Origin of the sequence: Pusillimonas minor, from assembly GCF_014237865.1 — a bacterium.
GTDB classification, from domain to species: domain Bacteria; phylum Pseudomonadota; class Gammaproteobacteria; order Burkholderiales; family Burkholderiaceae_B; genus Neopusillimonas; species Neopusillimonas minor.
In genome coordinates this window covers 1-56,997 of record NZ_JACJUU010000012.1, presented here as the reverse complement: position 1 = coordinate 56,997, position 56,997 = coordinate 1, and the positions used below count along the sequence as shown (strand labels likewise).

Sequence of the window (56,997 nt, the reverse complement as noted above, 5' to 3'; positions counted from 1 at the left end):
GTACCAGTCACGCTTGACTTCATGCGGCTTGGCCACAAAGGTCTTCATGATGGTTCCTAATAAATTAAAGCGCAAAAGCCGGCGCCAAAAAAACCGCGCGGGCCCGCACATATTAAACATGTGGTTTCTTTTACCAAAAGCGCCAAAGCGTTGTTATAAGGCCCGTTTAAGTAACCCGGCGCCGGCAAGCCATGCTTGCAAACACCCAGCCCCGTTGCCCCACGGTTCGCCCGTGCACTTCCAGAAAAGCCCACTATAGTAGCATAAATTATTGTTTTTGTTGAATCTTATTTCTTGGCACGCGCCAACGCGACATTCAGGTAGTTATCGTAACTGCCCTCGGCCAGACGGAACCAGGGCGAAACCTCGTCGCGGAAGGCCATGTAGTTATCAAACACTTTTTTGAATTGCGGATACTTGTCGCAAAACTCTTTGTAAACGATATTCGCAGCGTCAAAAGAAGCGTTCATGACATCAAGCGGAAACGCCCGGAGCACAGCGCCGCTGGCAACCAGACGTCGTAAGGCCGAGGCATTATGCGCGTCGTAATCGGTAAGTAATTGCTGACCGGCGTAACGGGTGGCCATAGCAATAATGGCCTGATACTGCTTGGGCAACTGGTTGTAAGCGCCATCGTTAACGTACAACGACAACTGGGCAGAACCTTCCCACCAACCCGGGTAGTAATAATATTTGGCTACCTTTTGCAAACCCAGTTTTTCGTCATCAACGGGCCCCACGAACTCGACCGCGTCAAGCGTACCCTTTTCAAGCGAAGGGTAAATGTCGCCCGGCGGGATTTGCTGGGGCACCACGCCCAGGCGCGAAAGCACTTCGCCGGCAAAACCGGCCGTGCGCATTTTCAGACCCTTGAGGTCTTCGGGTGTTTTGATTTCTTTGCGATACCAGCCGCCCATTTGCGTGCCGGTATTGCCCATGGGGAAATTGACGATGTTGCGGGTAGCAAACAGCTCGCGCATCAGTTTGAGGCCGTCGCCCTGATCCATCCAGGCATTCATTTGACGGGCATTCAAGCCGAACGGCACGGCAGTGTCAAAACAGAAGGTTGGGTCTTTTCCGTAAAAATAGTAAGACGCCGTTTGCCCACACTCGACAGTGTTGTTGCTGACGGCATCCATGACACCGAACCCAGGCACGATCTCGCCGCCGGGGTACAAACGAATACTGAAGTTGCCGCCCGAAGCCTCTTCGACCATTTTGCAGAACGTTTGCGCCGAACTATACAGAGGCGGCAACGAAGGCGTGTAGGTCGAGGTCATTTTCCAGCTGACCTTAGGGTTGGCTTGTGCCATAACGGGTGCGCCCAACGCGGCCGTGCCAGCCACAGCACCCATACCAGCCTTTTTCAGAAATGAACGACGTTGCATGCAGTACTCCTACTGGCCGGCAATGGCCATTTGCTCGATAAGAATAGAACCGGTTGACTTGGACCCACGCACGATGGTGTCGGCGCCAACGGCCACAATTTGCCGGAACATATCTGCCAGATTCCCGGCAATGGTGACCTCTTGAACAGCATGGACGATTTCACCATTTTTTACCCAGTACCCAAACGCGCCGCGCGAATAATCACCCGTCACGTAATTGACGCCCTGCCCGATAAGCTCGGTGACCAAAAACCCCGTGCCCATTTTTTTAAGCATGGCGCGAAAATCGTCGTTTGGGTTGGTGAGCCGCGAAGTCAGGCTTAAATTGTGCGAACCGCCGGCATTACCGGTGGTTTGCATCCCCAGCTTGCGTGCAGTGTAGGTAGACAAAAAATAGCCTTGCAATACGCCGTTGACCACCACGTCGCGGGCCTGCGTACGCACGCCCTCGTCGTCGAACGGCGTGCTGCCCATGCCGCCTACTACCAGCGGGTCTTCTTGCACATTAAGGTGGTCTGCCATGACGGGCTTACCCAATGCATCGAGCAGGAAACTGGCCTTGCGGTAAAGCGCGCCCCCACTGGTTGCCTGAACCAGCGAACCCAGCAGACCCACCGCCAGGGGCGCCTCGAAGAGCACCGGAAAACGACCCGTTTTGATCCGCTTGGCCGACAAACGCGACAACGTCCGTTCGGCCGCATAGCGACCGATTGCGGCGGGTTTAGCCAACAGCTTGGGGTCGCGCACCGAGCTGTACCAGTAGTCGCGCTGCATGTGGTTTCCCTTGCCGGCAATAGGTGCCACCGACAGGCTGTGGCGTGAGTACGGATACCCCCCCAAAAAACCACGGCTGTTGCCCAGCACAAAATGACCTTCGAAAGTTGCGACAGACGCGCCTTCGGTGTTGGTAATTTGCGGGCTGACATCGCGCGCCGCTTTTTCGGCTTTGAGCGCCAGCTCGGCGGCTTCGTCGGAAGACACCCCCCAGGCATGATGCAGCTTCAGATCGGGGTAGTCGTGCGCCAAAAATTCGGCGTCGGGCAAGCCCGCAGCCGGGTCGGCGGCCGTATAGCGTGCAATATGCCACGCGGCATCGACGGTTTCGCGCAACGCCTTTTTAGAAAAGTCGGACGTCGACGCCGAACCGCGCTGCTGACCTGCAAATACGGTGATGTCGAGCGACCGGTCGCGCGTTTGCTCGACGGTTTCGATGCCCAAATTACGAACAGACACCGATAAGCCGGCACTTTCGGAGACTTCGGCGGCGGCGTCGGAAGCCCCCAACGATTTTGCGTACTTAAGGGCGTCTTGCACAAGCTCGCGAAAACGCGCCTGGTTTTCAGAAATGGGAAGAAGTGACTTGGATTTTTTGCTCATCGCAGCTCTTATCAGGTTAGGCAGTTATCATATCGCCAATTACGCTTTGATTTCATCGGCCAACATGCATAACCATCCTGAACACGAACTCGACGACGACTTCGACGATCGTCCGCCCAGCAAATCACAAGTCAAGCGCGACATGCTGGCCCTGCAAGACCTGGGCAAGCAATTGGTCGACCTGTCGCCCGAAAAAATCAAACAACTGCCGCTTGAAGAAAAGCTGTTCGAAGCCATCCGATTGGCGCAGCGCACTACGGCGCGCGAGGGCAGACGCCGCCAGATTCATTACGTGGGCAAACTGATGCGCGACGCCGATGCCGATGCTATCCGGCGCCAGCTTGATATCTGGGAAAATGGATCACGCGAACAAACTGCGGCCATGCACCGTCTTGAGACACTGCGCGACCTGTTGTTGCAAGACGATAACGCCCTGACCAAGCTGCTTAACGAGTACCCCGGCGCAGATGTTCAGCATTTGCGCGCCCTGATTCGGGCCGGGCGAAAAGAAGCGGAAAACAACCAGACCTTACAACCGGGCCAAACGCCGCAGCGCAAGCACTATCGCGCGCTCTTCCAGGCCCTTAAAGCACTCGACGACGCCGCCTGAACATGACGACACTAGAAACACTGGAAATCGAAACTGCCCCCAACCCAACGCATGCCGTCATCTGGATGCACGGCTTGGGCGCCGACGGCAACGACTTTGCACCCATCGTTCCCGAACTGGGCCTAGGCTCATCGCCAGCCATTCGCTTCATTTTCCCCCATGCGCCAGTTCAGCCCGTGACCATCAATAACGGTATGCACATGCGGGCGTGGTACGACATTTTGTCTATGGATATTGGCGGGCGTCGCGAAGACGAAACAGGCCTGCGCGCGTCGCAAGCGGCCATCGAAGCGCTGATTGCCCGCGAAAACAGCCGGGGCATCCCCACGCAAAACATTGTGTTGGCCGGGTTTTCTCAGGGTTGTGCCATGGCGCTGCAAACCGGGCTGCGACACGCCGAACCCCTGGCTGGTCTGGTGTGTTTATCGGGCTACTTGCCCTTGGCTGACACACTAGCGAACGAACGTCACACCGCCAACGCGAACATACCTGTTTTTATGGCGCATGGCACCCAAGACCCGGTCGTCGCCATCGAACGCGCCCAAGCTTCGCACGACACCCTGACCGCACTAGGCTACGGCATTACCTGGAAAACCTATCCCATGCCGCACTCGGTATGCCTGGAAGAAATCCGCGACATCTCGGCGTTTCTCAAGCACGTTCTACGCTAAATCGGGCATTAGTTTAAAGCGTTAACTTTCTGACAACCCCTCGTCTAAGGCAAGCCAAACGCGACGCACAGACGGATCTTCAACATCGGGGTCGTTCTGGAACCCAAGGCGCGTCATCAAGCCCAGCATTGCCCGGTTGTTGGCCAGAACAAAACCCTCGATGTAGCCCAGCCGCTGGGCTTTAGCCGCCTCGATGAGACCTTGCAACAACTTCTTGCCCAGGCCATGTCGTTGCCATTTATCGGAAATGACCAGGGCATATTCGGCGCCCAGACCATCGGCATTACGCAGGTAATGGGCAAACCCCACAATTTGTTCTTGCGGATGCCCCCGGTGCGCCGGATTAGGCACCTGCACGGTGGCCACAAGCGCCAGTTCGCGGTCGTAATCGATACGGGTATAACGCGCCAGCATGCTGGGGGTCAGTTCACGCAACATCGACACAAACCGCATATAGCGCGACTCGTCGGACAAGTCGCGCACAAACAGTTGCAAGGGCTCGGCATCTTCGGGGCGGATAGGCCGCATCATCCAGGGTTCGCCGTCGGCAAATTCGTGCGACTTGACCAGTTGCCTTGGATACGGGTGGATGGCCATATGGCCGTAACCGGAGTTTTCGGGCAGAGCGGCCAGTTCCGAGGGTTTGATCTCGACCTGAACGCCTTGTGCAAACAGCTGCATGTTGCCGGCCCAGATCGGGTCGATTAAAACATTGGCCAGCTCTGGCAGTTCGCACACCATGTCTGACAAGCGCTCGAGCACCTCTTGCAGGCACTCGTATGCCGCCGGACTCATTTGATGCTTGAGCACGCGCCGCCATATTGCGCTGCGCTCGACCAACTGACGCGCCAGAAAACCGTTGAGCGGCGGCAATTCGATGGCGCGATCGCGCGCTGAAATTGCTGAGCGCCCACCGGAGCCAAAATTGATGAACGGCCCGTAAAGCGCGTCGACGCCCACCCGAATCGCCATGGGCACATCGTCGACATGCTGCAACCCGGGGTATTCGGCATCGGGCGTCAGCAGCTCGAGGGGAATATCGAAATACGAGAACAGGCTTGCACACTCGGATAACGTCAGGTGTTGTCGCCCTTCGGCCAACACCTGGGCCACCAACTTGCGTGCCTCGCCAACCTGCGGCAGACGAACCAGCGGTTCGGGCGGCAAGGTTTGCAACGACAGCGTCTGGTTATAGTGATAGGCGGCCAGAACGCCAAACGCGTTGGTGGCCGCTTCGGGCGTACGGAACGACGGTATGCCCACTTCGTCGAGCATGTGCCGCAACGGCCGCATGCTGGCCTCGCCCATCAGGCACGCCATAATTGGCTTGGGGGCCTTGGGCGCCATGGTGGTCACCTGCCGCACCACCTCGGCCATGTCGGCGCGCGAATCGGGTGCCAACAGCATCAGCAAGCCATCGACATTGGGGTCGTCCATTAGCGCGGCGAGCATCAGGCGCATTGTTTCGGGGACAAGCGCGGCCCGCGTCACGACCGGATTCTTGACCTGCGCCCGGGGCTCGAGGCTTTCGGACAAGGCATTTATGGTGGACAAAGAAAATTCGGCCGGCACAACCGCAGCCGCTTCACCCATGATGTCGAGCGCCAGCTGAGGCGGGCCGCTGCCATTGGAAAACAACGCAATGCGCCGGCCCTTGGGGCGAACCGGGCTGCGCAATACTTTGATCGCCGAGAATAACTGTACAAAGTAAGGGACACGCACCGCACCTGCACGCCGCAGCAGTGCATTAAAGACCGCATCGCTAAGCGAATTGGGGTTACGCGCCCCCTGGCCCGCGCGCAACACCACCACCGGCTTGACCGACGCGGCCGCACGCAACGCACTGGTCAGCGCCCGCGAAGACACGACATTGTCGAGATACACCGCAATGCTGTCGGTACGCGAATCGGTGGCCAGGTAATCGAGCACTTGCGCAATACCGACGCTGGACTCGTCGCCCATGGAAACCACCGTTGAAAACCCCAGGTTGGCATCGCGGGCCCAGTCGAGGACGGCACTGAAAATGGCCTCGGATTGCGATACCAGCGCAACTTTACCGGGCAACGCCAGGTGCGACGACAGGCTAAGGTTAAGCCCCGTATGGGTGCGCTGCAGCCCCAAAGACCGGGGCCCTAAAACCATGCAGTCGTGTTCGCGGGCAAACAAGCGGCATAGCTGCGTATCGTGCGCGGGGTCGATAGACGGGTGGTCGGGCGACAGCACAATAAGGGCACGCGGGCGATGCGCTTGCAAAGACCACAACGCCTGGTTAAGCATGCGCCCGGTAAGAGACACAACCGCCAGATCGAGTCGCCCACCCTTGGGGACCCCGGCCAGGGTGGCAGGCAGCTTGACCGACTGGCCCGGTTGAGCCACAACCACGGTTGCCTGCGCGCGCAAACGGGGCGGCAGGCTTTGTGCTGCCGCAAGGCCCTTGGGGCCCACAACAAGCACCGAAAGCGGGTCGAAAAGTGCAGCGAGACGATGACGAAGCATGGTGTTGAATCTGTACCTTAAAATACCGGGATTGCACTTGATGTCGTGACGCACCTTCGCGTCTACGCAACCCCAACATTATTATCTATCTATGACCTCGTCTACCCCACCGGTTATCCGCACGCGATTTGCGCCCTCACCTACTGGCTACCTGCACCTTGGCGGCGCGCGCACTGCCCTTTTTTCGTGGGCTTTTGCCCGCCATCATAAAGGGGTTTTTGTATTGCGTATCGAAGACACCGACCTTGAACGCTCAACGCCTGAAGCCGTCCAAGCCATTTTAGACGGCATGCACTGGCTGGGCATGCAGCCCGACGAAGGTCCGTTCTACCAGATGCAGCGCATGGAGCGCTACCGCGAAATCATTGCAAAAATGCTGGCCGAAGGCTCGGCGTATTACTGCTACAGCAGCCCCGAAGAAGTTGAGGCCATGCGCGAAAAAGCCCGTGCGGCCGGCAAAAAGCCCCGCTACGACGGCACATGGCGCCCCGAACTCGGCAAAACCCTGCCCGCAGTACCCGAAGGCCGTAAACCGGTTATCCGTTTCAAAAACCCGCAAGACGGCGTGACCGCCTGGAACGACCTGATCAAAGGGCCCATCAGCTTTGACAACACCGAGCTGGACGACCTGATCATTGCCCGCCCCGACGGCACACCCACCTACAACTTTTGTGTGGTGGTCGACGACTGGGACATGCAAATCACGCACGTACTGCGCGGCGACGACCACATCAACAATACGCCACGCCAAATCAATATTTTGCGTGCGTTGGGCGCCGAACTGCCGCAGTACGGTCACTTGCCCATGATTCTCGGTCCCGACGGCGAAAAGCTTTCCAAGCGCCATGGCGCCGTCAGCGTCATGCAATACCACGAAGAAGGCTACTTGCCCGAGGCCATGATCAACTATCTGGCCCGCCTGGGCTGGAGCCATGGCAACGACGAGATTTTCTCGCGCGAACAATTGGTCGAATGGTTCGACACCCGCAATTTAAGCAAGTCGGCCGCACAGTGGGACCCCAAAAAACTGAACTGGGTCAATGCGCATTACATCCGCGAAACAGAAAACAGCCAGCTGGCCACTCTGGTTGCGCCGCGTATTGCCGGCCTGGGCGGCAACCCCGAAGCCGTCGACCTGGACGCCGTTATGGGTCTGCTGAAAGACCGCGCCGAAACCCTGAACCAACTGGCCGAAGGGGCCATGCTGTTCTGCCGCGCGTTTGCCGGTGTCGACCCGACCCTTAAAGCCGAGCACCTGACACCCGAAGCGGTAACAGTGCTGCAAGACTTTGCCGACCAGGCCGCCAACCTGCCCGACTGGACAACCGAAGCCCTGGCCGACCTGATCAAGGCAACCCTTGAAAAGCACAACATTAAAATGCCCAAGCTGGGCGTACCCTTGCGCGTTGCCGTTACCGGCCAGAAGCAAACCCCGGCCATCGATGCCGTACTGACCATTCTGGGCCGGGAAACCGTACTGAGTCGCCTGGAGGCCCTGGCCAACTAACCGGGGCTTAAAAAGGCAAACGGTAGTCGTTGGGCATGCGGCCCAGGGTAATGTCGCCGTCGGGCGCCCGCAAACGCAACTGACGCCCCGACTGCGCACCTACGGTGTAATTGTTAGTGTAAATGGGGTCGTCGGTTTCGACCTCGGCACCATTCGAGCGCAAGGTTTGCAACACCAGCGTTTGGCCTTCAAGACGCCAGCAGCCTTCTTCGCTTAACGACTGCGGCGGTTTGCCACGGCGCTGTAATTGCTCGCCGTACGCCATTTTCCCGTCGGGCCCTAGTTGTATCCAGACCTTAAGCTCGCCGGCAATGCCCGGCGACTTGCGGGTACCCAGCCAGTTTCCGACCATCGCTTGCCCGGCCGCTGCGGCCTGACATTGCGGCAGGGGGGCCGGAGCCTGCGACCTTTGCTGCCCGATAGGGGCGCACGCCGCCAACAAAACGGCCAACCCCACGACGGCACTACCGCCCGCAACCCTGTTTATGTGTAACCGACGCATAACACCTGCTGAAAAAATTAAACGATTTGGCAAGATACCAAGGGCAGACGCCCCTTGCCAATGGGGTGCAACATTTGCTCACCAAGACAGGCTTCCAGCCCGCCGGCAGCGGCCCGAAAATAATCGAATAAAGAGGTTTCCAAGCACTATCAATGACTTGGCCGGATTTGCCCGATTTTTTTCCCGGATAAACAAAAAATTCATGTAAAACCGGCTTGATTCGCCCGAGACCAGACACTACAATTAGTGCTCAAAATTACTTAAACCACTATATATAGTGGTTACAACAAAAAAGAAGCACAGCAGTAAAAACCGCAGTTTTGCAGTCTGTTCTCTCTTCCACCATTCATAAAAACACGCTTCGGCGCTTAAAAAGCACGCCGTTTCCAGGAGCCCTCATGCAGACTTCTCAAACCGAATCCACGACCGCCCAGCAGCCGTCGCCCGCCGCAAAATCGGGCAGCACCGGCAAGGCCAACAACCCCTGGCAAAATTTCAGCACCATTCGTCGTAATGGCGCCGTCGTCGCCTTCGAGCCCAACAAAATTGCCATCGCCATGACCAAAGCCTTTCTGGCCGTCAATGGCGGTCAGGGTGCGGCATCTGCCCGCGTTCGCGAACTGGTCGAGCAACTCACCTCCCAGGTCGTCAACGCGCTGGTTCGCAACCGCCCAGGCGGTGGCACGTTCCACATCGAAGACATTCAAGACCAGGTCGAACTGTCACTCATGCGTTCGGGCGAACACGACGTTGCCCGTGCCTACGTGCTGTACCGCGAAAAACGCGCCCAAGAACGCGCACGCGCCGAATCGGCCAACCCCACACCCACGCAAGCGGTCGTACTGCATGTCACCGACAACGGTGTGCGCCGCCCGCTCGACCTCGATCAGCTCAAAGCCACCATCGACGCCGCCGGTGTTGATCTGCCCGTACAAATCGACACCGACGCCATTCTTAAAGAAACCATCAAGAATCTGTACGACGGCATCCCCGCCGACGAAGTCTACAAGTCGGCTATTTTGTCGGCACGCGCCATGGTCGAAAACGACCCGGCCTACAGCCAGGTCACCGCACGCCTGTTACTGCACACAATCCGTGCCGAAGTACTCGGCGAAGAAGTCTCGCAAGCCGAGATGAACACCCGCTACGCCGAATACCTGCCCCGCTTCATCAAAACCGGTATTGAAAACGGCCTGCTCGACGACAAGCTGGGCCAGTTCGACCTGCCCAAGCTGGCCGCTGCCCTGAAAGCCGAGCGCGACAACCAGTTTTCGTATTTGGGCCTGCAAACCCTGTACGACCGCTACTTCCTGCACGTTCGTGGCCGCCGCATCGAACTGCCGCAAATTTTCTTCATGCGTGTCGCCATGGGCCTGGCCCTGAACGAAATCGACCGCGAAACCCGCGCCATCGAGTTCTACGACATTCTGTCGTCGTTCGACTTCATGAGCTCAACGCCCACGCTGTTCAACTCCGGCACGCTGCACTCGCAATTGTCGTCCTGCTACCTCACCACCGTGTCCGACGACCTGGTCGGCATCTACGACGCCATCAAAGAAAACGCTTTGCTGGCCAAATACGCCGGCGGCCTGGGCAACGACTGGACACCGGTACGTGCGCTGCGCAGCCATATCAAAGGCACCAACGGCGAAAGCCAGGGCGTGGTCCCCTTCCTTAAGGTTGTCAACGATACGGCGGTTGCCGTTAACCAGGGCGGCAAGCGCAAAGGTGCTGTTTGCGCCTACCTCGAAACCTGGCACCTCGACATCGAAGAGTTCCTCGAACTGCGCAAGAACACCGGCGACGAACGCCGCCGCACGCACGACATGAACACGGCCAACTGGATCCCCGACCTGTTCATGAAGCGCGTCATGGAAAACGGCGACTGGACTTTGTTCTCGCCATCCGACGTACCCGACCTGCACGACAAATACGGCAAGGCCTTCGAAGAAGCCTACACCGGTTACGAAGCCAAAGCTGCGCGCGGCGACCTGCCCCTGCACAAGACCATCCCGGCCGCAACGCTGTGGCGCAAGATGCTTTCCATGCTCTTCGAAACCGGTCACCCCTGGCTGACTTTCAAAGACCCATGCAATATTCGTTCGCCGCAACAGCACGTTGGTGTGGTTCACAGCTCTAATCTGTGCACCGAAATCACCCTGAACACCAACGAGTCTGAAATTGCGGTCTGCAACCTGGGCTCGGTCAACCTGGCTGCGCACATCAAGCAAAACGCCGACGGCACCTACACGCTCGACCACGACAAGCTGCAGCGCACCATCAGCGTGGCCATGCGCATGCTCGATAACGTCATCGACATCAACTATTACGCCGTACCCAAGGCCCGCAACTCGAACGTGCGTCATCGCCCGGTCGGCATGGGTATCATGGGCTTCCAAGACGCCCTGCATATCTTGCGCGTTCCGTTTGCCTCGCAAGCCGCTGTCGAATTCTCCGACCGCTCGATGGAAGCCGTTTGCTACTACGCCTACCTGGCCTCCAGCAAACTGGCCGCCGAGCGCGGGCCTTACGCCAGCTTCCGTGGCTCGCTCTGGGATCGCGGCATTCTGCCGCAAGACACCCTGAGAATGCTGCGCGAAGAACGCGGCGGCTACGTCGAAGTCGACGACAGCAGCAGCATGGACTGGGACGCCCTGCGTGCGCACATCAAGCAATACGGCATGCGCAACTCCAACTGCGTAGCCGTAGCGCCTACCGCCACCATTTCCAACATCATTGGTGTGTCGCCCTGCATCGAACCTACCTATCGCAACCTGTACGTCAAATCAAACCTGTCGGGCGAGTTCACTGTCGTCAACGACTACCTGGTGCGCGACCTGAAAGCCCACGGCCTCTGGGACGAAGTCATGGTCGCCGACCTGAAGTACTTCGATGGCAGCCTGGCACGCATCGACCGCATCCCCGAAGACCTGCGCGAACTTTACGCTACCGCCTTCGAGGTTGATCCAAGCTGGGTCGTCGAATGTGCGGCGCGTCGCCAAAAATGGATCGATCAGGCCCAGTCACTGAACATCTTCATGGCCGGCGTGTCGGGTAAAAAACTCGACGCCACCTACAAGCTGGCCTGGGTTCGCGGCCTGAAGACCACGTACTACCTGCGTTCAAGCGGTGCAACCAACGCCGAAAAATCTACCGGCCGCGGCGGCGAACTGAATGCTGTTGCCCAAAGCGGCATGAGCGGCGGTATGGCTGCAGCCCCTGCGCCCGTTGCAACGGCACCCGACCTGCCCGAAGCCGAAGTCATGGGCACCGTATGCACTTTGCGCCCTGGCGACGACGGCTTCGAAGAGTGCGAAGCTTGCCAGTAACGCCTGCCAATACATTTAAAAGGTTTAATCATCATGCTTAACTGGGACGACGATACCCCCCTCGGCACCCCTACCCCCGCAGCAGCGCCGCGCCCGGCGGCGCCTGCGGCACACACCCAGCCCGACGTCGCTATGGCCAACCCTGTTGCAGCGACGGCTTCGGCTGCTGCAACGCCAGCCTCGGCGGGCCGCGTCAGCGCGGCCGACAAGCGCATCATCAATGGCCAAACCGACGTCAACCAACTTGTGCCATTCAAATACAAGTGGGCCTGGGAAAAGTACCTCGCCACCTGCGCCAACCACTGGATGCCGCAAGAGGTCAATATGTCGCGCGACATCGCGCTCTGGAAAAACCCCACGGGTTTAACCGAAGACGAGCGCCGCATTGTTAAACGCAACCTGGGCTTCTTTGTCACGGCCGACTCGCTGGCCGCCAACAATATTGTGCTGGGTACATACCGCCACATCACTGCCCCCGAATGCCGGCAGTTCTTGTTGCGCCAGGCCTTTGAAGAAGCCATCCATACGCACGCCTATCAGTACATCGTCGAAAGCCTCGACCTCGACGAATCTGAAATTTTCAATGCGTACCACGAAGTCCCGTCGATCCGCGCCAAAGACGAATTCCTCATTCCGTTCATCGACGCCATCGCCGACCCCAACTTCAATACCGGCACGCCCGAAGCCGACCAGACACTGCTCAAGTCGCTTATCGTATTTGCTTGCCTGATGGAAGGCCTGTTCTTTTATGTGGGCTTCACCCAAATTCTTGCATTGGGCCGCCAGAACAAAATGACAGGCGCCGCCGAACAGTACATGTACATCTTGCGCGACGAGTCCATGCACTGCAATTTCGGCATCGACCTGATCAACACCATCAAACTCGAGAACCCGCACCTCTGGACACCAGAGTTCCGCGAAGAAATTCGCGAGCTCTTCCGCAAGGCCGTCGATCTTGAATACGCATATGCCGAAGACACCATGCCACGCGGTGTATTGGGCCTGAACGCATCCATGTTCAAGTCGTATCTGCGCTTCATTGCCAACCGCCGTTGCCAGCAAATCGGTATCGAGCCGCTCTTCCCGCAAGAAGAAAACCCCTTCCCCTGGATGGCCGAAATGATCGACCTCAAGAAAGAACGCAACTTTTTTGAGACACGTGTTATCGAATATCAAACAGGTGGGGCCCTAAGCTGGGAATAATGCTTGGATAGTGTTACTGCTTACGTTAGACTCATAGCGTGCCGGGTGCTGTGCACTTTGCACGCTTGTGCCATTTGAAATGGGTCGCACCATAATGTGGGGGCCATATCAAATGGGTGGACGTTCTGTACGATTCATTCTCAAGGAGCATCACTATGGCTACAGCCAAGAAGGCAGCAACCCCCAAGAAGGCGGCTGCAAAAAAAGCAGCACCAGCAAAAAAAGTAGCAGCAACCAAAGCAGCGCCCGCTAAAAAAGCAGTAACGGCCACCAAGGCCGCACCCGCCAAAAAAGCGGTGGCTAAAAAAGCGGCACCTGCCAAAAAAACAGTAGCCAAAAAAGCCGCGCCAGCCAAAAAGGCGGTTGCCAAAAAAGCAGCACCCGCTAAAAAAGCCGTAGCCAAAAAGGCCGCACCTGCTAAAAAAACGGTTGCTAAAAAAGCAGCGCCAGCCAAAAAAGCGGTTGCCAAAAAGGCCGCACCCGCTAAAAAGGCCGTAGCCAAAAAAGCAGTGCCAGCAAAAAAAGCAGCCACTAAAGCCGCCGCAGCACCCGCAAAAAAAGCGGTAGCTAAAAAAGCAGCGCCTGCCAAGTCGGCAACGCCCAAAGCCGACGCGCCCAAGGCCAAAAAAGAAGAAAAGAAAACCGAAAAAAAAGCCAAGAAAGAAAAAAAGGCTAAAGCCACCAAAGCTGAAGCCAAGGCCAGCAAAGGCGCCCAAGCCACCGAAGCCAAGAAAACAGTAAACCCTGTGGCATCGTGGCCCTTTCCTACCGGCGACCGGCCCTAAGCCTTAAAAATACCGGCTTTACCTCCTTCAAACTGCCTGGCCTTGCCAGGCAGTTTTTATGGGTGCTACCCCACACACTGCCCGGTCTGTCATCAGCCGCACCTTACCGGCCGACTGGCGAGCAACGTTTCTGCATGCGCAAGCCCTGCGCTCGTGCGACAATGCACTGTTGTTAATTTTCAGGCTGGCGACTACTCATGTTTGGCAATATTCTGCACTTCATTATCAACATCGTCTTTTCGCTGTTTGGCATTGCGCTTATCATCCGCGCCTGGATGTACGCCATCCGCCTGCACCCGTTCAACCCCTACGCACAGGCGGTTTTACGCATTACCGACTGGCTGGTACAGCCCATTAAAAAAGTCGTCCCTGCCGGCAAGTTCCTCGACTGGCCCAGCCTGCTGGGCGCCTACTTAACCGCGCTGGTCTTTTTACTCCTGACCTTCTTCGTGTTAACCGGCCACTTGCCTGTCGTCAACGGGTTGCTGGGCGCTCTGGTTGCCAGCTTGCTTACCGTACTTAAATGGGCGTTCAACCTGGTGTTGTGGCTCACGCTCATCCAGGTTGTGCTGTCTTGGGTTAACCCCATGGCGCCGTTAATGCCCGTACTGCAAACACTTACCGCGCCACTGCTCGACCCCATCCGCCGTATTCTTCCCAGCCCCGGGGGTATCGACTTCTCCCCCCTGGTACTGCTTATCGTGGCCCAAATCGTCATGATGGTGCTCGAAGGCTTTGCCTACAGGCTCTTCGGGGTTTAAGCCGGCGGGGTCTGTCGACCCATAAAAAAATAAACCCCGCTGCAAAAAACAGCGGGGTTTATCATGCGTCTGGAACGCTGCCTTTATGGCGGCGTTTTTTATGTGCAACCGTTTAAACGCAATTACATAGGCACGACACGCGTTGGGCCCTGGCCGCTAATGACACGCACGCGCTGGCCTGCAGAAATAGCCACGTCGGCGGCCTGCGCAATAACACGGGTTTCGCCGTTATCGAGCTGTACAGTGATTTCGAGGCCCTGGGTTTTACCGACCTGGTTTTCGATGGTGTTACCCAGCAAACCACCCAAAATAGCACCGCCTACTGTTGCAATGGCACGGCCCGAACCGCCACCTACGGCATTACCCGCAACGCCGCCCAAGGCACCACCGGCAATCATGCCGGCACCCGACGATTTGTCGTTTTGAATGGTGACAGGACGTACTGACACCACCGTACCTATACGCACGATTTGCTCTTGTTGCGCCTGCCCGTAGGTATATACAGAACTGGACGCCGAGGGATTGGCACACCCTGCAATAACCGCCAGACTACCTACGGCAACCGCCAACGCAGCCCAGCGACCGCCACGCGATGGAACAGGTGTTGTAACTGTCGAACCCATTTCGATGCTCCTTTAGGCCTTGGACGCAAGACCCGATAATTAAACTGCTGCCGGCAATGCCAGCCCATAATGTTGCTGAAGCATGGCCGCAATGTCGTCGCGCCCAGGCTGATGGTTTTGCGGGCCGCGTGAGCCAATTTTAATCGCGCCCATGACATTCGCCAAACAACAGGCGTCGTGCAGGGCCCAGCCCTCGGACAACCCATACAGCAGACCCGCACGGTGGGCATCGCCACACCCTGTTGGATCAACCACATCGTTAACTTTGACCGGATCAATATGCGTCGAGTTCCCGTCCTGGAACACGGTGGCGCCCTCGGCACCGCGTGTTACCACAACGGCCTTCAGGCGCTCGGACAACGCCTCCATGGACACACCGGTACGCTGGGCAATCACACTGGCCTCGTAATCGTTGGCGGTCAGCAGTGTGGCCATATCGATCATTTCGTGAAGGTCGTCGCCTGAAAAGAGCGGCATGGCCTGCCCCAGGTCGAACACAAACGGAATACCGGCGTCTTTCATGCGCCGCGCGTGAGCAAACATGCCTTCTTTGGAATCGGGCGACACAATGCCCCACACCGCTCCGTTGCTGTCAAAATCGTTTTCGGCCGAACGCACCATGGCACCCGGGTGAAACGAGGCAATCTGGTTATTGTCGAGGTCGGTCGTGATGAAGCACTGGGGCGTGAACATGTCGGAAATTACACGGACCTGGCTGACGTCGATACCTAAACTGCCCATGTACTCGAGATAGTCGGACGCATCGACCCCCACTGTGCCGACGGGCACAGGATGCCCGCCCAGCAAACGCAGGTTGTAGGCAATATTACCCGCGCAACCTCCGTACTCTTTACGCATTGACGGCACAAAGAAAGACACGCTAAGCGACTGGATGCTGTCGGGCAAAATATGATCTTTGAAATGCCCCTCGAAAACCGTAATGGTGTCGAATGCAACCGAACCGCAAACTACTATTTTCTTTGCCATCTTAATCCTTTGAAGGAAAATACTTGCCTAATTGGTAACCATTGATCCGCAAGCCGTTAACCGGCACCGACACACGCAAACGAACCTCTTGCTGCGCACCGAATGGGCCGCTGACCTGTTGATCGTCGAGATAGTCGGCCGGCTGCAAAATACGCCGCGACACAATCGCGCCCGAAAAGTCGACCAGATCGAGCGTGAGTGCCGGCCACTGCTGCGGCTTGTCGTAAGTGTTGCGCATGACAACGGTCAACACCATTTCGGTCACTTCAGCGCCGCCCGGCTGCGGCGTCGTCTGCCCGGCCTCGGCACCAGCCGCACGCAACGAAGAGTCCATAATCGAAATGCGGTCGATACGCTGCGGATAATCGACGGTGCAATCGAGATGCAGACATGCACGTTCAAGCCAGGGTCGCGTCCAGGGCACCTCTGCCGCAAGTTGCATGCGGAAGGCATAAGCCAGTAAAAGGGCTGCAAACCCCAACACCAGCAATACCAACACCCAACGCAGTCCGCCCGAGTGGCCACCCGACGCACGTCGACGATCGGTGAGAAATACGTTGTCGTTAACCTTACGATAATTTTTGGGCTCGACAAAAATACGTGGGGTGTCGGCCGCTGATGTCTCGTCTTCGGTGTCGGACTCGAACACCCCGGAGCCGCGATCGTCGACGATATGTGGCAAGCGAGGCCCGGCGCCGGTCGCCGCAAGCGTAGGCTCGGGCCGCGCGGGCACTGCAGGCGCGCGCCCGCGCACAGGAATCGTCACGACAGGTTCATTAGTGGCCGCAGGCCCACCCGATGCGCTGCCAATAAAGGGCTCGGCACTGGCCGGCGCTTTCAGCCGGGCAGCTGCACCCAACACGGGCGGCAACGCAGCGTCTTGCGCTTGAGTCTCGCTTTCAGACGCATTGTCTTCGGCCGACTTTTCATCGACGACAGCTTCGTAGCCGTCGAAAATGCCGGCACAATTAATGCACCGGATATACCCCTTGCGCAGCTTCAGTTGCTCGAGGCTGGCCCCGAAGACAGTGCCGCAATCGGGGCAACGGGTGTTCAGCTTCATACCGCTACACCACCAGAAGAAACATTACCGGCCACGTTGGCCGTGCAAGCACACCCAGCCGTCACGTGCCTTCCAGACAGACATGGCTATCCAGGGGGCATACGCCTGCGCGACCTCTTCTGCCTGGCGCTCGAGCACCCCGGACAACACCAGGTGACCGCCTGGCGACACCCGGTGACACAGCATAGGTGCGAGGATCTTGAGTGGATTGGACAGAATATTAGCCATAACCACGCCAAAATCACCCTCGGGCAAGGCATCGGGCAAACCGGCCTGCAGTTGAACCTGGTTGACTGACGCATTGTATTGCGTCGATGTGACCGCTTGCGGGTCGATGTCGACAGCCCAGGCCGGGCCGCAACCCAGCTTGCGCGCTGCAATGGCCAAAATGCCAGAACCGCAACCATAATCGAGCAGCGTGGGCGACCCCGTCATGGCTTCGGACAACCATTCGAGGCACAAATGCGTTGTGGGGTGGCTGCCTGTACCAAAGGCCAGACCCGGATCAAGCTCAAGCGTGACCACGTCGTCTGATGCAGGCACGATCTGATCATCGCGATGCCAACTCGGGATAATCCAGACTTTCTCACCAACCTGAATCGGGCCGAACTGCGATTGGGTGACCCGAACCCAATCGGCATCGGGCACCTCGCGGGTTTCCCAGTGCGACAAGTCGAGGCCCAGATCGGCATTGACGCGCACAGCCTCGAGGATGTGCTCGGGGTCGACGCCATCGGGGAGCAAGGCCACAACACGGTTATGTTGCCAGGCTTGCACTTCGGGTTCGGTACCCGGTTCGCCAAACAAAGGCTGTTCGGCTTCGGTATCGCGATCGGCATCTTCGACAGATACCGACAACACACCTGCCTCGAGCAGGGCATCGGACAAAGCCTCTGCCGCCGCTTCGGGACAATTCAACACCAATTCACGCATGAGAGCTTCCGGATCGTTGACGAGCGGCCCAGTTAGGGACGCTGCGACAACTTGTGTTCGAGGTAGTGAATACTGGTGCCGCCCTCGACAAAGCGGGCGTCTTGCATCAGCTCGCGGTGCAGCGGGATGTTGGTTTGAATGCCTTCAACCACCATTTCGGACAAGGCAATTTGCATACGTGCAATGGCTTGCTCGCGGGTGTCGCCGTACGTAATAAGCTTGCCGATCATGGAGTCGTAGTTGGGCGGAATGCTGTAACCGCTGAATACGTGTGAGTCGAGACGAACCCCCATGCCCCCCGGCGCATGCCAGGCGGTGATTTTGCCCGGACTGGGCGTAAATTTGAAGGGGTCTTCGGCGTTGATACGGCACTCGATGGCGTGGCCACGGAACTGGACATCGCGCTGACGCAACGTGAACTTCTCGCCGGCGGCAATACGAATTTGCTGAGCCACCAGATCGACACCCGTGATCATCTCGGTAACGGTATGTTCGACCTGAATACGGGTGTTCATCTCGATGAAGAAAAACTCGCCGTTTTCGTACAAGAACTCAAACGTACCGGCGCCCCGGTAACCCATTTTGCGGCAGGCCTCGGCACAGCGTTCGCCTATGCGTTCGATAAGCTTGCGCTGGATATGCGGTGCGGGCGCTTCTTCGATGACCTTTTGGTGACGACGCTGCATCGAGCAGTCGCGTTCGCCCAGCCAGACGGCATTTCGACCACCATCGGCCAGCACCTGGATTTCGACGTGACGCGGATTCTCGAGGAATTTTTCGAGGTAGACCTCGGGGTTATTGAACGCAGCACCAGCTTCGGTGCGCGTCATGCCCACTGCATTAAGCAGCGCGGCCTCGGTGTATACCACGCGCATGCCTCGACCACCGCCGCCACCGGCAGCCTTGATAATGACCGGGTAACCCACGTTGCGTGCAATGCGCAAAATTTCTTGTGGGTCTTCGGGCAGTGCACCGTCGGAGCCCGGCACAACCGGCACTCCGGCTTCGATCATGGCGTGCTTGGCACTGACCTTGTCGCCCATCAGGCGAATGGTTTCGGGACGCGGGCCGATAAAGACAAAACCGCTTTTCTCGACACGCTCGGCGAAGTCGGCGTTTTCGGACAAAAACCCGTACCCCGGGTGAATGGCTTCGGCGTCGGTGACTTCGGCGGCCGAGATAAGCGCCGGCATACTCAGGTAGCTGTCTTTGGCGGACGCCGGGCCGATACAGACGGCTTCGTCGGCCAGACGTACATACTTGGCTGTACGGTCGGCCTCGGAGTACACAACAACGGTTTTAATGCCCAGTTCACGGCAGGCCCGCTGAATGCGCAGGGCGATTTCACCGCGATTGGCAATCAGGATTTTTTCAAACATGGATCAGCCAATTACAAATAGGGGTTGGCCATACTCGACAGGTTCGCCATTTTCGACCAGGATTTCTTTGATCACGCCAGACTTGTCGGCCTCGATTTCGTTAAGTAGCTTCATGGCCTCGATGATGCACACCGGGTCGCCCTCTTTGACCGACTGGCCAACCTCGACGAAAGGCGATGCACCCGGGTTGGGCGCACGGTAGAACGTACCCACCATAGGCGCTTTGACGATATGGCCTTGCGGCGCCTTGGGCGCGGCTTCGGCCGGCGCAGCGGGCGCTGCCGCAGCGGCGGCCTGCACAGGCGCGGCCTCGGGCACATAGGCCACCGGTTGAACCGACTGGGAGAATTTGACGATGCGTACCTTACCCTCGCCTTCGGTGATTTCGAGTTCGGCAATACCGGACTCGGCAACGAGATCGATCAAGGTTTTTAGTTTTCTGAGGTCCATACAAACTTCCCGTAACGCGGCATCAGGCCAATTCAGCGCGATGCTCGAGTAATGATTGTTAAAAAATTAATTGGTGAAACGCAGCACCTAATGAGCCAGGGCATAACGAAGCGCTGCCTCGTACCCATAGGCACCTAAACCTGCAATAACGCCCTGCGCCTGATCCGACAAATACGAGTGATGGCGGAAAGGTTCACGTTTGTAGACGTTGGACAAATGTACTTCGATGAACGGCAAACCCACTGCGGCCAGCGCATCGCGAATAGCCACGCTGGTATGCGTGTAAGCGCCTGCATTAATGATAATGAATTCTGTTTCGTCGTGCCGCGTGGCCTGGATGCGATCCACCAGCTCGCCTTCGTGGTTGCTTTGGAAAACAGCACAGCCCGCATCGGCTTCGGCGCAGACTTCGGCCAGGCGCGCGTTGATATCGGCCAGCGTTTGCCGCCCGTAAATGCCGGGTTCGCGGGTACCCAGCATGTTCAGGTTGGGGCCATGCAAAACCAGAATGTGTTGTGCCATTTATGTTTTTCTACGACAGACAGACCGTCTTTTTACGCTAAAGAGCGTTATTTGTCTATTAAATACCTAAAAAACCAAGAACGTATTGAATTGCAGCAACACGTACTCAAGGCATTGAAACACGCTGCAAGATCGCGTCGAGATGATCGGGCTTGACCTGACCCATAATGCGTTCGAGGACGTTGCCAGACGCATCGTATACCAGGGTATACGGCAAACCACCCGTTGAGTTGCCCAAGGTTTTCATGAGGTCAATACCGCCATACCCCGTAACCAGCAAAGGATACGTCACATTGACTTTAGGAATGAACTTTTTAATGTTGGCGGCCGTATCGACCCCCAGACCCAGAAACTGCACCCCGGGATACTTTTGCTTAAGCGCTTCGAGGTCGGGCATTTCTTTGACGCACGGCGGACACCAAGTCGCCCAGAAATTAACCACCACCGGACCGCCCCGCCACTGGTCAAGCGAGACCGGAGTGCCGTCTGGGTCGGGAAACTGAAGACCAAACAGCCCGGCCGACGATGCCACGGCATGAGGTACGCCCCCAACGGCCAAAAGCCCCGTGGCAAACATGCCCAGGCAACCCTGCAAAAATTTACGACGCATCATCATAAAATGGATTTTAACATCGCCGATATTCGGGCGCGGCACGGCCGGCTGACTACAATAGGCGGCCAGGAGAGAATGAATGCACATACATATTTTGGGGATCTGCGGAACCTTCATGGGTGGTTTGGCCCTGATCGCCCGCGCAGCAGGCCACACCGTTACCGGCTGCGACGCCGGTGTCTACCCTCCCATGAGCACCCAGCTTGAAGAACAGGGCATTTCCCTGACCGAAGGTTTCGGGGCCGACCAGGTCAACCTGAAACCTGACCTGTTCATCGTAGGTAATGTCGTGACACGCGGCAACCCGCTGATGGAAGCGATTCTTGACCTGGGCTTGCCTTATACGTCGGGTCCGCAGTGGCTGGGCGAAAACATTCTGCAAGGACAACATGTTCTGGCCGTTGCCGGCACTCACGGGAAAACCACCACCAGCTCGATGCTGGCCTGGATACTCGAGCAGTCCGGTCTGGCCCCCAACTTCCTGATCGGGGGCATCGCCCCCGGCCTGAAAGTGTCAGCCCGGTTCAACCCGGCGCAAAAACTGTTCGTCATCGAGGCCGATGAATACGACACGGCCTTTTTCGACAAGCGATCAAAGTTTGTGCACTACCGGCCGCGCACGGCCATACTGAACAACCTTGAATACGACCACGCTGATATCTTCCCCACACTGGAAGCGATCGAAATCCAGTTTCATCATTTACTGCGCACCGTACCCGCGGGCGGGCAAATCATTCGCCCCGTCAATGCACCCGCCCTCGATCGCGTCATTGCACGCGGTTGCTGGACACCCGTCGTCAGTTTCGGCGACACCGGCCACTGGCAGTATCGCGACCACGGCCATGCCACCCACTTCACCGTTGTTCAAGACGGCACACCCGTTGGCGATGTCACCTGGAACCTGACCGGCGAACACAACAAGCTGAACGCGCTGGCAGCCCTGGCAGCCGCACACCATGTTGGGGTCGACACTGCAAAAGCCGTGCAGGCGCTGTCAAGCTTTGGCGGGGTAAAGCGGCGCATGGAGGTGCGCGGCGCCGTCGATAACATTACGGTGTACGACGACTTCGCCCACCACCCCACAGCCATTGCCACCACGCTGGCAGGCCTGCGCCGGCAAGTCGGTCAGGCGCGCATTCTGGCCGTCATCGAGCCTCGCTCGAACACAATGAAGCTGGGCACCATGGCCGCACAACTGCCCGACGCCCTGCAAGATGCCGACCTGATTTTTTGCTTTGGCGAGACGCAGGGCAAGCACGCCCTGGGTTGGGACCCGGCCCAGGTACTGGCGCCACTCGGTGCAAAAGCCCAGGCGCACCACGACCTGAACGCGCTAGTGCAAGCCATCGTTACCGCCGCCGCTACCGGCGACCACATCCTGATCATGAGCAACGGCAGTTTTGGCGGCATTCACCAAAAAGTCCTTGCTGCGCTTGGCCACACACACGCATGATTCTCTACCTGCACGGTTTTCGCTCTTCGCCGCAATCTGCCAAGGCCCAGTGGCTGGCCCAGGCCGTTGCCAACCTGCGCCTGGCCGATCACTGGCATTGCCCGCAACTGCCAGCAAGCCCGCAGGGCGCTATCAATTTATGCAACAATCTTATTGACTTGCATGCAGGCGACCCGGCCGACATCACCCTTATTGGCTCATCGCTTGGGGGCTACTACGCCGGCCATCTGGCACACGCACGTGGCTGTCGTGCCGTTTTGCTCAACCCGGTCATTTACGGCGCACGCGACCTGGCCACCCAAGTCGGCACACATCAGCAGTATCACAGCACAGAACCTTTCGTTTTTTTGCCCAGGCACGTCGACGAACTCGCTGCGCTTGCATTCCCAACGCCCCAGGCGCACAACCGCTATTTTTTAATGGCGTGCACGGGCGACGAAGTGCTTGACTGGAAAGAAATGGCAGCCTGGTACGCAGGGTGCCAAAGTCGTATCGTCAACGGCAGCGACCACGGTATTTCCGACTTCCCGCGCTGGTTGCCCGAAGTCATGCAGTTCATTCAGGGCAAACCCCAAACGCAACGATAAAAACACAACTATATATGTACGTTCTCTACGAAGACAGTGGCGCATTCAAGGCTGAAAAAATCTTTTCGCAAAGCGACTCAACCCTGCAGGTCGAATCGGAAAGCGGAAAACGCAGCAAAATAAAGACAGCCCACGTACTGTTCCAGTTTGACCAGCCCGCGCCTCAAGCCCTGCTAACGCAAGCGCATGCGCTGGCCGACACGCTTGAAATTGATTTTTTGTGGGAGTGTGCGCCACAAGATGAGTTCGAGGCCATTGCCTTCGCACAAGAGTATTTTGGCCACCCGCCTTCGGCGGTTGAAAAGGCGGCGCTTATCTTTGCACTGAACAGTGCACCGGCCTATTTTCATCGGCGGGGCAAAGGTCGCTATCGCCCAGCGCCGCCCGACATCCTGAAAGCCGCGCTGGCCGCTATCGAAAAAAAGCAAAAGCAGGCCGAGCAGCAGCAAGCCTGGACAGACGAGCTGGTCGCAGGGCATCTGCCTGAAGACCTGGCCGCCGTGGCACAGAGCTTTCTGGTCAAGCCCGATAAAAACTCGTTGCAATGGAAGGCTTTTGACGCGGCGGTTACCCAGCTGGGCACGACGCCCGAAAAACTGCTGCTTCAGGTGGGCGCATGGCCCAATCCGCTCAAGCTTCATCGCGACCGCTTTTTCGCCACCCATTTCCCGAAGGGGCACGAACTCAAGGCACTCGATATGCCGCCGCTTGAGGACGACCTGCCTTTTGCCGATGTCGAAGCCTATTCCATCGACGACATCACCACAACCGAAGTCGATGACGCCTTGTCGGTCACGCCGGTGTCAGCCACCGAGGTACGCATAGGCATCCATATTGCGGCCCCCGGCCTGCTGATCAAGCGCGGCAACGAATTCGACGACATGGCACGCAACCGCATGTCTACGGTCTACATGCCGGGCCAGAAGGTGTCGATGCTGCCCGAATCACTGATCCAGGCGTTTTCACTAGACGCAGGGCAGGTCAAACCCGCCCTGTCGCTATACGTGACCGCCAACCTCGAAACCGGCGAGGTCAGTGCAACCGAGACCCGCCTGGAACGCATCAGCGTCAAAGAAAACCTGCGGCACAACTGGCTGGATGCCGACGTTACCGAAGAAGCGCTGGACAACCCCGACGCACCGCTGCCTTATGGACATTGGTTGCGCCCCTTGTGGCAGTTTTCGCGTCACCTGAACCGCGAGCGCGAGACGGTGCGCGGCAAACCCGAAAACAACACCCGAACCGAGTATTCGTTTTACCTCGAAGGCCCTCCCGACGACCCCGAAAGTATCGTCAAGCTGGTGCCGCGCCAACGCAATGCGCCGCTCGATCGCCTCGTGGCCGAATACATGATTTTGACCAACAAACTGTGGGGCGCTTTTATGGCCCAGCATGGGGTGCCCGGTATTTACCGGTCACAGCAGGCCGGACGTGTTCGCATGTCGACGCAAGCACTGCCGCACGAAGCCATCGGCGTACCACAGTATGCGTGGTGCACCTCGCCCCTGCGACGCTATGTCGACCTGATCAATCAAGGGCAAATTATCGCAGCCGCGCAACATGGCGTATCGGCACGACTGGTTGCACCCTTCAAGCCCAAAGAAGCCGACCTGTTCGCCATTATTGGCGCCTTTGATGCCCAATACGCCGCATGGGGTGAATTCCAGTCCACCATGGAACGCTATTGGTGCCTGCGCTGGCTTCAACAGCAGGGTATTACCGAAGTCACAGCCAGCGTACTGCGCGAAGACCTGGTCAGGTTCGATTGCGCACCTTTAGTAACCCGGGTGGGCGGTTTACCCGAACTCGAACGCGGTGCGCAGGTCAAACTGGCAATAACCGGCTACGACGAGCTGTCGCTCGACATCCACTGCCGGCTTATCGAGACCCTTTCACCGGAGCCATGAATCGCGTGTGGGCCATAGAGCGCAAAACCTATCTTTATATTGGTATCGCGGCGTCCCTGATTTTGCACGCTGCGGCGCTGGCCCTGCGCTTCACCCACCCGCAACCACCAACCCGCCCCCCGGCGCAATCGCTTGACGTCACCCTGGTTAACGCGCAAACCGAAGCGGCCCCGGTTGCCCCCCAGGTAATTGCGCAAAGCAACCTGAACGCTGGCGGCAACACGGCAAACAATAACGCTGTGGCCAGCACCCCGCTGCCGCGCACCAGCGCCGAGGCGCCCGACGAAATCATCCTTGAGGCCATGCGCAAGCGCCAGGCCGAGCTTGAAGCGCGCCAAGAACAGTTGCTGACCCAGCTTGAAGCCCGCCTGCAGGTCAACACGGCGCCACGCCCCGACCTGCTGCAACAGTCAGACGAACCGGGCCGAGATAACCGTATCCAGGACAGCACCCTGCTTGCGGCGCAAATAGCCGCCCTGAAAGAACGCATCAAACGTTACAACGCGCGCCCCCGGCAGCAATTTGTCGGGCCGGCCGCGCAACAAGCCGCCTATGCACAGTATGTTGAAGCCTGGCGACAAAAAATCGAACACATTGGCACCACGCATTACCCCCAGGAAGCGCGCGGCAAAATCTACGGTACGCTGCAACTCACCACCTACATCAAAAAAGATGGTTCGCTTGAGCGCGTCGAAATCAACCGGCCATCGTCCGAGCCGGTACTAAACCTGGCCGCCCGACGCATTGTGCAACTCGCGGCGCCCTTTCCCCCCTTACCCCCCGAAGTCGCACAAGACCTGGACATTCTGGCCATTACCCGAACCTGGCACTTTACCAACGACCAACTGATCACCCAATGACTACCCACGCGCCCTCCACACCCAACCCGAGCCTTCGCAAATTTGCCGTCATTGGCAATCCGGTCGCCCACAGCCGTTCGCCGTTTATTCACCAGGCGTTTGCCGCTCAAACCGGGATGTCATTGGTGTACGACCGGCTGTGCGCGCCACTCGACAATTTTGCGGGCACGGTCAAGCATTTTTTTGCCGACGGCGGTGTCGGCCTGAACGTGACGGTTCCGTTTAAAGAGCAGGCCTGGCAAACGGCGCAAGACGGCCTGTCGGAACGCGCCCGGGTTGCCGGCGCTGTCAACACGTTATGGATGCAAGACGGGCAGCTTAAAGGCTGCAACACCGACGGTATCGGACTACTGAATGACCTTGAGCGCCAAGGGCAAAACCTGGCCGGGAAACGCATTTTGCTGGTGGGCGCCGGCGGCGCTGCCAAAGGCGTCGTGCTGCCGCTACTGGAAACCGGATGCGCCAGATTGCATGTGGTTAACCGAACCGTTGAAAAGGCCACCGCCCTGCAAACTGCCATGACCGATGCCGCCCCCCGCTATACGGCCAGCCTGAGCGCGGGCGGCCTCGACTCGGCCGAAGGCCACTGGGACATCATCATCAACGCGACATCAAGCAGCATCGACGACAAGGCGCCGGCGCTTAAAGGTGCGCACTTTGCGCCAAACGCGCTGGGCTACGACATGTTTTACGCCACCCGGCCCACGGCCTTCATGCGCTGGGCCAAAGATGCCGGGGCGGCGCAGGTCTGCGACGGGTTAGGCATGCTGGTGGGGCAGGCAGCCGTCAGCTTCCAGATCTGGAACGGCGTATTGCCCGACGTGGCCCCCGTGCTGGCCGCGCTGCGGGCGCAATTGCACGCCGCCCAATAACCGGAGCCCCCTACCGATGTCAAAAACCAGACTCGTCGGACTATTCGCACTGCTGGGCCTGTTTGGCCTGCTGCTGTACCAGTTCGGCCTGTTTGTCATGGTGGTCTGGCTAACCTTCAATAACCCCAACACCAGCGCCTTCATGCGTGCCACGCTAACCGAGCTGCGCGCCGACAACCCGAATGCAAAAATTGCATTCGAATGGGTGCCTTACGACCGCATCAGCCCAAACCTGAAGCGCGCCGTTGTGGCGGCCGAAGACGCCAACTTCACCGGCCATAACGGCGTCGAATGGGAAGCCATAAAACGCGCCTTTGAATACAACCTGCAAATGGCAGATGAAGGCCGCAGCCGGATGCGCGGCGGGTCGACCATCAGCCAACAACTGGCAAAAAACCTGTTTCTTTCGGGTGACCGCTCTTATTTGCGCAAAGGGCAAGAACTGATTTTGACCTACATGATAGAAGCCGTCATGAGCAAAAAACGCATTCTGGAGCTGTACCTGAACATTGCCCAATGGGGCGTAAATGTTTTTGGCGCCCAGGCTGCCGCGCAACATTACTTCAAACGCAATGCGGCGCAGCTTGGCAGCACACAAGCCGCCCGTCTGGCCGCCATGTTGCCCAACCCTGCCTACTACGACAAGCGAGGCAACACCACTTACCTGCAATCGCGCACCGCCACACTGACCCGGCGCATGCGTATGGTCGATATTCCGTAGCCCTGGCACCGCAAACCCAAACGGTATCGTTTCTTCGCAACGCACGATAACGCGTCGTTTGTTAAGCTTACGGCTTGGCTTTTTTGATTTGAACCTTCATGCGCACCGCTCGTCGCTATCTTGCCCGCGAAATCAATCGCTCATGTGCCGTTGTCTTACTGGCACTGTTGGGGCTGTTTACCTTTTTTGCGCTCATCGAAGACCTGGAAGACGTCGGCGAGAAATTCACCCTGCTGAACCTGTTTTATCTGCAGGGGCTGCAAATGCCCACCCGGCTCTACGAACTGCTGCCCATTGGCTTGCTGATCGGGGCCATTCTGGCGCTGGCCAGCCTGGCGCAACGCAACGAACTGGTCATTTTCCGGGTGTCCGGCGTCAGCGGCATGAAGCTCATGCGCATGTTGTGGGTTATTACCATCCCCTGGGTCATCGGCGCCTTCGTCCTGTCTGAAATCGTCACCCCGGCGGCCGAAATCAAAACCAGCGAAACCACCTTGCAATTGCTTGGGCGCGCCGGCGGCGGCCGACTGAACAGCGGATACTGGTTTAAAGAAGAGGCCCCCGAAAACGGCACACGCGTGATCAATATTGCCCAATTGAAGCCTAATGGCGGGGTTGCCGGCATTACGCTGTACGAATTTCGCGAAGGACAAGAGCTTGCCACATACTCGGAAGCGGTAGACGGCTATTTCGCCGACGGTGCCCTCATCATGAACCAGGTCACCGAAACCGCCGTAAACGCGCAGGCAGTTTCGGCACTCGCCGATGCCAAAGTGCCCGAAATGCCGGTCACACAGGTCAACCGCATCGAACAACGCAGCCTGCCCACATCGCTGACACCCGAACGCCTGATCGCCCGCATTCTGACGCCCGAACGCATGTCAATTTCGGTGTTGACCGACTACATCAGCTACCTTGAAGCTAACAACCTGCAAACCGACCGCGAAGTCGTCGCCCTGTGGCGAAAGCTGGCGTACCCGTTCACATTGCTGGTCATGATCACCATTGCCGCCCCCATTGGCTTTATGCAAACCCGGCGCGGCGGCGTTGGCGGCAAAGTATTTGTGGGTATTTTGCTGGGCGTCGGGTTCTTCATGATCAACCAGCTTGCCCTGAATGTCGGCATGCTCAGCAAATGGGCACCCTGGGTCACCGCACTGGTCCCCAATCTGGCCGCCTTGGGGCTGGCCCTTGGCGCACTTATCCTGATGGAAAACCAGCATAACGTCAGGCGCTTCGTGGTTAGCCGCAATCCGTTCAGCCGGCCGGCCCGATGACCAGACACCACGACATCTGGATGATCGGTGACATTCAGGGGTGCTGTCACGCCCTTGAAGACCTACTCAAGCACCCCGACCTGTCGGCCGATAGAAATCGCGAGCTCTGGTTCGCCGGCGACATTGTCAACCGCGGCCCCCGTTCGCTTGAAACCGTACGGCACATCATGGGCATGCGGAAAAAAGCCGTTACCGTGCTGGGCAACCACGACCTGAACCTGCTTGCGGTGGCTGCCGGGGTGCGCAAGCCAGGCAAGTCGGACACCATAGCCGACATCTTAAAAGCCCCTGATGCCGACGAAATCATTACCTGGCTGCGCCACCGCCCATTAGCGCACTACGCCCACGGTCACCTACTTGTGCATGCGGGCGTACTGGCCAAATGGGACGTCGACAAAACCCTCGCGCTGGCCGGCGAAGTCGAGGCCGCACTGCGCTCACCCAACTGGAAGCGCACGCTTGAAAAAATGTATGGTAATGAACCGACCGACTGGCGCGACGATCTGGGCAATAACAAGCGCTTGCGGGTGATTATCAATGCCCTGACGCGGATTCGCATGTGCAATAAAAAAGGGCACATGGAGTTCAGCTACAAAAACGCGCCTGATGACTCAACCAACGGCGACCTGATCCCGTGGTTCGACGTAGCTAACCGGGCAACTGTCGACCATACCATTGTCTTCGGACACTGGTCGACGCTGGGGTTGATGATACGACCCGACGCCATTTGCCTGGACACAGGCTGCGTGTGGGGTGGCAAGCTGACCGCCCTGCGGCTGCACGACCACAAACTGGTGCAGGTATCGTGCAAACAGGCGCAAAAGCCCTGAATTTGAATTACCCGCTTCAGGCCAACCCAAAAATTATGGCGTTGGCGAACACATAACCGCGTTACGAATTTGCTCGCGCACCCGGGTCGCGACCTCGGCCCGCCCTAAAGGCTGGCTTTCTGACGGCGGCAAGGGGGGTAAAAACTCGACCTCGACACGGCTGCCGGTTGCGCCCAGCAACACCCACATATTGCCCACCAGGCTTTGTTCGCCCACAAACGCCAGCAAGTCGCTGCGCCGACTGCCTTGATAAAAACGCAAGGCTACAGGCTGTATGACGACTCCGGCCCGCAGGGGGGGCTCGAACAGGCTGGCATGAAACGGCAAGACATCGAAACCGGTACTGGTCGTGCCTTCGGCAAACAACCCCACCACCTGACCGGTGTCGAACATGGCCTGCATTTGCTCGCCGACGCGGCGCACCGAATTACGCTGGGTACGATCGATAAACACCGTACCCGCCTTGTCAACAAGCCAGCCGATAACCGGCCACTTACGGATATCTTGCTTGGCAATAAATGCCACGCAACGCACGCTGCTAAGGATAAAAATGTCGATCCAGGACACATGGTTGGCCACCCACAACTCGGAGCCCGTCATGACCGGCCGGCCAATGACCTGAACCTTGACCCCGCATATCGTGATGAGCATGCGAGACCACATATTGTTAAGCCATGACCGTGTTTGCAAGCCCGCAAACGGGTAAACCGTGGCGACACAAAAAAGGCTGGAAGCCAGCCATAACAACACAAAAGGGACTCGGACCAAAAACAATACTACGCGCAAAATAACCTCGTCAGGATGTTGCACCTTGACCCGGGGCATCAAGGTATCGCTGCAGGATAATAGCAGCTGCAACCGCATCGTCGGGCTGATGCGTGCCTAATCGTTCTTGCGCCTCGAGGCTGGAGCCACGTTCGTCGACCAGTTCGACCGGCACGCCGAAGCGGCCATTAATTTGGTTGGCAAAACGACGCGCCTGCGTTGTGGCTAATTGCTCTTCACCCAGGCTGTCGAGCGGCAGGCCGACAATGACACGATCGGGCCGCCATTCGGTGATCAGGTCGGCGATGGCCTGAAACCGAAGGTCGCGGCGCTCGGCCGTAATAATGGTTAACGGGCGGGCGTGGCGCGTCAGCGTGTTGGCCAGCGCCACCCCTATTTTTTTCAGGCCGTAATCGAAAGCCAGCAGCGTTTCTTCAGGCATGCCCCGCCGTGCCCGCAAGCATGGATGAGTGAATACCCAACACCCCCAGCGCCGACTCGTAGCGTGATTCGGACGGCACATCGAACAAGACGGTATTGGATGCATCGACATTAAGCCAGGCATTTTGGGCCAGCTCGCTTTCGAGCTGGCCGGCACCCCACCCTGCATACCCCAGGGTCACCAGATAGTGATCGGGCCCCTGGCCCGCAGCGATATCTTCAAGAATGTCGCGCGACGTGGTGAGCAGGACATCGCCCAGCGGAATACTGGACGTATATTGACGCCCTGGCGTGTGCAATACGAAGCCCCTGTCGGTGTGCACCGGGCCACCGTAAAAAACGGGCTGTTGGGCAACCGCAGACTCGGGCGCAAAACTGATGGACAGGCGTTCGAGCAAGTCGGCCAAGGTTAAGTCGGTAGGCCGATTGACCACCAGCCCCAGCGCGCCCTGGCTATTGTGTTCGCACATAAAGACAACGGTATTGGCCCACTCGCCGCCGACCATGCCAGGCATGGCCAGCAAAAACTGTTTGGACAAGTCAACCTGGTGTTCGGTGTGGTGTGTAGCAGATGCCATGACTCGCCCCTTAAGGTAATTAAACTTCCATCATCTCGAAATCTTCTTTGCGGGCGCCACATTCGGGGCAAACCCAGTTGGGTGGTACATCTTCCCAACGTGTACCAGGTGCAATACCCTCTTCGGGCAACCCGGCTTCTTCATCATAAATCCAACCACAGATCAAACACATCCATGTACGCATTACTTGTTACTCACTGAAAATTTTGAAAGCCGCCCAAGGCAAGGGCGGGTATCCTATAGAATGGGGTCAATTCGATTAATCCCAATAGTAACCGGGTTTCCCTCAGTGCAAGAAGCGTCGCCCCCTATCGTCCTCGTTTTCGGTCCGTTCGACCCCACCGGCTCGGCATTTTTGCCGGCCGATGCCATTACGTGCGCCGCCCTGGGCGGCCACGCCATCAGCACCGTCACCGCGCTGCACATCCAGGACACCGCCAACGTCGAAGACGTTCAAGACATCAGCCCCGACATCATCGACGACCAGGCGCGCTGCCTGCTCGAAGACATGTCGGTGCGCGCTATCAAGGCTGGGCCGTTGTACACCACCGACGCCGTCCGGGTACTGGCGCAAATTGCGGCCGATTACACCGACGTCCCGCTGGTCTTGCATTTAGCCGGCGTGCCGCAGGTTTTTGCCAGCAACGAGCACGACCTCGAAGAGGTCAATGCCGCCCTTTGCGAGCTCTTGCTCCCGCAAACCGACCTGGTCATTATTGAAGACAGCCTGCTGTCGCAATGGGGCAACGACGGTGTCCTGCCCGGGCGCGGGGCCGGCCACCTGGCAGACACCCTGCGCAGCTTTGGAACGCCCTGGGTACTGACAACCGGCGAAACGCTTCGGCCGGGCCATCGCGCCTATGTCTTGCGTGGCCCCGACCAACAAGTGTTCAACTGGGCCTGGCAAGCGCCCCAGTCGCGCACCGCCAACCTCGACGGCCCGCTGGCCTGCGCCCTGACGATCGCGCTGGCCCAGGGCAAAGCCCTGCCGGGTGCAGCAGAAGACGCTATCAAAGCCACCGCCGAACTCACCGCGCGTACCTTCCGGCCCGGGATGGGGTCGCGCATCATCAACCGCTCAGCCCCATGACCCATGCCCCCCGTTTCCCCCGCGGCCTGTATGGCATTACGCCCGACACGACCCACTTCGAAGCCCTTCACGAGGCCGTTACCGCCGCCGCCCTGGGCGGGATGAAAATCCTGCAGTGGCGGCAAAAGCAGCTATCGCCAACGCTGTCGCACCGTCACGCCCTGGCCATGGCGCAACACTGCCGGCAGTTGGGTGTTGTATTCATCATCAACGACGACGTCGACCTGGCCATAGCGGTTGGCGCCGACGGCGTACACCTGGGCAAAGACGATGGCTCTGTCCGGCAGGCCCGCGAACGCCTGGGCCCCGGCAAATTTATCGGCCGGTCGTGCTACAACGAACTCGACCGCGCCAAAACGGCCATTGCCGATGGCGTCGACTACGTTGCTTTTGGCGCTGTGTTTGCGTCGTCCGTCAAACCCGACGCCGTGCGCGCACCGCTATCGCTTTTTGCCCAGGCGCGCGCCCTTGTCACCGACCAAGCCCCGGTCTCATTGGTGGCGATCGGCGGCATTACGGCCGATAATGCTGCCCAGGTCGTTAGCGCCGGGGCCGATAGCCTTGCCGTTATCGGCGGCCTTTTCGATCAGCCCGATGTCCGGGCCACCGCAGCGCGCTTTGCCGCCCTGTTTTAACTTTTATTTGCTCAAAGATACCGCCCATGCCACGCAATACCGCCCTCTTCGAACGCGCTTCTCAAACTATTCCCGGCGGGGTCAACTCGCCTGTTCGGGCCTTCCGCTCGGTGGGTGGCGTACCGCGCTTTATCGAACGCGCCAACGGCCCGTATGTGTGGGATGCTCAGGGCACACGCTATACCGACTATGTCGGCTCCTGGGGCCCGGCCATCCTGGGCCATGCCCACCCCGAAGTCATCAAAGCCGTCCAAGATGCCGCCGTCAACGGCCTGTCGTTTGGCGCGCCCACCGAAGCCGAGATCGAGATTGCCGAAGCGTTGGTGGCGCGCCTGCCCTCCATCGAAAAAGTGCGCCTGGTCAGTTCGGGTACCGAAGCGACCATGAGCGCTATCCGGCTGGCGCGTGGTTACACCAAACGCCCAAAAATCATCAAATTCGAGGGCTGCTACCACGGCCACGCCGACAGCCTGCTCGTCAAGGCGGGCTCGGGCATGCTCACTTTCGGGAACCCGACTTCGGCCGGCGTACCGCCCGAATTCATCCAGCACACACTGGTGCTCGATTTCAACAACATCGACGCCGTCGAAGCTGCCTTTAACGCCCACGGCGACGAACTTGCCTGCATTATTGTCGAGCCCATCGCCGGCAACATGAATCTGGTCCGCCCGCAGCCCGGCTTTCTCGAGGCCTTGCGTCAGCTGTGCACCAAGCATGGCGCATTGCTGATTTTCGACGAGGTCATGACCGGCTTCCGTGTCGGCCCGCAAGGGGTTCAGGGGTTAACCGGTGTCAAACCCGACATCACCACCCTGGCCAAAGTCATCGGCGGCGGCATGCCGGTGGGCGCTTTCGGCGGCCGGGCCGACATCATGGAGTACGTCGCGCCTTTGGGGCCGGTTTACCAGGCCGGCACGCTGTCCGGCAACCCTGTAGCGGTTGCCGCAGGCCTGGTCACCCTTAAGCTGTTGTCCGAACCGGGCTTCTACGACCGCCTTGAAGCACAAACACGCAAACTGGCCGACGGCCTGGCCGAACGCGCCGAAAACGCCGGCATCCCGTTCAGCGCAGATTATGTCGGCGGTATGTTCGGCCTGTATTTCCGCGAGCGTATCCCAACCACCTTGGCCGAAGTCTCCGAGTGCGATATCGAGCTGTTCAAGAAGTTCTTCCATGCCATGCTGATCAAAGGCATTTACTTTGCACCGTCGGCCTTCGAGGCCGGGTTTGTATCGGCCACACACGACGACGACGTCATCAATGCCACACTTGACGCGGCCGAAGAGGTTTTTGCAAAGCTGTAGGCCCTAAGTCGCAGCACACGGGCCCTGCCAGGTGCGGGCAAGGGCCCTGTAATGCGCCCAAAGCGCGGCTTCATTTGCTTCACTTTGGTCACTGTGGCTCGCAGCGAAACTTTCACCCGCAGGTGTGTGCCCATGCCAAGCGCACAACAGAAACGCCCCGGGGTATCGAATACCCCGGGGCGTTTTTCTGGATTTACCGATCAGTCGAAAGATCAGGCAGCCGGAGGCACGACCGCAGTCACCTCGATTTCAACGCGTGCACGGTCTTCGATCAGGGCGGCCACTTCGATGGCCGTCATGGCCGGGAAGTTGCGACCGATTGTGGCACGGTAATGCTGGCCGATTTCACGTAGCTGCGAGGTGTACTCTTGCTTGTCGACCACATACCAAGTCATGCGGGTAATATGCTCGGGGCCCGCGCCGCCCTCTTTCAATACGTCGACAATGTTGCGCAACGTCTGGCCAACCTGCTCGGCCAAGTTGTCGGTTTCGAACTGCTGCTGGGCATTCCAGCCGATCTGGCCCCCAACAAAAATCAAACGGCTGCCGGGTTGCATTTCGGCCATAGTACCGTTGGCGTAACCGCGGGGTTCGGTCCAATTTGGGGGTTGCAAAATTTTCATGATTGCCTCGTGTAAATCAAATAAAAATCAAAAAATAGTTAGCTCTGTTGGGCTTGTTGCCTAAGAACGAACCGTTGCAATTTGCCTGTTTCAGTACGCGGCAGCTTGGCGACGAACTCGATAGCGCGCGGGTATTTGTACGGAGCGATGGTGGCTTTGACGTGATCTTGCAATGCCTTGACCAACGCAGCATTGCCTTCGAAGCCAGGCTTGAGCACCACAAAAGCTTTAACGATGTTGCCGCGCTCAGGGTCGGGCTGGCCGACCACACCGCATTCAGCAACAGCTTCGTGCTTGAGCATGGCGTCTTCGACTTCGGGCCCGGCAATGTTGTAGCCGGCCGAAATGATCATGTCGTCATTACGCGCCTGGTAGTAAAGGTAGCCGTCTTCGTCCATTTTGAACGTGTCGCCCGGCAGGTTCCAGCCATTCTGGACATAGACCGTTTGACGATCGTCGGCCAGATAACGGCAGCCTGTCGGGCCTTTGATGGCCAGCCGACCAACAACTCCCGTACCCACCGGGTTGAAATCATCGTCGACAACTTGCGCAATATAGCCAGGCACAACTTTGCCAATGGCGCCACGTCGCACGTCTTCGGGTGGGCTGGACACGAACACGTGGATCATTTCGGTGCCGCCGATACCGTCGGTCATTTCAATGCCTGACGCTTCTTTCCAAAGCTGACGTGTTGTATCTGGCAAGGCTTCACCAGCCGATACTGTGCGCTTCAGGCTGGACAGGTTGTATTTGCCAACCAGGGCCGCCATCTGGCGATAAAACGTCGGAGCGGTAAAGGTTGTCGTCACCCCAAACTGCTCGACCTTGGCCAGCAGTTCGTCGGGCGACAGCTTTTCGATAAGTACCGTCGAGCCACCGACACGCAGCGGGAAACACAGCATGCCACCCAACCCGAACGTAAAGGCCAACGGCGGCGTACCGCAAATGATGTCGCCTGCATCGAGCTTGAGAATGTGCTTCGAAAAGGTGTCGCACATAGCCAGAACGTCGCGGTGAAAGTGCATGCACCCTTTGGGCTTGCCTGTCGTACCGCTGGTAAACGCAATCAGGCAGACATCGTCGACTGCGGTGTCGCAGGCCTGAAACTGGCCCGACTTGGCCGCAGCCAATGTCTCGAGCGCATCGGGGCCACTGTCGCAAAAGTAGCGAACACTTTTAAGCGACGGGCAATACGCCGGATGCGCAGGGTCGAAACAATGCTCGATTTCGTCGGCCAGACGCTTGTCGCACAGCACTGCCGTGACTTCGGCTTTGTCGACGACCGGCTTTATCTCTGACGCGCGCAGCAGGGGCATGGTGGGCACAGTGACCAGGCCGGCCTTGACCGCCGCCAGCCAACTGGCCGCCATCATGGGGTTGTTGGGGCCGCGAAGCAACACACGGTTGCCGGGCACCAGGCCCATGTCTTCGGTCAGTACCTGAGCGATCTGGTCGGTCAGGCGTTTGAGTTCGGCATAGGACAACGACTTTTTTTCGTTGCCCTCGGGCCAACGCAAGGCGATGTTGTCACCGCGGCCCTGCTCGACATGACGGTCGACCAGCTCTACAGCGGCGTTTAAACGGGCGGGGTAAGCGACATCGGGGTTGCCGTCGAACAGGAACTCGGGCCAAAGCTCGACGGGCGGCAGATTGTCGCGGGCAAAAGTATCAATATGGGCAGATCGTTCCAACTGTGTCTCCTCTTGTTATTGGCTATGAATTACGGCGAGTTCTTGAGCAGCTCGCGCGCAATGATCAGTTTTTGTACTTCGGTTGCGCCTTCGTAAATACGCAAGGCACGGATTTCGCGGTAGAGCTTTTCGACGGGCTCGCCCGACACCACGCCCAGACCACCAAACATTTGCAAGGCGCGGTCGATTACGCGCTGCGCCGATTCGGTGGCTGTCATTTTGGCCATGGCGGCTTCGCGGGTGGTGCGCTGCTTTTGCACGTCGCGCATCCAGGCCGCACGATAAGTAAGCAATGCCGACGCGTCGATATCGGTGGCCATGTCACCCAGCGCAGCCTGAGTCAGTTGCAGGTCGGCCAGGGTCTGGCCAAACATCGGGCGCGATTTCGCGCGGGCCGTGCCTTCGTCAAGCGCACGACGGGCAAAGCCCAGCGCTGCAGCCGCCACAGATGCACGAAAAATATCCAGCGTCATCATGGCAATTTTAAAGCCCTGGCCGGCATCGCCCAGACGCTGCGAAACAGGTATACGGCAATTCTCGAACTTGAGCCGCGCCAGCGGATGCGGTGCGATGACGTCGATACGCTCGGCAATCGTTAAACCCGGCGTGTCGGCATCGACAACAAAGCCCGAAATACCACGTGCCCCGGGCGCCTCGCCGGTACGCACAAACACGCAGTAGAAGTCGGCAATGCCACCGTTGGAAATCCAGGTTTTTTCACCATTGATTACGTAATGGTCACCATCGAGGGTGGCTTCGCACGACATGGCTGCGACATCGGAGCCGGCATTGGGCTCGGAGAGCGCAAACGCCGCTATGGCGTCGCCACGGGCCACGCGCGGCAGATAACGCAGGCGTAGTTCGTCGCTGCCGGCAATTGAAATAGCACCGCTACCCAAGCCTTGCATGGCAAAGGCAAAATCAGCCAATCCATCGTGGCGGGCCAGCGTTTCACGCACAATACACACCGCGCGCGAATCGATTTCGGGCCAACGGCCGCCCCAGGCACCCTCGGGGCCCGACGGGACGGCGACCTTCAGCCAACCGGCATCACCCAGCGCGCGCACCAGATCACGACAGGCCTGATCGGTATCGCTGTGGTCGATACTGGACAAATTTGCTTCGCACCAGGCGTCGAGCTCCCGGGCGAACGCAGGATGGCGCTCGTCGAAGAAAGGCCAGTCAAGCCATGTCGTGTCGGTCATTTAGTCACCTTCGAAAACGGGTTTCTGTTTGGCTACAAACGCGTGGTAGGCACGATGAAAGTCTTTCGTCTGCATGCAAATAGCCTGGGCCTGGGCTTCAGCCTCGATGGCCTCGTCGACACCCATGGCCCACTCTTGGTGCAATGCCTTTTTGGTCATGGCATGCGCAAAGGTCGGGCCGTTAGCCAGTTGCTGAGCCAGCTTCTGCGCCTCGGCCAGCACAGACTCGGACGGATGCAGGCTGTTATAAAAGCCCCAGTTATAGCCTTCTTGGGCAGACATGGAGCGCCCGGTGTACAACAATTCGGACGCCCGGCCTTGACCAATAATGCGCGGCAAAATTGCGCACGAACCCATATCGGCGCCGGCCAGACCCACGCGAGTGAACAAAAACGCCGTTTTGGTTTGCTCGGTAGCCAAACGCATGTCGGACGCCAGTGCCATCACCGCACCTGCCCCCGCACACACGCCGTCGACCGCCGCAATAATGGGCTGCGGGCAGGCACGCATGGCTTTAACCAAGTCGCCTGTCATGCGGGTGAATTCGAGCAATTGCGGCATCGTCATTTTGGTGAGCGGGCCAATGATTTCGTGCACATCGCCACCCGAACAGAAGTTGCCGCCCGCGCCGGTGATGACCACCATTTTGATGTCGTTGGCATAAACCAGCTTGCGGAACAGGTCGCGCAATTCGGCATACGACTCGAATGTCAGCGGATTCTTGCGGTCGGGACGGTTCAGCGTGATAGTGGCGACTTTGCCGTCTTCGGATACTTGCCACAAAAAGTTGCGGGCCTCGTAACCGGCCATTGGGCCCGTATGGTGGGCCATGGTGTGTTCTGTCGTCATGAAAACTCCTTCGTTAGGCAGGCTTAGCCCACCATGACTTCGCCCCCGTCGACGGGGATAGATTGACCATTTACAGCACTGGCGCCCGGCTGACACAGCCAGGCAATCGCGTCAGCGACTTCGGCCGGTTGCACCAGACGACCCTGAGGGTTGCCTTCGGCCAGCTTGGCCTTGGCTTCGTCAAGCGACATGCCCGTTTTTTGCATGATGTTGTCAAGCGCCTCGCGAACCAGATCAGTTTCGGTGTAACCCGGGCACACGGCATTGACCGTAATACCTTTGCGGGCCACTTCGAGCGCCAGCGAACGCGTTAAACCAACCACGCCATGTTTGGCGGCGCAGTAGGCACTGACATAAGCATACCCTTGCAAACCGGCGGTACTGGCCACATTGACAATGCGCCCCCACTTGGCCGCCAGCATATCTGGCATGGCGGCTTGAATACAGTGGAATGTGCCGGTCAGGTTAACGGCCAGCATCTGATGCCAGCCGTCTTCGGTTAAACGATCGAAACGTTCGCTGATCGCCTGACCTGCATTATTGACAAGGATTTCGATGGGCCCGAAGCGCTCGCGCGCTTGGGCAAAGGCAGCCTTGACCACCGCCCCTTCGACAATATCGCCGGTGACGTAAGCAACGTCACCCAGCGCAGCCAATTGTTCGGTTGCCTTTTGCAACGACGAGGAGCTGCGTCCCATGAGGGTGACCTTGCAACCTTGCTGCAGCAGGCGCTCGGCCACCATCAGACCGATGCCCCGAGAGGCACCGGTGACCAAGGCGTGCCGCGGCGTTCCCGCCGCAGCGCCGGTCATTTGCCGACCGGCTGTGCGTAAGCAGCAGCCCGCTCGAAGTTCGTTTCAAGCTGACGTTTGGCCGGGAAGTACTGCTTGGGCCAGGTGACGTCGGTGAAGCCAATGCGTGCAGATTCACGCAGCGTCCAGGCCGAGTCGGCCAGATGAGGACGACCTACAGCGCAGAGGTCGGCACGACCCGAGGCGATGATACTGTTGACATGGTCGGCTTCGAAAATGGCGCCAACCGCACTGGTCGGGATACCGGCTTCGTTGCGAACGCGGTCGGCAAACGGTGTTTGATACATACGGCCATAGACCGGTTTCTCGTGACGCACCACCTGACCGGACGAGCAGTCGACCAGGTCGACACCAGCCGCCTTGAACATACGGGCAATTTCGATGGCGTCGTCGGGTGTGATACCGCCTTCGGCCCAGTCGTGTGCCGAGATGCGAACAGCCATGGGCAGGTTCTGCGGCCAGACAGCGCGGATGGCTTTGAAAACTTCGAGCGGGTAGCGCATGCGGTTTTCGAGCGAACCACCGTACTCGTCTTTACGTACGTTAGTAAGCGGCGAAATGAAGCTGGACAGCAAGTAGCCGTGTGCGCAATGCAACTCGAGCCAGTCGAAGCCAGCGGTCACAGCGCGACGTGTTGCGGCCACAAACTGATCGCGGACCTCGTCCATTTGGGCGCGTGTGATTTCTGACGGTGTTTGAGACACGCCTTCGATGTATGGGATGGGCGACGCCGAAACGATAGGCCAATTGCCTTCGTCAAGCGGCAAATCGGTGCCTTCCCAGCTGACCTTGGTCGATGCCTTGCGGCCGGCATGCCCAATCTGGACGCCGACTTTAGCGTCGGTATTCTGGTGAATGAAGTCAGTAATGCGCTTGAATGCCGATGCCTGCTCATCGTTCCAGAGGCCAGGGCAAGCGGGCGTAATACGGGCTTCGGGCGAGACACACGTCATTTCGACCATGACCAAACCGGCGCCGCCCATGGCACGCGAACCCAGATGGACCAGGTGGAAGTCGCCCGGTACGCCGTCAACGCACGAATACATGGCCATTGGCGACATGACGATACGGTTTTTAAGCGTAACGTCGCGCAGTTTGAACGGTGTATGCATGGGGGGCACGGGGTGATCGCCGTCGGCTTTGGCACCCGACTGCTTGGCCAGCCAGCGCTCGTAGCCGTCGATCCATTTCGGGTCACGCACGCGCAGGTTTTCGTGCGAGATACGCTGCGAACGGGTCAGCAACGAATAAGCAAACTGCTCAGGCTCGAAGTTTTCGTAGCGCGACACGTTCTCGAACCACTCGGTCGAGTTGCGGGCGGCGTTCTGGATTTTTGCAACTTCAATGCTACGGACATCTTCGTAGTGCTGCAGACCTTCGTTAAGGTCGAGGTTCTTGGCGATCAGGCAGCGATGCAATTCGATCGCGTCTTCAAGCGCCAACTTAGTACCCGAGCCAATGGAATAGTGTGCGGTGTGAACGGCATCGCCCATGAGAATGATGGGCACGGTACGGCCGTCGGGCAGCGTTTGACGATGTACCCACTTGCCGCAGATAACGCGGGGGAAACGGATCCAGATGGCCGAACCGCGCAGGTGCGACGCGTTGGAAATAAGCGGATTGCCGTCGAGGTAAGGTGCGAAAATCTTTTCGCAGAAGGCAATGCCGTCTTCCTGGCTCATCTTGTCGATGCCGTGCGCCTGCCAGGTTTCGTCGCGGGTTTCAACAATAAAGGTCGATGTACCGGGCTCGAACTGGTAGGCGTGCGCCTGGAACCAGCCATGCTCTGTTTTGACGAAAGCAAATGTAAAGGCGTCGAACGTTTTTTTGGTGCCCAGCCACACAAAACGGCAGTGGCGGGTGTCGATGTCGGGCTGGTAGGTGTCGGCGTAGCGTGTACGAACACGGCTGTTCAGGCCGTCGGAGGCGATGACGAGATCGGCCTTATATTTAACAGCAATTTCCTGATCGTCGGTAACTTCGGTTTCGAACACGAGGTTCACGTCAAGCTCTTTGCAACGATCTTGCAGGATATTAAGCAGCTTTTTACGACCAATACCAATAAAGCCATGACCGCCGCTACGTATTGCGCGGTCTTTGTAAAGAATTTCGATGTCGTCCCAGTGGTTAAACGCCTGCGCGATGCGCTCTGCCGAGACCGGATCGGCTTCTTTCAGGTTTTCGAGGGTGGCGTCTGAAAACACAACACCCCAGCCAAATGTATCGTACGGTCGATTGCGCTCGATGACGGTTACTTCGTGGCTGGGATCGCTGAGCTTCATGAGCAGACCAAAATACAGGCCAGCGGGACCTCCACCAATACATACGATATTCATGAGCGTTCTCCGAGAGTTTTCTTGAAATTTGAGCGCGTTTGGCAAGAGGTACGCGCAAACCTTATTTAGTTTAGGTTTAAACTATATACAGAAAAAAAACAGCGTGCAATGCTTTTTTTATGCCGCGTCGCACAATATCCGGGACACTAGAAATAACCCCTAATAGAAAACTTCAAGATTAAACTATATAAATGGTAAATCTTGACATTGTTTTCGTTTAGACTTGCACTAGTTTGGCTGCATTTTCGACCAAATTCTATGCATTTAAACCGGTTGCCCATGAACGCTTTGCACTCCCTTAACGGCGAACTCTCCCGACCCGACCTTGAAAGCCGGGCCGGCCCCGACGACCACGACGACCTGCGTCTATGGCTGCGGTTGCTCACGTGCTGCAACCTCATCGAAGGCGACATCCGCAGACGCCTGCGCATCGATTTCGAAACCACACTACCCCGTTTCGACCTGATGGCCCAACTGCTGCGCGTGCCCGAAGGCATGAAAATGAGCGAGCTGTCCCGTCATATGATGGTAACTAACGGCAACATTACCGGCATTACCGACCAGCTCGAAAAAGAAGGTCTGGTCGAACGCCTGAAGGTCGCCTCCGACCGTCGCAGTTCCATTATTCGCCTGACGCCAAAGGGCAAGCGCGCTTTCAAGAAAATGGCCGATGCGCACGAACACTGGATTCAAAGCCTGTTCAGCGGGCTGTCCGACAAAAGCCGAAAGGCGCTGTTCGATGCGCTTGGCGAGCTTAAATTGCTGGCCCAAACCCGCCTGGCCGCGCGCGACTAGTCGCACTGGCTGCATACGATAAAATGAGCTTTTGCCCGCACTGCGGGCCTCATTTTTTGTGCGAGTGCAGCCATGGCCGTCAATTTGCAAATCCCCGAAAAATCCAGTGTATTTCCGGTCGCCGGCATCGAAATCGGCATCGCCGAAGCCGGCATCCGTAAAGCCAACCGCAAAGACCTGACCGTTTTTCGTCTGGCCCCTGGTACCGCCGTTGCCGGCGTGTTTACGCAAAACCGCTTCCGGGCTGCGCCCGTGCAGGTCTGCGAGGCCAACCTGGCATCGGGGTCTGAAATTCGTGCGCTGGTTGTCAACACCGGCAATGCCAACGCCGGCACCGGCGCCCCCGGGCTTAAAGCCACGCACGACACGTGCGAAGCACTGGCCAAACTGTTGGGGCTATCAGCCCATCAAATTTTGCCGTTTTCCACGGGCGTGATTCTCGAACCCCTGCCAGTCGATCGCCTGGTGGCCGGGCTGCCCGCAGCCATCGGCAACCTGGCGCCAGACAACTGGTTCGACGCCGCCTACGGCATCATGACCACCGACACCCTGCCCAAAATCAGTTCCCGTCGTGTCGACATCAACGGCCACACCGTGACGATTACCGGCATCAGCAAAGGCGCCGGCATGATCAAGCCCAATATGGCCACCATGCTGGGGTACCTGGCGACCGACGCAGGTATTGCGCCGGCATTGCTTAAAGAAGTAGCCAGCGACCTGGCCAACCAGTCATTTAATCGTATTACCGTCGATGGCGACACGTCGACCAATGACTCGTTCATTGTCATGGCCACCGGCCAGTGCGGGCTGTCGGTCGACTCGCGCGAACACCCCGCCTACGCCGCGCTTTACCAGGCATTGGCCGAAGCCGCCCTTGAGCTGGCGCAAAAAATCGTGCGCGACGCCGAAGGCGCCACCAAGTTCATGACAATCCAGGTCGAAGGCGCCGGCAATACCGATGAAGCCCTTAAAGTGGCCTATGCAGTGGCTCACTCGCCCCTGGTCAAAACCGCCTTCTACGCCAGCGACCCAAACCTGGGCCGTATTTTGGCTGCAATTGGCTATGCCGGCATTGCCGATCTGGACGTCGGCGGCGTCAACCTGTGGCTGGGCGACGTGCTGGTGGCCAGCAACGGCCAGCGGCACCCCGACTACATCGAAGCAGACGGGCAACGCATCATGAAAGACGCTGAAATCAAGGTACGTATTGCACTTGGGCGTGGCAACGCCACCGAAACCGTCTACACCTGCGACTTCTCGCACGACTATGTCAGCATCAACGCCGACTACCGCTCGTAAGTTTGCACCCTTGCCAAAACACAACAGCCGGGGCGCCTGGCACACGGTTACCGGCCCTTAGCTGTTGACTTCAAACGGTTTTTTAGGCCATAATAGCCAGCTTGGCGTTTTGCCAAGATATTTTTTTGAGGTATTCCCACATGTACGCGGTCATAAAAACCGGTGGCAAACAGTATCGTGTTGTCGCTGGCCAAAAACTCAAGGTAGAACAGATACCAGCAGACATCGGGCAAGAAATCTCGCTAGACCAGGTATTGTCAGTAGGCGAAGGCGACCAGCTTAAAATTGGTACTCCTTTGGTCGCCGGTGCCGTGGTCAAGGCAACTGTTCTTGCGCAAGGTCGGCACGACAAGGTCAAAATCTTCAAAATGCGCCGTCGCAAGCACTATCAAAAGCGTCAAGGCCATCGTCAAAACTACACCGAACTGCGCATTGACACTGTCAACGTGTAATTTCGGATAAGGTCATCAGGAGCTAAACATGGCACAAAAGAAAGGCGGCGGCTCAACGCGGAACGGTCGCGATTCAGAATCGAAACGACTGGGTGTAAAGGTTTACGGTGGTCAGGCTATTAACGCCGGTTCCATTATTGTTCGTCAGCGTGGCACGCAATTCCATCCCGGCGTCAACGTCGGTATTGGTAAAGACCACACGCTGTACTCGCTGGTCGACGGCCAGGTCAAGTTCGCCGTTAAAGGCGCACTGAACAAGCGCACCGTATCGGTTGTATCGGCTGACTAAGCTCTGCAATCTTGCGCGCAAAGCCCTACCAGCCGGTAGGGCTTTTTGTTTTAGAATATCTTCTTAATTTTTAAGCGACGGGCCCCATGAAATTCGTAGACGAAGCCACCATCGAAGTTATTGCCGGTAAGGGCGGTAACGGCGCCGCGAGCTTTCGCCGCGAAAAGTTCATCCCCAGGGGTGGGCCTGACGGCGGTGACGGCGGGCGTGGCGGCAGTATTTATGCCATCGCCGACCGCAACATCAATACCCTTATCGACTTCCGCTATTCGCGCCTGCATCGCGCCAAAAACGGCGAGAACGGCCGCGGGTCTGACCAATACGGCGCAGCTGCCCCCGACATCACGTTGCGCGTGCCGGTTGGCACCACCATCTTCGACGCCGACACCGGCGAGCAATTGTTCGACCTCGATCGCCACAACCAGCAAGTTACGCTGGCGGCAGGCGGCGACGGCGGCAAAGGCAACCTGCACTTCAAGTCCAGTACCAATCGCGCACCCAAGCAGTTTACCTATGGCCAAGAAGGCGCGCAGCGCCGCCTGCGCTTCGAGCTTAAAGTACTGGCCGATGTCGGCCTGCTTGGCTTGCCCAACGCCGGCAAGTCAACTTTCATCAGCCGGGTCTCAAACGCACGCCCCAAAATTGCCGACTACCCGTTTACAACGTTGCACCCCAACCTGGGTGTTGTACGCACGTCCGAATCCCGCAGCTTTGTTATCGCCGACATCCCCGGGCTCATCGAAGGCGCCTCCGAAGGCGCCGGGCTGGGGCACTTGTTCTTGCGCCATCTATCGCGCACACGGGTACTGTTGCATCTGGTCGATGTCTCCTCGCCCGACCCCGACATCGACCCGGTCGGCCCTGCAGTTGAAGGCGCCAAGGCCATTGTCGAAGAGCTTCGCAAGTACGACCAAACCTTGTACGACAAACCCCGTTGGCTTGTACTTAACAAGCTCGACATGGTGACCGACCCCGAAGACGTCAAAAAGCGCATTTGCAAGGCGCTTGACTGGAACGGCCCGGTTTTTGCCATTTCTGCACTTACCGGCGAAGGCACCCAGGACCTGATCTGGGCACTGCAAGACTGGCTCGACGAAGAGCGACAGCGCGCCAATACGGCATCCGACAAGGCCGACGGCTCGTATGTTGCCGAAGACCCGCGCTTTGACGATACCCGTGGTCCGGCCGAAACGCCCGACGCCCCCTGACACAGCATCGCCCTCCCTTTTTACTTCAGTTTCAGCCATGTCTTCCGAGACCTCAGTCGTCGCCAAATCGAAACGTATCGTTGCCAAAGTCGGCTCTTCTCTGGTCACCAACGAAGGGCGAGGCATCGACCTGGTCGCTGTCGGTGAATGGGCTGCGCAAATCGCCGCCCTGCACCAGCAAGGGCGCGAGGTTGTGCTGGTATCCAGCGGCGCCATTGCCGAAGGCATGGCACGGCTGGGATGGGCCAAGCGGCCGCAGGCCATGCACGAACTTCAGGCTGCTGCCGCTGTCGGCCAGATGGGCCTGGTACAAGCCTACGAAGTTGCCTTTGCACGTCATGGCATTCGTACAGCACAAATTCTGCTTACCCACGAAGACCTGGCCGACCGCGAACGCTACCTGAACGCCCGCACGACGCTGTACACCTTGCTGTCGCTGGGCGTGGTGCCCATCGTCAACGAAAACGACACCGTCGTTACCGATGAAATCCGTTTTGGCGACAACGACACGCTAGGCGCACTGGTCACCAACCTCATCGAGGCCGACGCGCTTATTATTCTTACCGATCAGGCAGGTCTGTTTAGTGCTGACCCACGCAAAAACCCCGACGCCGAACTGATTCAAGTGGCGCAGGCCGGAGACCCGGCCCTGGAATCCATGGCGGGCGGCGCCGGCAGCGGCATCGGAACAGGTGGCATGCTCACAAAAGTAATGGCAGCACGGCGCGCGGCCAATAGCGGGGCCCACACCATTATTGCATCGGGTCGCGAGCCCCATGTGTTGCAGCGACTGGCCAACGGCGAACGTATCGGCAGCGAGCTGCGCGCCCTGCTCCCGGTAAGGTCTGCGCGTCAGCGCTGGATCGCCAATCACCTGCGGCTGCGCGGCAAAGTCACCCTGGATGACGGCGCAGTCAAGGCCCTGACCAGCGGACGCAAAAGCCTGCTGCCCATTGGCGTCATCAATGTAGAAGGCGACTTCGAGCGTGGCGATGTGGTGGCTTGTATCGACCAGCAGGGTCGCGAATGCGGCCGTGGCCTGATCAACTATTCGGCCACCGACACACGGCGCATCATGCGCCAGCCCACGGCACGTATCCCCGAGATACTCGGCAGCATGTCGGATGCCGAACTGATGCATCGCGACAATATGGTGTTCTTGCGGCAATCGTAGGCCGGGTTGAACGCTTGATCCCGGCGCTAGCTTGTGCCGGGCTGCCGCTTTGGCAAACACATTGTTATGCCTTGCAAGCTCGGGCGTGGTAACAGCGCTGCCTCGCCTACGCCATCGGCCCTACAAACATATAGCCTGTGCCGTGCAAAGAACGCACCGGCAGCTCGAGGTTGCGCGCCTGAAATTTACGACGTAGGCGGCTGACCAGCACGCTTAATCGTTCGCGTTTTACGCCCTCGGCTTCGGTCGCCAGAAAACTGCCTGCCGCCTTCAACAATTGCTCGTGCGTTGCACTGCGCTCGTGCGACGACGCCAGCGCCAGCATAAAGGCGCGCTCGGTCGTTGTCAGTGCCACTTCTTGCCCATCAGGGCTGATCAGCTTCCAGGCGTTCTCGGCAAAACGCCATGCGGGCGAGGCGTTAGATGCCGGGGCAACCGGGTCGATGCCGGCCATACGCCGCAACAACGAAAACACGCCCGCCACTACCAGGCGGTCGGACGCCGTTGGCGTGAAATATATATCGATACCCGATTGCAGCGCCAGCAGTTGGGTGTCTTCGTGCAGGTTGGGCACAAACGCAGCAATGCCCATATGCGGAAAATCGGTACGCAATAAATGCGCCAGTGCGGCGTTTTCGGCCAGCATGCCGCACAACACTGCAAACATATGCGGCGGGCCGCTTTTAGCCCCCGGTGCGCGTTGTCGTGCCAGGATGGCCGCCTTCGACAACAATTGCGACGCGTTCTTGCAACTGACACGTTCAAAGCCCGCAGCGCCCAGTGTTTTGCAACAGGCAGCGAAGTCTTGTTCGGAGACCTGAGCGGGCGTGTCTTCTGGCCCGTACCACAAGATGAGCGGTAGCGACATTGTCGTCATATTTTTCAAAACGTCATAAAAAATCTAACCGCTAATTTAACCTGAATATCACATACGTGTTTTTAATTATTACCAACGTGTTTGAATCAAGCGTTTCAATCACGTTTGTGAACACCTTATCCGAACGCCTTAAATACGCGCGCAAGCTGCGCGACCTGACCCAGAAGAAGCTGGCGCAGGCCGCGAAAGTTTCCCAGGGCGCCATCTCGAACTACGAAACCCGCTTGCGTGCCAGCCCACGGCACCTGCTGAAACTGGCTGCCGCATTAAAGGTAAACCCACTGTGGCTGGCCGAAGGCGTTGGGCCCATCGAAACACAACCCGTGGCCCTGCTGACCCTGCAGGACAACAGTCTGGCCAATCAAACCGCCGCAACCTGGCCCTTTGAGCGGATCAGCATTGCCGACGTCCAGTCATTATCTTCAGAACAGCGACACATGATTGAGGACGTGATACTGACCTGGACGCGAAACAGCGGCGCCGGCTAAAAAAGCACAACACCCCACAACCGGCGGCGCTACCCATAGCGCTACGCTCCATTTCGCGCAAGATGCACGCGCGGGCTGGCACAATTTCCCCCAATCTCCTATACTGCGCGCTCATGCAGGGGTACTTGCCTTCGGGCAGGTTGAGAAAAACCCTTTGTACCAGTACGGATAATGCCGATGCCGGGAGCAAAATCCTTCAGTGCTGTTGCCTCCCTATTCGGCTCCATAGTGTCATTTTGGAGCAACTATGACCACCCTCCCCCCGCTTTCTGCATCGGCCAAGGCCGACCCCGCCGCCGTCCAGGCTTTCCCCAACGCCCGCAAAATCTACCAAACCGGATCCCGCCCGGATATCCGCGTGCCTTTTCGCGAAATTTCGCAACACGCCACCCCGGACGTGGATGGAGAGGAACCCAACCCGCCCATTACGGTATATGACACCAGCGGCCCCTATACCGACCCGGATGTCATCATTGATATTCGCAAGGGCCTGGCAGAGGTCAGAACGCCGTGGATCGACGAGCGCGACGACACAGAGCGGCTGCCCGGCCCAAGCAGTGCATTTGGCCAGGCACGTCGGCACGACCCCGCAACCGACGCCCTGCGCTTCGATTTGAAACGTTTGCCGCGTCGCGCTATTGCCGGTCGCAACGTAACCCAAATGCACTACGCCCGCCGCGGGCTCGTGACGCCGGAAATGGAATATGTAGCGATTCGCGAGAACCTGCGACGCGACGCCTACCTGGACAGCCTGAAGGCGTTAGGCCAAAAGGGCGAGCGCATGTATCGGCAACTGACACGGGAGCACCCCGGCGCGCCTTTGGGTGCCAGTATTCCGACCATCATCACGCCCGAATTCGTACGCGACGAGATTGCGCGCGGACGGGCGATCATCCCGGCCAACATCAACCACCCCGAACTTGAGCCGATGATCATTGGCCGTAACTTTCTGGTGAAGATCAACGCCAACATCGGCAATTCGGCCCTACAGTCGGACATTGCCCAGGAAGTCGAGAAAATGACGTGGGCGACTCGCTGGGGCGGCGACACCGTCATGGACTTGTCGACCGGAAAGAATATCCATGAAACCCGCGAGTGGATCATCCGGAATTCGCCGGTGCCCATTGGCACCGTACCGCTTTACCAGGCCCTGGAAAAGGTCGATGGCAAAGCCGAAGACCTGACCTGGGAAATTTTCCGCGACACCTTGATCGAACAAGCTGAGCAAGGGGTGGACTACTTCACGATCCATGCCGGCGTGCGACTGCCCTTCATCCCGCTGACCGCCGAACGCCTGACCGGCATTGTGTCGCGGGGCGGTTCAATCATGGCCAAATGGTGTCTGGCACATCACCGCGAAAGCTTTCTGTATGAGCGCTTCGAAGAAATATGCGAGATCATGAAAGCTTATGACGTCAGCTTCTCGCTGGGGGACGGATTGCGGCCAGGGTCCATTCATGACGCCAATGATGAAGCGCAGTTTGCCGAGCTGCGTACGTTGGGAGAACTGACCCAGATCGCCTGGAAGCACGACGTACAGGTCATGATCGAAGGCCCAGGTCACGTGCCTATGCACCTGATCAAACAGAACATGGACGAGCAGCTCAAACACTGCCACGAGGCGCCGTTCTACACACTTGGCCCCCTGACGACCGACATCGCGCCGGGCTACGATCACATCACGTCGGGTATTGGGGCTGCACTGATCGGCTGGTACGGCACAGCCATGTTGTGCTACGTCACACCCAAAGAACACCTGGGGCTGCCCGACAAGAAAGATGTCAAGGACGGCATCATTACCTACAAAATTGCAGCGCATGCGGCCGACCTGGCCAAAGGGCATCCGGGAGCAGCTATTCGCGACAACGCCCTGTCCAAGGCGCGCTTCGAGTTCCGCTGGGAAGATCAGTTCAACCTGGGACTTGACCCCGACACCGCACGCGATTTTCACGACCAGACATTACCCAAAGCTGCCATGAAAACCGCGCACTTCTGCTCGATGTGCGGCCCCCACTTTTGCAGCATGAAAATTACACAAGATGTGCGAGAGTACGCCGCCGGGCGAGGTGTCGAAGCAGAAAAAGCCTTGCAGCTAGGAATGCAGGAAAAGGCCGTAGAGTTTGTGAAACAAGGCAAACAGCTGTATTCCCGCGCTAAATAACACGCAAACCGGTGGCACGAAACTCTGCTGGAGTTGTCCCTGTCAGGCGTCGGAAAACACTGGTGAGATGACTTTGACCCGAAAAGCCCGTCAGCAGCGCAATCTGACTGATGGGCTGATCGGACTTGAGCAATAAGTGACGGGCACGCTCGATGCGGCGCTGAACCACATACTGGTGCAACGATTGCCCGACCTGCTTTTTAAAGGCGCGCGCAAAAAAATGAGGGCTATAGTCGGCAACGCCTGCCAGGGCAACCAGGCTTAAGTCCTGATCTAGCGCGGTGTCAATGTAATCGAGCACGCGCTGTACGCCCTGACGGGAAATACGTGCACTTTGCGCAGCTTGCGCCCGTTGCCGAATGACCCCGTCCCCCAGTGCATATAAAGTTTGCACCGCCATGGTGTGTGCCAGAGCATCGGTATAAAGGCGACCGCCCGTACCGGACGGCGCACGCAATTCGGACAACACGGCCAGCGCCAGTTGCTCCAGCAGCGGCTCGCTCTCACCCAGTATGGGCCTGATTTCAGCGCGACGCATATCGCCCTCGTACACCTCGGCAACAACCTGTTCGACAAGTGTCCGTCGCAAATACAGCAGCATGACCTGCGGCGCGCCAGCCACCTGCCATTGCGACTCGGTGTTAGGCGGGATTGTGCCGAAACATCGGGGCCGCAGGTCGGCCGAGTGCGTTTGCCCCGTACCCGGCAGACGCCGCCTGATATGCGCGGAACCGGCGACACAGTACGCCAGACAGAGGTGATCGACAGCCGGAACCGTAGCAGACCAGGATTGTTCGGTAGCCAACGATGCGTAAACATGCCGCCAGCCGAGGCCTTCGCTTGACACCACAAGACGATTACCCGCCAAAGAAGCGATGCGATGGGTCTCGCGGGACGGAAACTCTGCTTGGCTGGCCATAAGCTGCTTTTGCGCACAGGCGCGCACGGTTTAATGGTCTATCGGTCAATTCAGGCGAACGTCATCGTCTCGCCTCCCAATCACTATAAAGCATGACACCTCCGTCAACGGCACACATCGGGGTTAATCCCGATCCAGAATTTGACAAGCACCCACAGAAATCGAGTATCGGACCGCCGCGCTGCTCACGTAAAGTCAAGCCTTCTCAACTAAAACCTCGACTTCCTATGACTCATACCGACGTTCTTGTTATTGGGGGCAGCCTTGTCGGGCTGTCGGCAGCAGCCATGCTGGCACACCAGGGCATTTCGTGCCTTTGCATCGAGCGCCATCAGGGGACGGCCATTCACCCCCGGGCCGGACACTTCCATTTACGCACGCTTGAGGCATTTCGAGCCATTGGCCTGGAAGCCGCCGTACGCAAAGCATCTGAAGCGCAGTTTGATCCGGATGGCGGCATCAACGCCGTCGAGTCGCTGGCCGGCCGGGAAATAGCCCAATACATTGCCAACCTGAATGCCGGTGTTGAGCAGTACAGCCCCAGTCGTCGGCTGTTCATGACACAACAAAGCCTGGAACCCTTGCTACGAGAGCGCGCCCAGGAACTGGGCGCCGCACTAAACTACAGCACCGAACTCGTCGATTTCACGCAAGACGATCAGGGCGTTACGGCCAGGGTACGCCATCTCGACACGGGTAAAGAAGACAGTATCCGCGCCAAGTACATGATTGCCGCCGACGGAAACCGCAGCCCGGTCAGGCATAAGCTCGGCATCGATATGACCGGACACGGCGAGCTGTCGCACAGCGTCACGCTCTACTTCAAGGCCGACTGCAGTCGTTGGCTTGAAGGCCGTAATCTGGGTGTGATCTATGTGAATAATGACAAACTGCGGGGCTTCTTCCGTATGGTGCGCAGTGGTGAAGCCGGGTTTCTGGTGGTCAATACTGCGGGCGACATCAGCGACCCGCAGGCACACAACATTGCCGACGTCATTACGCCGCAACGGGCCGAAGCACTGGTTCGCGATGGCATTGGCGACGCCACTGTACCCATTGCGATTGAAGACATAGCACGCTGGCGCGCCGTCGCCGATGTCGCAACGGCGTTTTCAAACCAACGGGTGTTCCTGGCCGGCGATGCCGCGCACGTCGTGCCGCCTACGGGTGGGTTTGGTGGCAATACCGGGGTGCAAGATGCACATAATCTGTGCTGGAAACTGGCCCTGGTCATCAAAGGCATAGCGGCACCCGCACTTTTAAGTACCTACGATGCCGAGCGTCGCCCTGTTTGCGCGCTGACCATCGAACAGGCCTACACACGTTACGTGCTTAGAATCCACCCGGAACGTGATCGCACCGGCATGCAGCCCCTGGTCGACGACCTGAACATGGAAATCGGATACTTATACCGCTCGGCCGCCATCGCTACGCTAAAAGAAGACCACAATCTGGTTTACGAAGACCCGCGCACCGCCACAGGCCGCCCTGGCAGCCGGGCGCCGCACTTGCGACTTAACCATAACGGCACACCGTGCGCCGTGCTTGACCTGGCCGCAAAAGACCACCTGTTGCTGTGCGGGGCTGCGGGCCGAAAGTGGGCCGAAGCGGCGGCAGGCGCGGCAAAAATCCTGGGGCTGCCGCTCGCCGTCCATGTCTTGAACGCCGAATCTCCTGCAAATACCGAATCCGTCGGGAACCCGACAGGCTCACTCCAAGACGTCGAGCACCAATTCGAGTCTCGCTATCAGGTCTCGAGCAGCGGCGCCGTGCTGATCCGCCCCGACGGCTTCATTGCATGGAAGGCGCCTTCAGACGAAAACGCACGGCCCGGATACATGGAAGACGTGCTGGCCTGCGCTTTAGGCAGAGGGTAACTGGCAGCGCCAAAAGTGCATTGCAAAAAATAAACCCCGCTGCAAAAAACAGAGGGGTATCAACAATCTGAAACGGGGCCGAAGCCCCGTTTTTTACACCACTTGCCGCTTTACTTGCGCGTCAGCTGGCTGATGTCGCGTACCGCACCACGGTCGGCCGAGGTGGCCATTGCAGCGTAGGCCAGCAACGCCTGCGACACCACACGCTCGCGGCTTACCGGCTTCCAGGCTTTATCTCCACGCGCTTCCATAGCCGCGCGGCGCTGCTCGAGCTCGGCATCGGAAATCGCCAAATTGATGATGCGATTCGGGATGTCGATTTCGATGGTGTCGCCATCGTTGACCAAACCGATATTGCCGCCTTCGGCCGCTTCGGGTGAGGCATGGCCAATAACCAGCCCCGACGAGCCCCCGGAGAAACGGCCGTCGGTAAGCAACGCCGACGACGCACCCAGGCCTTTGGATTTGAGGTAAGACGTGGGGTACAGCATTTCTTGCATGCCGGGGCCACCTTTAGGGCCTTCGTAGCGAATGATGACGACGTCGCCCGCCTTGACTTCGTCTTCAAGAATGCCTGCAACGGCGTCTTCCTGGCTTTCGTAGACGCGGGCCTTGCCCGTGAACTTGAGAATGCTGTCGTCGACACCGGCGGTTTTAACAATACAGCCGTTGGGCGCCAGGTTGCCGTACAACACCGCCAGGCCGCCGTCTTGCGAATACGCATGCGCCTTGTCGCGGATACAACCGTTTTCGCGATCGACGTCTAGGGTGTCGTAATAACGGTCTTGGCTGAACGCCACCTGGGTAGGGATACCGCCTGGGGACGCACGGAAGAATTCGAGCACTTCGGGGTTGACATCGGGAGACTTGACGTCCCATTGCTTGATGGCGTTACCCAGCGTGCCACTATGCACGTTACCCACGTCAAGATTCAGCAAACCGGCCCGGGCCAGTTCGGCCAAAATACCAATAATGCCCCCGGCACGATGCACGTCTTCGATATGGTATTTGTCGGTCGCCGGCGCCACTTTAGACAAGCAGGGCACGCGACGCGAAATGTGATCGATGTCGGACATCGTGAAGTTGACGCCGGCCTCTTGGGCGGCGGCCAACAGGTGCAAAACAGTGTTGGTTGACCCGCCCATGGACACGTCGAGCGTCATGGCGTTTTCGAAAGCTTCGAAGGTGGCAATACTGCGCGGCAATACCGAGGCGTCGTCTTGTTCGTAGTAACGCTTGCACAGGTCAACCACCAATTTGCCGGCGTTTTCGAACAACGTTTTACGGCGCGCATGGGTAGCCACAATGGTACCGTTACCAGGCAACGACAAGCCCAGGGCTTCGGTCAGGCAGTTCATGGAGTTGGCGGTAAACATGCCCGAACACGAGCCGCAAGTGGGGCATGCGCTACGTTCGATTTCGGCCACTTCGGCGTCAGACACTTTATCGTCAGCCGCTTTAACCATGGCATCGACCAGGTCGAGCTTCATGATGATTTTTTTGCTGGTGGGGTCGATAACCTTACCCGCTTCCATGGGGCCGCCCGACACAAACACCACCGGGATATTCAGGCGCATGGCGGCCATGAGCATACCGGGGGTGATTTTGTCGCAATTGGAAATACACACCATGGCGTCGGCGCAGTGGGCATTGACCATGTATTCGACCGAGTCGGCGATGAGTTCGCGCGAGGGCAGCGAATACAGCATACCGCCGTGGCCCATGGCGATGCCGTCATCGACCGCAATGGTGTTGAATTCTTTGGCTACGCCGCCGGCCGCCTCGATTTGGCGGGCAACCAGTTGCCCCATGTCTTTAAGGTGAACGTGACCGGGCACAAACTGGGTAAACGAGTTGACGACGGCAATGATGGGTTTTTCGAAGTCGCCGTCTTTCATGCCGGTGGCACGCCAAAGCGCGCGGGCACCAGCCATGTTACGGCCGTGAGTCGAGGTACGGGAACGATATTGGGGCATGGAAATTCTCTGCAAATGTTGCGCTTGGATTTTTCAATGATACCAAGTATGAGGAGCTAGCGTTGATCAAAATCAAACTCGGCAAGCCCCTGATATGCCACGATGAATACATGTTCTAGGCGTGACCTGCAACAGCACTGGCCACAAGCCGCACCGCCGCCTGCCCAACAACAACGCCGGCGGCACTACCCAAGGAGCCCGCAATGTCGTTACCCCACAAGATGAATGCCATGGTGTACCACGGCCCTGGCCAAAAAGCCTGGGAGTCGGTCGACACACCGAAAGTCCTGCACCCCACCGACGCCATCATACGTGTAACCAAAACCACCATTTGCGGCACCGACCTGCATATTCTCAAGGGCGACGTACCCGCAGTGACCGACGGCCGCATTCTTGGGCACGAGGGCGTAGGCATTGTCGAAGCTGTCGGCGACGCCGTCAGTAACTTCAAACCCGGCGACCGGGTCCTGATTTCGTGCATTACCTCTTGCGGCAAATGCGAATACTGCAAAAAGCAAATGTATTCGCACTGCGAAGACGGCGGCTGGATTTTGGGCCATTTAATCAATGGCACACAGGCCGAATACGTACGCATACCTCATGCCGACAACAGCCTGTACCCGATTCCGGCCGGGTCCGACGAAGAAGCGTTGGTCATGTTAAGCGACATTTTGCCCACTGGCTTTGAAATCGGCGTGCTTTACGGCGCCGTAAAGCCGGGCGATACCGTGGCTATTGTGGGGGCCGGCCCGGTGGGCATGGCATCTTTACTGACGGCGCAGTTCTATTCGCCGGCACGCCTTATTATGGTCGACGTTGACGACGCCCGCCTGGATATGGCCATGAAGTTCGGCGCAACCGAAGTCATCAACAGCACCAAAACCGATGTCGCCGCGCATATCAAGGCCACCACCAAAGACGGCGTTGATGTGGCCATAGAAGCCGTGGGTATCCCGCAAACCTTTGACGTCTGCCAGAACATCATCCGCCCTGGGGGCCATCTGGCCAACGTCGGCGTGCACGGCACCAGCGTCGACCTGCAAATCCAGAAGCTCTGGATCCAGAACGTGACGATTACGACCGGGCTGGTCAATACCAACACCACCCCCATGTTGCTCAAAAACGTAACATCGGGCCGCTTGCAGCCCGAAGGGTTAATTACGCACCGCTTTACATTCAACGACTTCCCGAAAGCCTACGAGGTCTTCGGGAACGCCGCCAAAGAAAAAGCGATGAAAGTCATTATCAGCAACGATTAAGCCAGGCCCCGGCGTCAGATACGCCGGGCCGTGAGGAATGAATCAACCACGGCGCTCGCATGAGCGCTTCAGATTGCTGACAAACCCTCGCGTAAAACCGAGGGTTTGTTCATAATGGGGCATGCTAAAAGAACCTACTGCCTATCAGCATGAGCTTGAGATGGTGACGCTGGAATCGCTGGTTCCTC

Annotated in this window: 54 protein-coding genes (1 of these 54 only partly in view); 28 read left to right on the top strand and 26 right to left on the bottom strand. The window is 58.2% G+C overall.

The annotated features are described in order from the left end of the window. The 3 genes from rplM to pmbA form a co-directional block, all read right to left on the bottom strand. On the bottom strand, window positions 1–48 hold the 5' end (the start) of the coding sequence (gene rplM, locus GTU67_RS12840) for a 50S ribosomal protein L13 (protein ID WP_093969579.1). The gene continues 381 nt to the left of window position 1, outside the view; the window shows 48 of its 429 coding nt (coding positions 1–48); its start codon is at window positions 46–48; the stop codon falls past the left edge of the window. Between the two features lie 239 nt (window positions 49–287). Beyond that, entirely contained in the window at window positions 288–1,388 is a 1,101-nt protein-coding gene (locus GTU67_RS12835) for a TRAP transporter substrate-binding protein (protein ID WP_185780462.1), read from the bottom strand. Between the two features lie 9 nt (window positions 1,389–1,397). Continuing rightward, window positions 1,398–2,765 carry a metalloprotease PmbA gene (gene pmbA, locus GTU67_RS12830; RefSeq protein ID WP_185780461.1) on the bottom strand — a complete coding sequence of 456 codons (1,368 nt, stop codon included), beginning with the start codon at window positions 2,763–2,765 and terminating at the stop codon, window positions 1,398–1,400. A gap of 64 nt (window positions 2,766–2,829) precedes the next feature. On the opposite strand from pmbA, the gene yjgA reads away from it, so the two are divergent. Together yjgA and GTU67_RS12820 are read left to right on the top strand one after the other, a co-directional pair. Beyond that, window positions 2,830–3,375 (top strand): ribosome biogenesis factor YjgA, encoded by a 546-nt coding sequence (gene yjgA / locus GTU67_RS12825; protein ID WP_185780460.1) that lies wholly within the window; start codon window positions 2,830–2,832, stop codon window positions 3,373–3,375. 2 nt (window positions 3,376–3,377) lie between these two features. Further along, entirely contained in the window at window positions 3,378–4,046 is a 669-nt protein-coding gene (locus GTU67_RS12820) for an alpha/beta hydrolase (RefSeq protein ID WP_185780459.1), read from the top strand. Window positions 4,047–4,067: 21 nt separating this feature from the next. On the opposite strand, the gene GTU67_RS12815 is transcribed toward GTU67_RS12820, so the two are convergent. After that, on the bottom strand, window positions 4,068–6,542 hold the full coding sequence (locus GTU67_RS12815; RefSeq protein ID WP_185780458.1) for a bifunctional acetate--CoA ligase family protein/GNAT family N-acetyltransferase: 2,475 nt from the start codon (window positions 6,540–6,542) through the stop codon (window positions 4,068–4,070). Window positions 6,543–6,633: 91 nt separating this feature from the next. Here GTU67_RS12815 and gltX point away from each other — a divergent pair, with 91 nt between their 5' ends. Then, window positions 6,634–8,049, top strand: coding sequence for a glutamate--tRNA ligase (gene gltX / locus GTU67_RS12810; protein ID WP_185780457.1), 1,416 nt, complete (start codon window positions 6,634–6,636; stop codon window positions 8,047–8,049). Window positions 8,050–8,056: 7 nt separating this feature from the next. Here gltX and GTU67_RS12805 read toward each other — a convergent pair whose 3' ends face one another. Beyond that, complete coding sequence (locus GTU67_RS12805; protein WP_185780456.1) at window positions 8,057–8,551, bottom strand: hypothetical protein; 495 nt, start codon at window positions 8,549–8,551, stop codon at window positions 8,057–8,059. Window positions 8,552–8,949: 398 nt separating this feature from the next. On the opposite strand from GTU67_RS12805, the gene GTU67_RS12800 reads away from it, so the two are divergent. From GTU67_RS12800 to GTU67_RS12785, 4 genes are all read left to right on the top strand, one after another. Then, window positions 8,950–11,880: a ribonucleoside-diphosphate reductase subunit alpha gene (locus tag GTU67_RS12800; protein ID WP_185780455.1), complete on the top strand. Its 2,931-nt coding sequence runs from the start codon at window positions 8,950–8,952 to the stop codon at window positions 11,878–11,880. Window positions 11,881–11,913: 33 nt separating this feature from the next. Further along, window positions 11,914–13,083, top strand: coding sequence for a ribonucleotide-diphosphate reductase subunit beta (locus GTU67_RS12795; protein ID WP_185780454.1), 1,170 nt, complete (start codon window positions 11,914–11,916; stop codon window positions 13,081–13,083). A gap of 107 nt (window positions 13,084–13,190) precedes the next feature. After that, window positions 13,191–13,868 (top strand): histone H1, encoded by a 678-nt coding sequence (locus tag GTU67_RS15395; protein WP_430459015.1) that lies wholly within the window; start codon window positions 13,191–13,193, stop codon window positions 13,866–13,868. Window positions 13,869–14,065: 197 nt separating this feature from the next. Next, window positions 14,066–14,629 carry a YggT family protein gene (locus GTU67_RS12785; RefSeq protein ID WP_185780452.1) on the top strand — a complete coding sequence of 188 codons (564 nt, stop codon included), beginning with the start codon at window positions 14,066–14,068 and terminating at the stop codon, window positions 14,627–14,629. Between the two features lie 122 nt (window positions 14,630–14,751). Here the strand turns inward: GTU67_RS12785 and GTU67_RS12780 are convergent, their stop codons facing one another. The 8 genes from GTU67_RS12780 to GTU67_RS12745 all read right to left on the bottom strand — a co-directional run bounded on the left by GTU67_RS12780 (window position 14,752) and on the right by GTU67_RS12745 (window position 21,202). Beyond that, window positions 14,752–15,252 carry an outer membrane lipoprotein gene (locus GTU67_RS12780; RefSeq protein ID WP_185780451.1) on the bottom strand — a complete coding sequence of 167 codons (501 nt, stop codon included), beginning with the start codon at window positions 15,250–15,252 and terminating at the stop codon, window positions 14,752–14,754. Between the two features lie 39 nt (window positions 15,253–15,291). Further along, a complete protein-coding gene (locus GTU67_RS12775) occupies window positions 15,292–16,239 on the bottom strand; it encodes a carbohydrate kinase family protein (protein WP_185780450.1) in 948 nt (315 codons plus the stop codon). Window position 16,240: 1 nt separating this feature from the next. Then, window positions 16,241–17,302 carry a zinc-ribbon and DUF3426 domain-containing protein gene (locus GTU67_RS12770; protein ID WP_185780449.1) on the bottom strand — a complete coding sequence of 354 codons (1,062 nt, stop codon included), beginning with the start codon at window positions 17,300–17,302 and terminating at the stop codon, window positions 16,241–16,243. A 24-nt stretch (window positions 17,303–17,326) separates the two neighbouring features. Then, complete coding sequence (gene prmA, locus GTU67_RS12765) at window positions 17,327–18,235, bottom strand: 50S ribosomal protein L11 methyltransferase (RefSeq protein WP_185780448.1); 909 nt, start codon at window positions 18,233–18,235, stop codon at window positions 17,327–17,329. Between the two features lie 32 nt (window positions 18,236–18,267). Beyond that, the gene (accC, locus tag GTU67_RS12760) at window positions 18,268–19,614 is read right to left on the bottom strand and encodes an acetyl-CoA carboxylase biotin carboxylase subunit (RefSeq protein ID WP_185780447.1); all 1,347 of its coding nucleotides are present in this window, start codon (window positions 19,612–19,614) and stop codon (window positions 18,268–18,270) included. Between the two features lie 3 nt (window positions 19,615–19,617). Continuing rightward, the gene (gene accB, locus GTU67_RS12755) at window positions 19,618–20,064 is read right to left on the bottom strand and encodes an acetyl-CoA carboxylase biotin carboxyl carrier protein (RefSeq protein ID WP_093969436.1); all 447 of its coding nucleotides are present in this window, start codon (window positions 20,062–20,064) and stop codon (window positions 19,618–19,620) included. 87 nt (window positions 20,065–20,151) lie between these two features. After that, window positions 20,152–20,586, bottom strand: a complete 435-nt coding sequence (gene aroQ, locus GTU67_RS12750; RefSeq protein ID WP_093969437.1) for a type II 3-dehydroquinate dehydratase — start codon at window positions 20,584–20,586, stop codon at window positions 20,152–20,154. A 106-nt stretch (window positions 20,587–20,692) separates the two neighbouring features. Next, entirely contained in the window at window positions 20,693–21,202 is a 510-nt protein-coding gene (locus tag GTU67_RS12745) for a TlpA family protein disulfide reductase (RefSeq protein WP_185780446.1), read from the bottom strand. 76 nt (window positions 21,203–21,278) lie between these two features. Between GTU67_RS12745 and mpl the strand changes: the two genes are divergently transcribed. From mpl to GTU67_RS12705, 8 genes are all read left to right on the top strand, one after another. Then, a complete protein-coding gene (gene mpl, locus GTU67_RS12740) occupies window positions 21,279–22,652 on the top strand; it encodes a UDP-N-acetylmuramate:L-alanyl-gamma-D-glutamyl-meso-diaminopimelate ligase (RefSeq protein ID WP_185780445.1) in 1,374 nt (457 codons plus the stop codon). Then, window positions 22,649–23,239, top strand: a complete 591-nt coding sequence (locus GTU67_RS12735; protein WP_185780444.1) for a YqiA/YcfP family alpha/beta fold hydrolase — start codon at window positions 22,649–22,651, stop codon at window positions 23,237–23,239. Before mpl ends, GTU67_RS12735 begins: the two co-directional genes overlap by 4 nt. A 14-nt stretch (window positions 23,240–23,253) precedes the next feature. Next, entirely contained in the window at window positions 23,254–25,146 is a 1,893-nt protein-coding gene (locus GTU67_RS12730) for a ribonuclease catalytic domain-containing protein (protein WP_185780443.1), read from the top strand. After that, a complete protein-coding gene (locus GTU67_RS12725; protein ID WP_185780442.1) occupies window positions 25,143–26,006 on the top strand; it encodes a TonB family protein in 864 nt (287 codons plus the stop codon). The genes GTU67_RS12730 and GTU67_RS12725 overlap by 4 nt, the downstream gene beginning before the upstream one ends. Beyond that, window positions 26,003–26,878, top strand: coding sequence for a shikimate dehydrogenase (gene aroE / locus GTU67_RS12720; protein WP_185780441.1), 876 nt, complete (start codon window positions 26,003–26,005; stop codon window positions 26,876–26,878). The genes GTU67_RS12725 and aroE overlap by 4 nt, the downstream gene beginning before the upstream one ends. Window positions 26,879–26,894: 16 nt before the next feature. Continuing rightward, window positions 26,895–27,599: a monofunctional biosynthetic peptidoglycan transglycosylase gene (gene mtgA, locus GTU67_RS12715; protein WP_185780440.1), complete on the top strand. Its 705-nt coding sequence runs from the start codon at window positions 26,895–26,897 to the stop codon at window positions 27,597–27,599. A gap of 98 nt (window positions 27,600–27,697) precedes the next feature. Further along, entirely contained in the window at window positions 27,698–28,876 is a 1,179-nt protein-coding gene (lptG, locus tag GTU67_RS12710; protein WP_185780439.1) for an LPS export ABC transporter permease LptG, read from the top strand. After that, complete coding sequence (locus tag GTU67_RS12705; RefSeq protein ID WP_185780438.1) at window positions 28,873–29,706, top strand: symmetrical bis(5'-nucleosyl)-tetraphosphatase; 834 nt, start codon at window positions 28,873–28,875, stop codon at window positions 29,704–29,706. Before lptG ends, GTU67_RS12705 begins: the two co-directional genes overlap by 4 nt. A 33-nt stretch (window positions 29,707–29,739) precedes the next feature. Here the strand turns inward: GTU67_RS12705 and GTU67_RS12700 are convergent, their stop codons facing one another. The 4 genes from GTU67_RS12700 to GTU67_RS12685 all read right to left on the bottom strand — a co-directional run bounded on the left by GTU67_RS12700 (window position 29,740) and on the right by GTU67_RS12685 (window position 31,674). Further along, window positions 29,740–30,357: a lysophospholipid acyltransferase family protein gene (locus GTU67_RS12700; RefSeq protein ID WP_249417710.1), complete on the bottom strand. Its 618-nt coding sequence runs from the start codon at window positions 30,355–30,357 to the stop codon at window positions 29,740–29,742. 145 nt (window positions 30,358–30,502) lie between these two features. Next, window positions 30,503–30,913: a Holliday junction resolvase RuvX gene (ruvX, locus tag GTU67_RS12695; protein WP_185780437.1), complete on the bottom strand. Its 411-nt coding sequence runs from the start codon at window positions 30,911–30,913 to the stop codon at window positions 30,503–30,505. Beyond that, a complete protein-coding gene (locus GTU67_RS12690; RefSeq protein ID WP_185780436.1) occupies window positions 30,906–31,490 on the bottom strand; it encodes a YqgE/AlgH family protein in 585 nt (194 codons plus the stop codon). The genes ruvX and GTU67_RS12690 overlap by 8 nt, the downstream gene beginning before the upstream one ends. A gap of 19 nt (window positions 31,491–31,509) precedes the next feature. After that, window positions 31,510–31,674: a rubredoxin gene (locus GTU67_RS12685; RefSeq protein WP_114421268.1), complete on the bottom strand. Its 165-nt coding sequence runs from the start codon at window positions 31,672–31,674 to the stop codon at window positions 31,510–31,512. 105 nt (window positions 31,675–31,779) lie between these two features. Here GTU67_RS12685 and thiD point away from each other — a divergent pair, with 105 nt between their 5' ends. From thiD to hemL, 3 genes are read left to right on the top strand one after another with little or no spacing between them, the layout of a single operon-like run. Beyond that, complete coding sequence (gene thiD / locus GTU67_RS12680) at window positions 31,780–32,580, top strand: bifunctional hydroxymethylpyrimidine kinase/phosphomethylpyrimidine kinase (protein ID WP_346727026.1); 801 nt, start codon at window positions 31,780–31,782, stop codon at window positions 32,578–32,580. Beyond that, window positions 32,577–33,215, top strand: coding sequence for a thiamine phosphate synthase (thiE, locus tag GTU67_RS12675; protein ID WP_185780434.1), 639 nt, complete (start codon window positions 32,577–32,579; stop codon window positions 33,213–33,215). Before thiD ends, thiE begins: the two co-directional genes overlap by 4 nt. A 26-nt stretch (window positions 33,216–33,241) precedes the next feature. Next, a complete protein-coding gene (hemL, locus tag GTU67_RS12670; RefSeq protein ID WP_185780433.1) occupies window positions 33,242–34,519 on the top strand; it encodes a glutamate-1-semialdehyde 2,1-aminomutase in 1,278 nt (425 codons plus the stop codon). A 212-nt stretch (window positions 34,520–34,731) separates the two neighbouring features. Here hemL and GTU67_RS12665 read toward each other — a convergent pair whose 3' ends face one another. The 6 genes from GTU67_RS12665 to GTU67_RS12640 are packed head-to-tail and all read right to left on the bottom strand — an operon-like array spanning window position 34,732 to window position 42,035. Then, complete coding sequence (locus GTU67_RS12665; protein WP_123660882.1) at window positions 34,732–35,142, bottom strand: RidA family protein; 411 nt, start codon at window positions 35,140–35,142, stop codon at window positions 34,732–34,734. A gap of 38 nt (window positions 35,143–35,180) precedes the next feature. Then, a complete protein-coding gene (locus GTU67_RS12660; RefSeq protein WP_185780432.1) occupies window positions 35,181–36,833 on the bottom strand; it encodes an AMP-binding protein in 1,653 nt (550 codons plus the stop codon). A gap of 29 nt (window positions 36,834–36,862) precedes the next feature. Further along, entirely contained in the window at window positions 36,863–38,038 is a 1,176-nt protein-coding gene (locus GTU67_RS12655; protein ID WP_185780431.1) for an acyl-CoA dehydrogenase family protein, read from the bottom strand. Next, window positions 38,039–38,887 (bottom strand): enoyl-CoA hydratase family protein, encoded by an 849-nt coding sequence (locus tag GTU67_RS12650; RefSeq protein WP_185780430.1) that lies wholly within the window; start codon window positions 38,885–38,887, stop codon window positions 38,039–38,041. A 23-nt stretch (window positions 38,888–38,910) separates the two neighbouring features. Then, window positions 38,911–39,699: an SDR family NAD(P)-dependent oxidoreductase gene (locus tag GTU67_RS12645; protein ID WP_185780429.1), complete on the bottom strand. Its 789-nt coding sequence runs from the start codon at window positions 39,697–39,699 to the stop codon at window positions 38,911–38,913. Further along, window positions 39,696–42,035 (bottom strand): bifunctional salicylyl-CoA 5-hydroxylase/oxidoreductase, encoded by a 2,340-nt coding sequence (locus GTU67_RS12640; protein ID WP_185780428.1) that lies wholly within the window; start codon window positions 42,033–42,035, stop codon window positions 39,696–39,698. Before GTU67_RS12640 ends, GTU67_RS12645 begins: the two co-directional genes overlap by 4 nt. A 279-nt stretch (window positions 42,036–42,314) precedes the next feature. On the opposite strand from GTU67_RS12640, the gene GTU67_RS12635 reads away from it, so the two are divergent. The 6 genes from GTU67_RS12635 to proB all read left to right on the top strand — a co-directional run bounded on the left by GTU67_RS12635 (window position 42,315) and on the right by proB (window position 47,252). Next, window positions 42,315–42,830, top strand: coding sequence for a MarR family winged helix-turn-helix transcriptional regulator (locus GTU67_RS12635; RefSeq protein ID WP_249417709.1), 516 nt, complete (start codon window positions 42,315–42,317; stop codon window positions 42,828–42,830). A 72-nt stretch (window positions 42,831–42,902) separates the two neighbouring features. Further along, window positions 42,903–44,129, top strand: coding sequence for a bifunctional glutamate N-acetyltransferase/amino-acid acetyltransferase ArgJ (gene argJ, locus GTU67_RS12630; RefSeq protein WP_185780426.1), 1,227 nt, complete (start codon window positions 42,903–42,905; stop codon window positions 44,127–44,129). A gap of 140 nt (window positions 44,130–44,269) precedes the next feature. After that, entirely contained in the window at window positions 44,270–44,581 is a 312-nt protein-coding gene (rplU, locus tag GTU67_RS12625) for a 50S ribosomal protein L21 (RefSeq protein WP_123660885.1), read from the top strand. Between the two features lie 28 nt (window positions 44,582–44,609). Further along, window positions 44,610–44,870, top strand: coding sequence for a 50S ribosomal protein L27 (gene rpmA / locus GTU67_RS12620; RefSeq protein ID WP_093969462.1), 261 nt, complete (start codon window positions 44,610–44,612; stop codon window positions 44,868–44,870). Between the two features lie 86 nt (window positions 44,871–44,956). Further along, complete coding sequence (gene obgE, locus GTU67_RS12615) at window positions 44,957–46,078, top strand: GTPase ObgE (protein ID WP_185780425.1); 1,122 nt, start codon at window positions 44,957–44,959, stop codon at window positions 46,076–46,078. 37 nt (window positions 46,079–46,115) lie between these two features. Continuing rightward, window positions 46,116–47,252, top strand: coding sequence for a glutamate 5-kinase (gene proB, locus GTU67_RS12610; RefSeq protein WP_185780424.1), 1,137 nt, complete (start codon window positions 46,116–46,118; stop codon window positions 47,250–47,252). Between the two features lie 106 nt (window positions 47,253–47,358). Here proB and GTU67_RS12605 read toward each other — a convergent pair whose 3' ends face one another. Next, the gene (locus tag GTU67_RS12605) at window positions 47,359–48,129 is read right to left on the bottom strand and encodes a winged helix-turn-helix domain-containing protein (RefSeq protein WP_221893371.1); all 771 of its coding nucleotides are present in this window, start codon (window positions 48,127–48,129) and stop codon (window positions 47,359–47,361) included. 107 nt (window positions 48,130–48,236) lie between these two features. Here GTU67_RS12605 and GTU67_RS12600 point away from each other — a divergent pair, with 107 nt between their 5' ends. Together GTU67_RS12600 and thiC are read left to right on the top strand one after the other, a co-directional pair. Further along, window positions 48,237–48,617 carry a helix-turn-helix domain-containing protein gene (locus tag GTU67_RS12600; protein WP_185780422.1) on the top strand — a complete coding sequence of 127 codons (381 nt, stop codon included), beginning with the start codon at window positions 48,237–48,239 and terminating at the stop codon, window positions 48,615–48,617. Window positions 48,618–48,864: 247 nt separating this feature from the next. Beyond that, window positions 48,865–50,778: a phosphomethylpyrimidine synthase ThiC gene (gene thiC, locus GTU67_RS12595; protein WP_185780421.1), complete on the top strand. Its 1,914-nt coding sequence runs from the start codon at window positions 48,865–48,867 to the stop codon at window positions 50,776–50,778. On the opposite strand, the gene GTU67_RS12590 is transcribed toward thiC, so the two are convergent. Beyond that, a complete protein-coding gene (locus GTU67_RS12590; RefSeq protein ID WP_185780420.1) occupies window positions 50,771–51,697 on the bottom strand; it encodes an AraC family transcriptional regulator in 927 nt (308 codons plus the stop codon). The genes thiC and GTU67_RS12590 overlap by 8 nt on opposite strands. A 227-nt stretch (window positions 51,698–51,924) precedes the next feature. On the opposite strand from GTU67_RS12590, the gene GTU67_RS12585 reads away from it, so the two are divergent. Beyond that, complete coding sequence (locus GTU67_RS12585; RefSeq protein ID WP_185780419.1) at window positions 51,925–53,574, top strand: FAD-dependent monooxygenase; 1,650 nt, start codon at window positions 51,925–51,927, stop codon at window positions 53,572–53,574. Between the two features lie 110 nt (window positions 53,575–53,684). Here the strand turns inward: GTU67_RS12585 and ilvD are convergent, their stop codons facing one another. Then, window positions 53,685–55,550 (bottom strand): dihydroxy-acid dehydratase, encoded by a 1,866-nt coding sequence (gene ilvD, locus GTU67_RS12580; protein WP_185780418.1) that lies wholly within the window; start codon window positions 55,548–55,550, stop codon window positions 53,685–53,687. A 221-nt stretch (window positions 55,551–55,771) separates the two neighbouring features. Between ilvD and GTU67_RS12575 the strand changes: the two genes are divergently transcribed. Beyond that, complete coding sequence (locus GTU67_RS12575; RefSeq protein ID WP_185780473.1) at window positions 55,772–56,809, top strand: zinc-dependent alcohol dehydrogenase family protein; 1,038 nt, start codon at window positions 55,772–55,774, stop codon at window positions 56,807–56,809. Window positions 56,810–56,997 lie beyond the last annotated feature (188 nt).

What these genes read in the sequence shown, in the direction of transcription:
- GTU67_RS12585 (WP_185780419.1), top strand. Translation starts at nt 51,925, where the DNA reads ATGACTCATACCGACGTTCTTGTTATTGGGGGCAGCCTTGTCGGGCTG.
- GTU67_RS12590 (WP_185780420.1), bottom strand. Translation starts at nt 51,697, where the DNA reads ATGGCCAGCCAAGCAGAGTTTCCGTCCCGCGAGACCCATCGCATCGCT.
- lptG (WP_185780439.1), top strand. Translation starts at nt 27,698, where the DNA reads ATGCGCACCGCTCGTCGCTATCTTGCCCGCGAAATCAATCGCTCATGT.
- GTU67_RS12785 (WP_185780452.1), top strand. Translation starts at nt 14,066, where the DNA reads ATGTTTGGCAATATTCTGCACTTCATTATCAACATCGTCTTTTCGCTG.
- GTU67_RS12705 (WP_185780438.1), top strand. Translation starts at nt 28,873, where the DNA reads ATGACCAGACACCACGACATCTGGATGATCGGTGACATTCAGGGGTGC.
- GTU67_RS12690 (WP_185780436.1), bottom strand. Translation starts at nt 31,490, where the DNA reads ATGGCATCTGCTACACACCACACCGAACACCAGGTTGACTTGTCCAAA.
- GTU67_RS12775 (WP_185780450.1), bottom strand. Translation starts at nt 16,239, where the DNA reads ATGGCAAAGAAAATAGTAGTTTGCGGTTCGGTTGCATTCGACACCATT.
- GTU67_RS12780 (WP_185780451.1), bottom strand. Translation starts at nt 15,252, where the DNA reads ATGGGTTCGACAGTTACAACACCTGTTCCATCGCGTGGCGGTCGCTGG.
- gltX (WP_185780457.1), top strand. Translation starts at nt 6,634, where the DNA reads ATGACCTCGTCTACCCCACCGGTTATCCGCACGCGATTTGCGCCCTCA.
- thiE (WP_185780434.1), top strand. Translation starts at nt 32,577, where the DNA reads ATGACCCATGCCCCCCGTTTCCCCCGCGGCCTGTATGGCATTACGCCC.
- prmA (WP_185780448.1), bottom strand. Translation starts at nt 18,235, where the DNA reads ATGCGTGAATTGGTGTTGAATTGTCCCGAAGCGGCGGCAGAGGCTTTG.
- thiC (WP_185780421.1), top strand. Translation starts at nt 48,865, where the DNA reads ATGACCACCCTCCCCCCGCTTTCTGCATCGGCCAAGGCCGACCCCGCC.
- GTU67_RS12795 (WP_185780454.1), top strand. Translation starts at nt 11,914, where the DNA reads ATGCTTAACTGGGACGACGATACCCCCCTCGGCACCCCTACCCCCGCA.
- GTU67_RS12725 (WP_185780442.1), top strand. Translation starts at nt 25,143, where the DNA reads ATGAATCGCGTGTGGGCCATAGAGCGCAAAACCTATCTTTATATTGGT.
- pmbA (WP_185780461.1), bottom strand. Translation starts at nt 2,765, where the DNA reads ATGAGCAAAAAATCCAAGTCACTTCTTCCCATTTCTGAAAACCAGGCG.
- argJ (WP_185780426.1), top strand. Translation starts at nt 42,903, where the DNA reads ATGGCCGTCAATTTGCAAATCCCCGAAAAATCCAGTGTATTTCCGGTC.
- GTU67_RS12655 (WP_185780431.1), bottom strand. Translation starts at nt 38,038, where the DNA reads ATGACCGACACGACATGGCTTGACTGGCCTTTCTTCGACGAGCGCCAT.
- GTU67_RS12805 (WP_185780456.1), bottom strand. Translation starts at nt 8,551, where the DNA reads ATGCGTCGGTTACACATAAACAGGGTTGCGGGCGGTAGTGCCGTCGTG.
- GTU67_RS12815 (WP_185780458.1), bottom strand. Translation starts at nt 6,542, where the DNA reads ATGCTTCGTCATCGTCTCGCTGCACTTTTCGACCCGCTTTCGGTGCTT.
- GTU67_RS12685 (WP_114421268.1), bottom strand. Translation starts at nt 31,674, where the DNA reads ATGCGTACATGGATGTGTTTGATCTGTGGTTGGATTTATGATGAAGAA.
- hemL (WP_185780433.1), top strand. Translation starts at nt 33,242, where the DNA reads ATGCCACGCAATACCGCCCTCTTCGAACGCGCTTCTCAAACTATTCCC.
- obgE (WP_185780425.1), top strand. Translation starts at nt 44,957, where the DNA reads ATGAAATTCGTAGACGAAGCCACCATCGAAGTTATTGCCGGTAAGGGC.
- GTU67_RS12745 (WP_185780446.1), bottom strand. Translation starts at nt 21,202, where the DNA reads ATGATGATGCGTCGTAAATTTTTGCAGGGTTGCCTGGGCATGTTTGCC.
- GTU67_RS12770 (WP_185780449.1), bottom strand. Translation starts at nt 17,302, where the DNA reads ATGAAGCTGAACACCCGTTGCCCCGATTGCGGCACTGTCTTCGGGGCC.
- accB (WP_093969436.1), bottom strand. Translation starts at nt 20,064, where the DNA reads ATGGACCTCAGAAAACTAAAAACCTTGATCGATCTCGTTGCCGAGTCC.
- GTU67_RS12640 (WP_185780428.1), bottom strand. Translation starts at nt 42,035, where the DNA reads ATGAATATCGTATGTATTGGTGGAGGTCCCGCTGGCCTGTATTTTGGT.
- mtgA (WP_185780440.1), top strand. Translation starts at nt 26,895, where the DNA reads ATGTCAAAAACCAGACTCGTCGGACTATTCGCACTGCTGGGCCTGTTT.
- mpl (WP_185780445.1), top strand. Translation starts at nt 21,279, where the DNA reads ATGCACATACATATTTTGGGGATCTGCGGAACCTTCATGGGTGGTTTG.
- rplU (WP_123660885.1), top strand. Translation starts at nt 44,270, where the DNA reads ATGTACGCGGTCATAAAAACCGGTGGCAAACAGTATCGTGTTGTCGCT.
- GTU67_RS12835 (WP_185780462.1), bottom strand. Translation starts at nt 1,388, where the DNA reads ATGCAACGTCGTTCATTTCTGAAAAAGGCTGGTATGGGTGCTGTGGCT.
- ruvX (WP_185780437.1), bottom strand. Translation starts at nt 30,913, where the DNA reads ATGCCTGAAGAAACGCTGCTGGCTTTCGATTACGGCCTGAAAAAAATA.
- GTU67_RS12735 (WP_185780444.1), top strand. Translation starts at nt 22,649, where the DNA reads ATGATTCTCTACCTGCACGGTTTTCGCTCTTCGCCGCAATCTGCCAAG.
- GTU67_RS12700 (WP_249417710.1), bottom strand. Translation starts at nt 30,357, where the DNA reads ATGCTCATCACGATATGCGGGGTCAAGGTTCAGGTCATTGGCCGGCCG.
- accC (WP_185780447.1), bottom strand. Translation starts at nt 19,614, where the DNA reads ATGTTTGAAAAAATCCTGATTGCCAATCGCGGTGAAATCGCCCTGCGC.
- GTU67_RS12645 (WP_185780429.1), bottom strand. Translation starts at nt 39,699, where the DNA reads ATGACCGGCGCTGCGGCGGGAACGCCGCGGCACGCCTTGGTCACCGGT.
- GTU67_RS12665 (WP_123660882.1), bottom strand. Translation starts at nt 35,142, where the DNA reads ATGAAAATTTTGCAACCCCCAAATTGGACCGAACCCCGCGGTTACGCC.
- GTU67_RS12730 (WP_185780443.1), top strand. Translation starts at nt 23,254, where the DNA reads ATGTACGTTCTCTACGAAGACAGTGGCGCATTCAAGGCTGAAAAAATC.
- GTU67_RS12605 (WP_221893371.1), bottom strand. Translation starts at nt 48,129, where the DNA reads ATGACGACAATGTCGCTACCGCTCATCTTGTGGTACGGGCCAGAAGAC.
- ilvD (WP_185780418.1), bottom strand. Translation starts at nt 55,550, where the DNA reads ATGCCCCAATATCGTTCCCGTACCTCGACTCACGGCCGTAACATGGCT.
- aroE (WP_185780441.1), top strand. Translation starts at nt 26,003, where the DNA reads ATGACTACCCACGCGCCCTCCACACCCAACCCGAGCCTTCGCAAATTT.
- GTU67_RS12800 (WP_185780455.1), top strand. Translation starts at nt 8,950, where the DNA reads ATGCAGACTTCTCAAACCGAATCCACGACCGCCCAGCAGCCGTCGCCC.
- aroQ (WP_093969437.1), bottom strand. Translation starts at nt 20,586, where the DNA reads ATGGCACAACACATTCTGGTTTTGCATGGCCCCAACCTGAACATGCTG.
- GTU67_RS12820 (WP_185780459.1), top strand. Translation starts at nt 3,378, where the DNA reads ATGACGACACTAGAAACACTGGAAATCGAAACTGCCCCCAACCCAACG.
- GTU67_RS12575 (WP_185780473.1), top strand. Translation starts at nt 55,772, where the DNA reads ATGAATGCCATGGTGTACCACGGCCCTGGCCAAAAAGCCTGGGAGTCG.
- GTU67_RS12650 (WP_185780430.1), bottom strand. Translation starts at nt 38,887, where the DNA reads ATGACGACAGAACACACCATGGCCCACCATACGGGCCCAATGGCCGGT.
- yjgA (WP_185780460.1), top strand. Translation starts at nt 2,830, where the DNA reads ATGCATAACCATCCTGAACACGAACTCGACGACGACTTCGACGATCGT.
- rpmA (WP_093969462.1), top strand. Translation starts at nt 44,610, where the DNA reads ATGGCACAAAAGAAAGGCGGCGGCTCAACGCGGAACGGTCGCGATTCA.
- proB (WP_185780424.1), top strand. Translation starts at nt 46,116, where the DNA reads ATGTCTTCCGAGACCTCAGTCGTCGCCAAATCGAAACGTATCGTTGCC.
- GTU67_RS12635 (WP_249417709.1), top strand. Translation starts at nt 42,315, where the DNA reads ATGAACGCTTTGCACTCCCTTAACGGCGAACTCTCCCGACCCGACCTT.